The organism is Rhodanobacter koreensis (genome assembly GCF_054782855.1).
The window spans coordinates 167,283-223,860 of record NZ_BAAGRR010000002.1; the positions used below are offsets into that span (position 1 = coordinate 167,283).

The following is a 56,578-nucleotide window of genomic DNA, read 5'->3' on the forward strand; positions in this document are numbered from 1 at the left end:
AGTTGGTCGGCCTGGTCGACCCGGCGCATCGCAACATGATCGGTCGGCTGATGTGCGAGCGCGGTGTGTTGTTCCACGGCATCGAGGTCACCGACGGCCTGCGCACCTGCATCGCGCTGCAGGATGCCAGCGGACAGATCACCGAAATCCTCGGCCAGGGGCCGCTGCTGGATGGCACACAGCAGGAGGCTTTGCTGCGCGCGTTCCGTCGTGGTGTCGACGACAGTGACCTGATCGTGCTGTCCGGCAGCCTGCCGCGAGGTTTTCCACCGGCCACTTATGCCGAACTGGCCGCGCATGTGCGCGATGCCGGCAAACGTTGCCTGGTCGACGCCGGCAGCGAGCTGCTGCAGCACGCCGTGCAGGCGCAACCATTTCTGGTCAAGCCCAATCGCGACGAGATCACCGAATTGCTCGGGCGTCCGATTGGCGATCTCGCTGCGGCCGTGGGTGCGGTTCGCGAACTGCATGCGCATGGCGTCGCAATGCCGGTAGTGACGATGGGTGCGCTGGGCGCGGTGGCTGCCGATGCGAGTGGCATCTGGCACGCCGCGATCGAGCTGGCACACGTGCGCAACACGGTGGGCTCGGGCGACTGCCTGCTGGCCGGCATGACGGTAAGCATGGCGCGGAGCATGAATTTGGAAGAAACCTTGCGCCTGGGCGTCGCTTGCGGCGCCGCCAATGCGCAAGGTGAGGAAACCGGTTTCGTCGAACGGCGGACGGTGGAGGCGTTGCTGCCGGAGGTAAGGGTAGAGCGCCTGGCATGACAAATAGCAAGGGACTCAACCGGACGGCTATCCGTCCGGACGGGGAGTCTTGCGTCCGAAATTTTGATGAAGGTGAAAACAAGTTCGTGGAAGGGGACGTTTCCATGGGCATCCATAACCGCCAGTTGCAGAAGGGGAGTTGTCGTATCTGTGCAAGGCGACGGTAAATACGGGAGAGGTGTTCTATGCGTGTCGACAAGAATGGCAAATTTGCGGCCGAGGGCAAGAACAAGAAGTTGTTGGCAGTGTCCATCGGCAGATCGTTGATGGCGATGCAGATGGCCTGGGTGGCGGGAGGTCTCGCGTTTGCGGGAGGCGCGTGGGCGCAGACCAACACGCTGGCCGTACCCACGGGGACGACGAATACGACCCCCGTGAATCCGGCTCAGAACTCGAGTTCAACCACGGACGGTTCCACATCTTCAAAACCGCCGAAAAAAGCGGTGCAGATGCAGGCGGTGAACGTAACCGGCTCGAACCTTCGTGGCGTGGATATAGAGACGGCGCTTCCGACCATCACCATCAGCAGTCAGGATATCCAGCGGCAGGGTTTTGCCACCGTCGGCCAGCTGCTGCAGAACCTGTCCTCCGCAGCGACACCCGATCTGAGCCGCGGCGATGCCGCATCGCTGGGTCCCAACCAGGGCGGCACCTTCATCGACCTGCGTGGTCTTGGCGCACAGCGCACACTTGTTCTGGTGGATGGACAGCGTATCGGCGCGGTGCACGGCGGCTATACGGATGTCAGCGTGATTCCCGTATCGATCGTCGACCATATCGATGTTCTGGGTAGTGGTGCCTCGGCGATCTACGGCTCCGACGCCATCGCCGGTGTGATCAACATCGTTACCGTCAAGAATTTCAACGGGGTGCAGCTCGATACCTATGCCGGCGAATACATGCCGCACAATGACGGCAGCCAGGCCCAGTACAGCGTCACCGCCGGCACAAATGGTGAACGCAATTCCCTGGTGGCCAGTGCTTCGTATCAGTACCAGGGGTCGGTTTCGGGCGGTGATCGTCCGTGGTCGGCATATCCCCAGACCAACCACTACCCTTATTTCGGGCTCAGCTCGCTGCCACCGAACAGCGGCTTCATTCTCAATTCGGCGACAGCGGATCCGAGTAACGGAAGCCGCGTGCTGACCCTGAATCCAGGTGGTGATTCGGGGAACATCAACGACTATTCGTTTCGGACGCCCCGGATATACGGCCCGGACGGCAACGTTACCAGCCTCGCCAATGCGGGTTCGTATATCTACAACTACAACAACCTGAGCACCATCCTCAGCCCCAACAAGACCAAGAACCTGTATCTGTCCGATCGCTACAAGATCACCGATCACATCACCGCGCATGTCGAGCTCGGCTACAACGAGAGCTGGAACGGTGGCACCGGTGGCCCGAGTTACCTGTACAGCGGTCAGTCCAGCAACCCGCCGAATCTCCCCCAGTTTCCGCTGCTGCTTTCCGCACAGAGCTACTACAACCCCTACAACGCGCCGGGACAGACGCCCCAGGATGTGCAATTCGAGCGGCTGTTCACGCAAAACCTTTACAGCAACGACAACACCTCGAAGAACTATCGCTACAGCGCCGGCCTGGAAGGCGACTTCAGTTTTGACGATCACCTGTTCAATTGGGATGCGTACTATTACGACAGCAAGATCCGCGACGTCGACATCCGCCCGGGGCAGTACAACCTGATCAATGCGACGCAAGCCCTGGGGCCATCCTTCATGGGTGCCAACGGAGTCGTGCAGTGTGGTACTCCCGGCAATGTGATCGCCGGATGCGTGCCATTGAATCCGCTCGGTACCGTCACCCAGCAGATGCTCAATTACATTGCCATCAACAATGTCGAGCGCACCGGTTATGACGAAAAGGCTGCCGTTGCCGATATCAGCGGTGGCGTCTACGAGTTGCCCGGGGGTGACCTCACGGTCGGCGCGGGCGTGCAGCATCGGACGGAAGCGGGCTTCGACTATACCGATCCCTTCGCCACGGCGGGCTATTCGAGCGACTACTCGGTCGCGCCCAACCAGGGCAGTTTCAGCGTCAATGAGGGCTACGTCGAGGTCTTTGCCCCACTGCTGAAGGATCTGCCCGGCGCACAAAGCCTTTCGCTCGACGTGGCGCGTCGCTGGTCGAATTACAGCAATTTCGGCGGTACGCGGAACAACTCCTTCAAGCTGGCCTGGAAACCGATCGACGACTTGATGGTGCGCGCCAGCTACAGCACCAATTTCCGCGCGCCGACGATCAACGACCTGTATCAGGGACTCTATCTGGCCGGCGGTTTTACCGATCCCTGCGATGCGGTGTACGGACCATCGCAATACGGTTACAGCGCAACGGTGGCGCAGCGCTGTGTCAGCGGCTTTGGCGGCTTGCCTGGAGTAGGGGCGAATTTCCGTCAGACCGATATTTCCGGTGCGCCGGTCACCGGCCCCGGCGCCGCCGGCATCACCAACAGCTACAACGGTGGCAATGTCAATCTGAAGCCGGAAACCGGCTACAACGGCGACATCGGCATGGTCTACAGTCCGTCCTGGCTACCAGGCTTCAATGCCACGGTGGACTGGTGGAGCTACAACATCCGCAACCTGATCACCGGCATCAGCAATGATCAGGTGCTGGCCGATTGCTATGAGTTCGGCATCACCTCGGCATGTTCGCAGTTCCAGCGCCAAGGCGGCACCGGGCCGCTGGCCGGCCAGATCATCAATTTGATGAACCTGGAGGTCAATGCGGGCTGGCTGAAGGAGCGCGGCTGGGATTTCGGTAGCAGCTACACCTTTCCCGAGTCCAGCTTAGGCCGCTTCAAACTGGGCCTGCAGGGCACCTATATCGCAACCAACAACGTGCAGCCGACCGTCGGCGCGCCCGTTCAGTACACGGCGGGCACCGCATACGGCAACCTCGATGGCGCCGTGTGGCGCGTGCGCGGCAACTTCACCGTCAGTTGGGCCTACCGCAATTTCGGCGCGGACTGGACCGTGCGCTACTTCTCGCCGATCAAGGGTGGTTGCGCCTATCCGCCACCGACCACCACTACAGTATTCCCCTGCACCTTGCCCGATTACTACGCGCCGGGCATTGGAATTTCCCCGCTGACGCAACAACCGTCGGTCACCTTCAACGATCTGCAAGTGCACTGGAACACGCCGTGGAAGGGCACCCTCTCGCTGGGTGTCAACAACATCTTCAACCGTGTGGGTCCCTATATCTACGGTGGCGGCTTCAATTCGGGTACGGACAGTTACAACGACTACAACGCCTCCTATGACATCGGTCGTTTCGTGTACTTCCGTTATCAGCAGAAGTTCTGACGGCTGTGCGGAGCGAAGCCTTGTCCGGGTGAATCCCGGGCAAGGTTTCCAATCTGCGCTGAGGCAAATCGTTGCATGCGGGTCGAGATGGCCTGCAGATGACAAACCACAACAAGGGTATAGACATGTCTTACGTGTACTTCAACAAGCCGGACGCGACCGATCGTTCACATGGACGTGCGCCGCGCAGAGCCATGCGCACTTCGCGTCTTGCTGTGGGTGTGCTGTGCGCGCTGTTTGCGTGCGCTGGCGTGACCCATGCCGGTGACGCAGGCATCGCCAAACCCGGCGCGCCGTTGTTCGCGAATCAGGCCGGTCAGGAAAGTTTCGGCAACGCCGCGATCGGCGCCGAGTGGAAAGTGACTGGCGAACACCTGACGGACATGACGATCGCCAGCCATGACGGCAGTCAGTCGCTGACGATCAAGGCACCATTTGCCTTGACCCTGGCCGACGGACACACGATCAGCGCGGGCGACATGCATTTGCTTGCAGCGCCAGGCGAACAGGCATTGCCGATGGATGTCAAGGCATCGCGCCTGGCGGATCGCCTGCCAGGGCAGGGCATTCGCGCAAGTTTCACTGATGCGGGCGGTCGCTTCCGCATCGACTGGCAGTTGGTACAACGCGAGGGTTCGGCCTATTTGCGCGAAGTGGTGACGATCACCGCGCTGAAACAGGACGAGCACATCACCAGCGTGTCGCTGCTGTCGGCCGATGCGGCGAGTGCCGCGGTGGACGGCACCGTGAAAGGTTCGCCGGTAGTGGCCGGGCGAATGTATCTGGGCTTTGAAGATCCGCTGTCCGACAGTGAAGTGCGCGGCAAGCATGTGGCGCTGACCATGGCCCGCAGCCTGCCGCTGCGCCGGGGCCAGTCGATCACCTATTCGGCAGTGGCCGGGGTGGTGCGCGATGGCCAGTTGCGGCGTGACTTTGCTGCCTACATCGAGCGCGAGCGGGCACATCCGTATCGACCGTTCCTGCATTACAACTCGTGGTACGACATCGGCTACTTCACGCCGTACACCGAGGCACAGGCACTGGATCGCATCAACACCTTTGGCCAGGAACTTGCCCTCAAACGTGGCGTGAAGCTCGACTCGTTCCTGTTCGACGATGGCTGGGATGATCGTTCCGGCAGTTGGAACTTCAGCAAGGATTTCCCGCGTGGCTTTGCACCGCTGCGTGATGCAGCGGCCAAATACGGCGCTGCGCCCGGCATGTGGCTGTCACCATGGGGCGGCTATGGTCCGCCGGCGAAGGAGCGGGCAGAACGCGGCGCCAAGTCGGGTTACGAGATCATTGATGGCGGCCTCGCGTTGTCGGGCCCGAAGTACTACCAACAATTCCACAACACCGTGATGACCCTGGTGACCAAGGATGGCATCAATCAGTTCAAGTTCGACGGCACCGGCAATGCCGACAAGGTGTTTCCGGGCAGCGTTTTCGACAGCGATTTCAGTGCGGCGATCCAGTTGATCAAGGACATTCGCGAGGCCAGGCCGAACACTTTCATCAACCTCACCACCGGCACCTGGGCCTCGCCGTTCTGGCTGCGCTACGCCGATTCGATCTGGCGCGGCGGCGAGGACGACTGGCATGCTGGCGTGGGCACCGAGCGCGAGCAGTGGATCACCTATCGCGACCAGCAGACCTACGAGAACATCGTGATCCAGGGTCCGCTGTTCCCGATCAATTCGCTGATGCTCCACGGCATCATCTACGCGCAGAAGAACACGCGCCTGAATACCGATCCAGGGCACGATTTCGCCAACGAGGTGCATTCGTACTTCGCCACCGGTACCCAGCTGCAGGAGATGTACATCACGCCATCGCTGCTGACCAAGGGCGACTGGGATGCGCTCGCCGAGGCGGCGAAGTGGTCGCGTGCGAACGCCGATGTTTTGCGCGACACGCACTGGATCGGCGGCGATCCGGGCCGGCTCGACGTCTACGGCTGGGGCGCGTGGTCTGCGCAAAAGTCGATCATCACGCTGCGCAATCCGGACGCAAAGCCGCAGGCCGCGGTGATCGATCTGCAACGCCAGCTGGAGCTGCCCGCCGGTGCCGCGCGTCGCTTCCGCGTCACCGACATCTGGAAACATGGAGACAGCAGTGTGCCTGCCCAGCTGGATGCGGATCATGCGAGCAGCATCGTGCTGGCACCGTTCGAAGTGCTCACGCTGGAGCTGACACCGGATTGACGGCAACGCGTCCGGCAGGCGGCACGGAAGGCCGGTGACGGCAGGAATAAGACAGGTTCTTGGAGGGAGAATGCATCGACCGCGACCGATTAGGCGTGGCTGCAGCATCGGCATCCTGGCATCGGCGCTGGCCACGGCTTCGCTGTTCGCTACCTCGCTACCGGCTTCGGCGCAGGCAGATCCCGACCCGCGCGTGGAGCAGATCCTGCAGCGGATGACGCCGGACGATCTGCATCGCCTGGTGCAGAGCTACGCCATGATGGGCCTGCCGCGGCAGCCGCCCGGCAGCGTCGGTGCCGCCGGCTATGTGCCGGCGCTGCCGGCCTACGGCATTCCGGCGCTGCAGGAGAACGATGCCGGCGTCGGTGTGAACAACTATCCGATCGGCGTTGATGCGCGCGGCTGGCCGGTCGGCGTTCGAGGCAAGGCCGGCGAGGCCACGCCGCTGCCGTCGCCGCTGGGGCTGGCTGCGACCTGGAACCCGCGGCTGGCCTATGCAGGTGGCGCGATGATCGCCGGTGAGGCGCGTGCGCAGGGCATCAACGTGCTGCTGGCGGGCGGGGTCAATCTCGCGCGTGATCCGCGCAACGGACGCAACTTCGAGTACTTCGGCGAGGACCCCCTGCTGGCCGGCACGATCGCCGGTGCGGAAATTCGCGGCATCCAGTCGCGGCATGTGATCTCCACGGTCAAGCACTACCTACTCAACGCGCAGGAAACCCATCGCCTCACACTCAGCGCCAATCTCGACGAACGCGCCATGCGCGAGTCCGACCTGTTCGCGTTCGAGCTGGCGATCGAGCAGGGTCATCCGGGCGCCGTGATGTGCGGCTACAACAAGGTCAACGGCATCTACGACTGCTCGAACGCCCACCTGCTGAACGACGTGCTCAAACGCGACTGGAAGTATCCGGGCTGGGTAATGACCGACTGGGGCGCCGACCACGGCGTGTCCGATGCGCTGGCCGGAGTGGACCAGGTCTCGGGTGAGGATATCGCCGACGGTGAGAACGGCGACGGCAGTTTCGGCGCCCCGCTGATGCGTGCCATCGCCAATCATGAGATTCCCTATAGCCGTCTGCAGGACATGGCGCGACGCATCCTGCATTCGATGATGGCGAACGGCCTGTTCGCACAGGTCCACGTGCCGGTGCCACGAGCGGATGCCGATGCGAAGGTCGCGCGGGATGCAGCCGAGCAGGCGCTGGTATTGCTGAAGAACGCATCCGCGCAGTTGCCGCTGAGCGCCGGCGTCAGGCGCATCGTGCTGATCGGCGGACATGCCAACGCCGGCATGCTTTCCGGCGGCGGTTCTGCGCAGGTCTGGCCGATCGGCGGACCCGCGATCGAGCCGGTCCATCCGGAATTGCACGACAGCGCGTCGCCTTGGATCGTCTACGACCCTTCGTCGCCGCTGAAGGCATTGCAGCAGCGCCTGCCGCAGACGCGCATCGACTACGACGACGGCGGTGACCCGGTTCGTGCGGCGGCACTGGCGAAGTCGGCCGACGTCGCCATCGTGTTCGCCACGCAATGGGCGGCCGAAGGCGTCGACCAGGCCGACCTGGCGCTGCCCGGGCGCCAGGATGCGCTGATCGACGCAATCGCTGCCGCCAACTCGCATACGGTCGTGGTGCTCGAGACCGGTGGCCCGGTGCGCATGCCATGGTTGCCACAGGTGGCTGCAGTGATCGAGGCATGGTACCCAGGCGCCCGTGGCGGCGAGGCGACGGCCGACGTGCTGACCGGGCGCATCGATCCAGGTGGGCGCCTGCCGATCACGTTCCCTCGCGACGAGCGGCAATTGCCGCGTCCGCGCATCACCAGGGCCGATGCGGTCGACTATGACATCGAGAGCGCCGCGGTCGGTTACAAGTGGTACGACAGACAGCGGTTGAATCCGCTGTTCCCGTTCGGATACGGATTGTCGTATACGCATTTCGACTACGCGTATCTGCAGCTGCAGCAACAGGGTGGACGCGTGGTGGTTCATTTCGAGGTCAGCAATGACGGCGACCGCGCCGGCATGGATACGCCGCAGGTCTACGTCGATATGCCATCGGGTACCGGCGAGGCGCCGCGGCGTCTCGCCGGTTTCGACAAGATCTTCCTGCGCCCGGGTGAGCGCAGGGCGGTATCCGTGACCATCGATCCGCGCCTGTTCGCGGTGTTCGATGTCGCCGCCGACGGCTGGCGCATCAGCGCTGGGCGCTATACGGTGGAGGTGGGGCATTCGTCACGCGATCTCGTCCTGCGTGGCAGCATCGGCCTTGACGCCGCCCGCGTCGCGCCATGAATACTGGGGCGCACCATCGCATTGCGAGGCATGACGGTATCGCAAAGGCGACACATGCTATCCATCAACGATTGAAGGTCATCCCATGTTGAGACGAGATTTCCTGCGCTTGAGCATGCTGACTCCGTTGGCAGCCGCCTGCGCCGGCGTGCGTGGGGCACCGGTCACGCACCCTGCTTCGACGCAGATGCCGGACGGTCGGCGCCATCGCTTCGAGCTGTCCGCACAGCAGTTCCTGCTTGATGGCCGGCCGTTCCAGATCCGCAGCGGTGAGATGCATCCGATCCGGATTCCCGTCGAGTACTGGCCGCAGCGCATCCGCATGGCGAAGGCGATGGGGCTCAACACGATTTCCATCTACCTGATGTGGAATGCGCTGGAGACGGAGCCCGGCGTGTTCGACCTGAAGACCGACAATCGCGACTTCGCGCGCTTCATCCGGCTGTGCCAGAGCGAGGGCATGTGGGTGTACCTGCGGCCCGGCCCGTATATCTGCGGCGAATGGGATTACGGCGGCCTGCCGCCGTACCTGCTGCGTCATCCGCACATTCGCGTGCGCGACAAGGACGATCCCGATTACATGGCGGCGGTGCATCGCTACATCGCGGCCGTTGCACCGGTGATCGCACCGCTGCAGGTGGCCAACGGCGGGCCGATCCTGATGGTGCAGGTGGAGAACGAATACGCCTCGTTCGGTCACGACCTCGACTACCTCAAGCTGATTCGTTCGCTATGGCAGCAGCACGGCGTGCATGGCCCGTTCTCGATTTCCGACGGACTGGGCCAGGTGCGCAAGGAGCAGACGTATCTGCCCGACGCCGCGCTGGGTCTGGACGGCGACACCGATTTCGCCGGTGCGCAGGCGATCGCCGGCGAAATGCCGGTGTGGATGGGCGAGGGCTATCCCGGCTGGATCACCCACTGGGGCGACAAGGATTTCGCGCGCGGCGATTTCGCCGGAACGCTGCGCTCGCTGCTGCAGCAAGGTCGTTCGTTCAACATGTACGTGGTGCATGGTGGCACCAACTTCGGTTTCGGCGCGGGCGCCAACGCGGATGGCGACTACTCGCACTTCCAGCCGGTGATCACCAGCTACGACTACGGTGCGCCGATCGACGAGCGCGGTGCACCCACGCCGGATTACCACACGTTCCGCCAGCTGATCGCCGCCAGCGTGAAGCAGTCACTGCCCGGGGTGCCGGCCACGCCGCCGGCGATCCGCTTCGCGCCGATCACGCCCACGCCGCATGCATCGCTGTGGGACAACCTGCCGCCGCCGAAGCATGTCGCCGCACCGCAGGCGAACGAGCTGCTGTTCGGACAGGACCACGGTCTGGTGCTGTACCGGCGCAAGATCCAAGGCAGTGGCGGTGCGCTGCGCATTGACGGTATGCGCGACTACGCGACGGTGTTCAGCGGTGGACGTTATGTCGACTATCTGTCGCGCATGCAGCATCCGGGCTTGCGCGCAGGCGACCGCATCGATCTTCCCGCCGCCGCAAGCACGGAAACTCAGCTGGAGATTCTGGTGGACAGCTTCGGTCATGTCGGCTATGGCCCGGCGATGGCCGACCGCAAGGGCATCGTGGGAAGTATCCGGCTGGAAGGGGAAGATCTGCAGGGTTGGGATGTGCACAGTCTGCCGCTGGATGAAGCATGGCTCGCCGGCTTGCGACCACTGCGTGGCGCTGTCTGGCGGCCGGGCCTGTTCTTTCGGGCGACGCTGGTGCTCGACGGGGTGGGCGACAGCTATATCGACATGAGCGCATGGGACAAGGGCTATCTGTGGGTCAACGGCCACTTGCTCGGCCGCTACTGGCACATCGGTCCGCAGCAGCGACTGTATTGCCCGGCGAGCTGGCTGCATCAGGGCAAGAATGAAGTGCTCGTGCTCGACATGCATCGCACCGAGGCCGCATCGGTCCGTGGGCTGGAAACGCTGAGTGATCCGGATCACGTGGCGTGAGCGGTTCCAGCGACCGTCATTTGCGGGAGTCGGCCGGAAACAGCAGCGGGCGTGCGATCCTTTTCGAGCATCGCGATTCCCGCTGCAACAGGAGACCATGATGAAGATGTTTGCCTGCATTGCCGGAACCTTGATGGTGCTGGGTGCCGTTTCCGCCAAGGCAGTGGCGATCACTGCCGCCACGCCACCGATGGGCTGGAACAGCTGGAACCATTTCGCCGAAAAAGTCAGCGACAGGGACATCCGCGCCGCTGCCGATGCCCTGGTCGCCAGCGGCATGCGCGATGCGGGCTATGTCTACGTCAACATCGACGACGGCTGGCAGGGCAAACGCGACGCCAGCGGTGAAATCCGCCCGAATGCGAAGTTTCCGGACATGAAGGCGCTGGCCGACTATGTCCATTCCAGGGGGCTCAAGCTCGGCATCTACAGTTCGCCGGGCGACAAGACGTGTGCCGGCTACGCCGGCTCGCTCGGGCACGAAGCACAGGATGCGCGTACCTACGCGAAGTGGGGCATCGACTACCTCAAATACGATCTGTGCAGTTTCCGGCACGATGCGATGGAAGCTCAGTACCCCGGCAACCCGGCCGGGCAGATGCGCCTGATGGAGGCCGCGTACGAAAAGATGCGTCGTGCGCTCGATGCGAGCGGACGGCCGATGGTCTATTCACTCTGCCAGTACGGCTGGGATGCGGTGTGGGAGTGGGGGGCATCCCCGGCGGTTCGAGGCAATCTGTGGCGTACCACCGACGACGTCAGCCTCGACTGGATGTCGATCCACGCCAATGCGACGCAACAGTCGGGACTGGCGGCCTACGCCGGGCCCGGGCACTGGAACGACCCGGACATGCTGGAGGTCGGCAACCAGCTGGGCGATCGCAAACTGACCATGCCCGAGAACCGCGCGCATTTCAGTCTGTGGGCGATGATGGCTGCGCCGCTGATCGCCGGCAACGACCTGTCGACGATGTCGCCCGAAGTGCGCGCGGTACTGACCAATCGCGACGTGATCGCGATCGACCAGGATCCGCTCGGTCGACAGGGCACGCGGGCCTATGCCGACGGCGAAATGGAAGTCTGGACCCGGCCGCTGGTCGGCGGCGGTGTGGCCGTGGCCATACTCAACCTGGGTACGGAGCGCTACAGCACCCATCCGTTCCATCTGGATCTGGCACGACTCGGACTGAAAGGCACACAGCATGGCAAGGATCTGTGGACCGGCAAGCCGATCACGCTGGAGGACAGTCAGCCGATCCTGATGAAAGAGCACGATGTCCTGCTGGTGCGGCTGGACAAGCCGGTACGTATCGGCGGGTAGCGGCTTGCCTGCCTTGCGATCATGCGTGTCCGGCTGCATTTCGCCCGGCGCGGTCAGGCCTTGCCGTGGAACAGTTCGCGCCCGATCAGCATGCGGCGAATTTCATTCGTGCCGGCGCCGATTTCGTAGAGCTTGGCGTCACGCAGCAGGCGGCCGGCCGGGAACTCGTTGATGTAGCCGTTGCCACCCAGCGTCTGGATCGCCTCCAGCGCCACCTGTACGGCATTGACCGAGGCGTTGAGCAGGCATGCTGCCGGGTCGATGCGTGACTTCACCCCGTTGTCGAACTGCTGCGCCACCATGTAGGCGAAGCCGCGCGAGCTTTGCAGTGCGGTGTACATGTCGGCGATCTTCGCCTGCATCACGCCGAAGGTGCCGATCGGTGCGTTGAACTGCTTGCGTTCGCGCACGTAGGGCAGCACCAGATCCAGCGCCGCCTGCATCAGGCCGAGCGGGCCCCCGGACAGCACGAGGCGCTCGGTGTCGAGACCGCTCATCAGCACGCGCACGCCTTCGTTGACCTCGCCCACGCGGTTCTCGTCGGGGATCTCGCAATCCTCGAACACCAGTTCGCAGGTGTTCGAGCCGCGCATGCCGAGCTTGTCCAGTTTCTGCGCAGTGGAGAAACCCTTCATGCCCTTCTCGACGATGAAGGCGGTCATGCAGCGGCTGCCGGCCGGGCGTGGCGCGGTGCGCATGTAGACCAGCAGCACGTCGGCATCGGGACCGTTGGTGATCCACATCTTGTTGCCGTTGGCGATCCACACATCACCACGCTTCTCGGCCTTGCAGGTCATCGAGCCGACCACGTCGGAGCCGGCACCCGGCTCGCTCATCGCCAGCGCACCGACATATTCGCCGCTGCACATCTTCGGGATGTACTTGCGCCGCTGCGCTTCGTTGCCGTTGTGGAAGATGTTCTGCACGGCGAGGTTGGAGTGTGCGCCGTATGACAGACCCACCGAGCCGGACGCACGCGAGATCTCCTCCATCGCCACCATGTGCGCGAGGAAGCCCATGCCGGTGCCGCCGTACTCGGTCGGGATGGTCATGCCGAGCAGGCCCATCTCGCCGAACTTGCGCCACAGGTCGGCCGGGAACAGGTTGTCGTGGTCGATCTGGGTGGCGCGCGGGGCGATTTCCTTTTCCGCAAACGCATGCACGGTGTCGCGCAGCAGGTCGATGTCTTCTCCGAGCGGAAACGGACGCATCACGAACTCCTTGGGTGTGCAGGCCGCCATTTTAGCGCAGTCGGGGGCGTTGGCCGGGAAGTCGGGTGGGCGCGCGCTTCAGGCCAATAAAAAAAGCCGCCGAAGAACGGCGGCTTTTCGTGACGAACGTGTCGCTTACTGACCGCGCATGCGGCCCTGGAAGCGGGTGCCCGCGCCCATGTGCGGCAGCTTGATCTTGCCGATGGCGGCAATGCGCTCCTCGGCGAGACGGTCGGCAGCCAGGTAGGTCGGGATGCTCTGCGTCTTGCTGATCTCGAAGATGCGGCCCAGGTTGTAGTAGATCGTGCGCATCATGCGCATCGCGCGCTCGCGGTTGTAGCCGTCGATTTCCAGCGACACGTTCATCACGCCGCCGGCGTTGACTGCGTAATCCGGTGCGTACAGCACACCGCGGCGCTGCAGCTCGTCGCCGATCTCGTCGGTGGCCAGCTGGTTGTTCGCCGCGCCGCAGATGATCTTGGCCTTGATGCGGTCGATGGTCTGCGCATTGACGGTGCCGCCCAGCGCGCACGGCGAGTACACGTCGGCGTCGACGTCGTAGATCTCGTCCAGGCCCACGGCTTCGCAGCCCAGCTCGTCGACGCAACGCTGCACCGCATCCTTGTTGATGTCGGTGACGAACACCTTGGCGCCCTGTTCGCGCAGCAGCTTGATGAATTCGCTGCCGACGTGGCCGGCACCCTGCACCGCGTAGCTGTACTTGCCCACGTCCTCGTTGCCGTGCTTGAACTGCAGCGCGGCCATCAGGCCCTGCAAGGTGCCGAACGCGGTGAACGGCGACGGGTCGCCTGAACCGCCATGCACCTGATGCACGCCGGTCACGTACTCGGTTTCGCGGAACACGTATTCCATGTCGTTGACGTCGATGCCGACGTCCTCGGCGGTGATGTAGCGGCCGTTGAGCGAATTGACGAAACGGCCGAACGCGCGGAACAGTGCCTCGGACTTGTCCTTGCTCGGATCACCGATGATCACGGCCTTGCCGCCGCCCAGGTTCAGGCCGGCTACCGCGTTCTTGAAGGTCATGCCGCGCGACAGGCGCAGCACGTCGTTCACCGCCTCCTGCTCGGTCTTGTACGGCCACATGCGCAGACCGCCGAGCGCAGGGCCCAGCACCGTGTTGTGGATCGCGATGATGGCCTTCAGGCCGGCGTCCTTGTTGTGGCAGAACACGACTTCTTCGTGGCCGGTCTTGGCGATGGTTTCAAAGATCATTGGAACGGTGACTCCATGATTTACGGTGCCGGAGGCACCTACAAGGGATTGGCGGGGCTGGGGATGACCCCGTCAAAGGGCGTGAAAGCCGGAAACTCAACGCCCCGATCGAAGCCGGGGCGATGAATCAAAGCGTCAAGTTTAATACGTCGCCCCATGGGATGGTGACGCGGCGCAACAAGTCGTTGGCGTATGGGGTGAGATATCAGGGCAGATCCTGGATGGCAGCCGGATCAGGTTCGGCTCAGAGGGATACCCAGTGGCCCGGGCGGAAGTGCCAGCCATCGCGATGCTGTTCCCAGCTCGCGTCTACATAACGGTAGTCGGGCTTTTCAGGTATCCACTGGCCCGGAACCGGCACATAGTCGTGGCCATCCCAACGTGAGTAGCTGTGCGCCCATACATAGCCGCGACGTATCTGGACCGGCTCGACGACAAACGGTGGCGGCGCCCGCGGTGCCACTACGTCTCCCGCGTAAGTGCGATACATCAACGGATGATGCACGACCGGCGGCCGACCCGGTTGATCGGCGCAACCGGCGGCAAGGGCAGTGGCGCCAGCGAGCAGGGCAAACGCAACAACGCGGTGAACCATGGAATGTTGCTCCGTATCGGGAATGGATCGGGCGGGTGTCGTGACGACAGAGTCTACTGCGGTGGCATGACGTCGCTGTGGATGGCAAGAGCGAAGATGGAAACGCCCCGGCAGGCGGGGCGTTTCCACAAAGCCAGGTTACGGGATCTGTCAGCCGGCTGCCCAAACACCGACGCGCCAGTGCCAACCGTCGCGGCGCTGTTCCCAGTGCGGGTGTACGTAGTGGTAGCCGGGCCGCATCCGCTCCCAATGGCCACGTTCGGCTACGTAGTGGCGGCCATCCCAGCGCCAGTAGCCGCGGGCCCATACAAAGCCCGGTCGTGGCTCCACATTTTCCACGAACATCGGCGGCGGCGCTTGTGGCGCGATCACTTCGACATAGCCGGGCGCGGGTGCATAGGCTGGGGCGGGGCGCGCATAGACGACCGGACGCGCCGGCTCCACCACACAGCCAGCGGCAAGTGCAGTAACGGCAACAAGAGAAGCGAGTGCAACAAGGCGAATGGACATGGTCAGTGATCTTCCTGGTCAAGGTTGAGAGGAGATGTCGCGGTGTTGCGTAACAGAACGGTGTAACGTGGTTTCACCGGGCGGAAGCTTTCGCGACAGCTGTCCGCCCTCCCAGGTTTTGCATGATCAGCGGCCCCAGTAACCCTGGTGGAAGCGCCAGCCGCGATGGCCGTGCACCCAATACGCCGGACGATAGCGGTAGCCGGGGCGGGCACGGATCCAGTAGCCGCCGGCCCATACATGGCGCCGACCATCCCAGCGCCAGTAACCTGGCGCCCACACGTAACCCGCGCGCGGCGGCGGTACACGCTCGAAGCGCGGCGGAGGCGGCCCGACGTTGATGCCGACGCCGACCGAAACCTGTGCCGTGGCCGGCGGTGCATACACGACACCAGCGAAGGTCAGGCCGAGTCCGGCGAGCAGGGCCAGTTTCAGGGGCAGGCTGTTCATCATGGTTCCTCCGTTGTTACCGCATGGCGCGGCTGTGTTGACGATAACGGAGCGGAACTAGGTGTGTTGACCACCGACGTCCAGCCCGTTCAGCTTTCGGCGGGTTGGATGCTGTCATCACGCGAAGCAGCATCTACCTGGGACCGCCTCCCGGCGAAGGCACCAGCTGCCCGAGACGTCATTCCAGCCAAAGGCCTCATACACCCAAATCGTCACCCCAGCGAAAGGCCCGATCCAGCCAAATCGTCATCCCAGCGAAAGGCCCCATCCACCCAAGTCGTCATCCCGGCGAAGGCCGGGATCGCCTTCTGACTCTGCCGTTGAAGAGCGATCCCGGCCTTCGCCGGGATGACGTCACTAGGAGGGTTTCGCATTTTCCTTACGCGTAACGCGTACCCGGTGGGCGCTTCACTGAGCCGAATTACATGACTTGATGAAATGCACGAACGATCGTGCTATTTTATGGCCCATGACGACGGCACCCCATCCCGGCAAACGCGCCTCCACTCGTGACCTGATCCTGGATCACGCCTATGCCCTGGCCCGCAAGGACGGCCTCGAAGGCCTGTCCATCGGCACGCTGGCGGCCGACGTGGACATGTCCAAGAGCGGCGTGTTCGCCCATTTCGGCTCCCGCGAGGACCTGCAGCTGGCGGTGCTCGATGCCGGCGGCCAGCGCTTTGCGGCCAAGGTATTGCTGCCCGCGCTGAAGCAGCCGCGTGGCTTGCCGCGGCTGCGCGCCATCGTTGCCCACTGGTCCGAATGGGCGCGCGAACACCAGAGCGGCTGCGTGCTGCTTTCCGCGGCCAGCGAATACGATGGACGAAATGGTGCGCTGCACGATAAAGTGGTTTCGCAGCAGGCTGAATGGCGCGGTGGATTGCAGAAGGCCATCGCGCAGGCCGTGACCGAAGGGCACCTGCGCAGCGACACCGATACCGCCCAGCTCGCGTTCGAAATCTATGCCCTGATGCTCGGCCTGCACCACGACGCCGGGTTGTTCGGGTTCGACGAGGCCGGCCAACGCGCCGCGCAGGCCTTCGAACGACTCTGGCGCAGCTGGCAAGCCTGAGGAATCCCCCATGTCCTCCAAATCCACCACCGCGAGCAATCGTCCCGGTCTCGCCGCCCGCTTCAAGCTGGGTACCGTGCGTGCCGGTTTTGCGTTTGGCAGTCGGCTGGCACCGCAGCGCACGGTGAACCGTGCCGCGCGTCTGTTCGCCACGCCGTTCGCCAGCAGCCGCACTCGCGCGCAGGCGGTGCAGGGCGATGACGAGATGCAGCATGGTCAACTGCAGGTCAACGGCGAAACCATCGCCACCTATGTCTGGGGCGATCCGGTGCTGCAGCCCTATGCGCTGCTGGCGCATGGCTGGTCCAGCTTCGGTCTGCGTTTCCTGCCGTGGGTGGCGAAGCTGCGCGCGCAGGGTTTCGCCGTGGTCACCTTCGACCAACCCGGCCACGGCTACAGCAGCGGCAAGCTGTGCACCTTGCCGGAATTCACCGACACCGTGCACGCCATCGGCCAGTACTACGGCGAAGCGGCGCTGGCGATCGGCCACTCGCTGGGCGGCGCTGCCGTGACCCTCGCGCAGGACGAGGCGTGGCACGCGCGCAAGCTGATCCTGGTGGCACCGCCGGTCGACATGGCCGCGGCGGCGGGCCGTTTCTTCCGCTTCGTGCATCTGGGCGAAAACCTGCGCGAAGCATTCTATCTGTGGCTGTTGCGTCGCACCGGTGTCAGCGTCGAGCAGTTGCAGGTGCATCGCCATCTGCCCGCGCTGGGCTTGCCCGGCCTGATCGTGCATGATCTCGACGATGACGACGTGCCGTGGGGCGAGGGCGAGCGCTACGCCCAGTACTGGCCCGGCGCGCGGTTGCTCACCACGCAGGGACTCGGCCATCGGCGTGTGTTGGATGCGCCCGAAGTGATCGAGGCGGCGCTGGCGTTCGTTCGTGGCGAAGAAGTGGGCACGCGGGTGGTCGGCAGCACGAATCTGTCGCTCTGCATCTAGGTCTAGGTTCCCCTGCTTCCCTTGGCTTCAAGTCTTGAGGCTTCAATGAATCCTGGGCCTCAATGAATCCCGGGAGCCTCATGGAATCTTGCCGTCATCCCAGCGAAGGCCGGGATCGCTTCTGAGGGGTGGAAGAGCCAATGCGATCCCGGCCTTCGCCGGGATGACGCCTCGGGGCGGGATGGCGCTTCGGGGTGGGATGACACCGCGGGAGCAGCATGACGTTTCGGATGAATGGCGCCTTCGCCAGGATGACGTGTGACGGCCCATCGGCGCGTCGTTCAGCAGCGGGGAAAAGCCACAAAACTCCTTACTCCCCGGCGATCCACTAGAATCGTGCAGTTCAAGCACACGATGTCGGAGTTGCCATGAGTTCCCCCGCCAAGCACGTCCCCGCCGGCGCCACGCAGGCTGAAACCACGCCGCTGCGCTTCGTCACCGCCGCCAGCCTGTTCGATGGCCACGACGCCGCGATCAACATCATGCGCCGCATCATCCAGTCACAGGGCGCGGAGGTGATCCACCTTGGCCACAACCGCTCGGTGGAAGACGTGGTGCGCGCCGCGCTGCAGGAAGACGCCGACGCGATCGCGCTGTCGTCCTATCAGGGTGGCCACGTCGAGTACTTCAAGTACATGGTCGACATGCTGAAGGAACGCGGCGCCGGCCACATCCGCGTGTTCGGCGGCGGCGGCGGCACCATCACGCCCGAAGAGATCAAGGAGCTGCAGGCCTACGGCGTCGAGCGCATCTACCACCCGAACGACGGCATGAAGCTCGGCCTCACCGAGATGATCGAGGACGTGATGCATCGCGCCGGTTCGGCCGCGATCAAGCGCGCCGAGTCCGAAACGACTGCGGTGCCCAAGGTCGACATCGACGACGAAATCTCGATCGGCCACATGCTCTCCGCGATCGAGGAAGGCAAGCTCAGCGACGCCGAGCTCGAACACCAGCGCAAGCAGTGGAAGCTCGCCGGCAAGCACACGCCGGTACTCGGTCTCACCGGCACCGGCGGCGCCGGCAAGTCATCGGTGGTGGACGAGCTGCTGCTGCGCTTCCTGCACGCGTTCCCCCAGATGCGCATCGCCGTGCTCGCGGTCGATCCGACCCGTCGCCGCTCCGGTGGCGCGCTGCTCGGCGACCGCATCCGCATGAACTCGTTGCGTAGCCATCGCGTCTACATGCGCTCGATGGCCACGCGCCGCCAGCACGCCGCCACCAGCATCGTGCTGCACGACTGCATCGATTTCCTGAAGAGCCAGCCGTACGACCTCGTCATCGTCGAGACCGCCGGCATCGGCCAGAGCGATTCGGAGATCGTCGATCTGGTCGACTTCCCGGTCTACGTGATGACCAGCGAATACGGCGCCGCCAGCCAGCTCGAGAAGATCGACATGATCGACTTCGCCGAATTGGTCGTGCTCAACAAGTTCGACAAGCGTGGCGCCGAAGACGCGCTGCGCGACGTGCGCAAGCAGTGGAAACGCAACCGCACCGCCTTCGCGCTGAAAGACGAAGACGTGCCGGTGTATCCCACCATCGCCAGCCAGTTCAACGATCCGGGCGTGACCTGGATGTTCACCAATCTGTGCCGGCTGATGCGGGAGAAGCTGGGGTCGGGGAACGGGGAACGGGGGATTGAAAGCGCGCATTGCAACTTCCAGCCGCAGCTCGATACCACCTTGAAGTCCCCACGCGCCACCGTGCTGATTCCTGGCAGCCGCGTGCGCTACCTCGCCGAGATTGCCGAGCAGGGCCGCAGCATCAACAGCGGCATCGAACACCAGGCCGTCTACGCCAGCAAGGCGCAGCATTACTACGAGGCGTTGAAGGAGCTGGGCGATCCGCAGCTGCTGCGTCCATTGGAGCTGTATCGCAACGCCGACCTGCACCAGCTCGTCACTTCCACAGACACCTCAACACCCAAAGGCGCCGTCACCTCCCAAGCCGTCATCCCGGCGAAGGCCGGGATCGCATCCCCTGCCGCACACGAAGCGCACGACACCAAGACCGAGCAGGCCGTAGCGAAGAGCGATTCCGGCCTACGCCGGAATGACGAACATGTGGAGGCCGGGCAAGTACATGGCGAACCGGCACATGCAGAGCATGTCGTGGACCGCTCCATCCTCCTCCTCCGCCAGCGCTATAACGCCGCCCTGAAGGAACTCAGCCACGAAGCCATCCACCAGCTGCGCGAGTGGCCGGCGCTGTACAAGTCCGTCACCGCCGACGTCAACGAATACAAGGTGCGCGACAAGGTCATCCGCGTCGAGAATTACCGCGACTCGCTCAGTCACCAGAAGATCCCGAAAGTGGCGCCGCCGAAGTCGAAGGACTGGGGCGAGCTGCTCACCTTCCTCGGCAAGGAAAACCTGCCGGGCCATTACCCGTACACCGGCGGCGTGTATCCGTACCGCCGCAGCGGCGAAGACCCGACTCGCATGTTCGCGGGCGAAGGCACGCCCGAGCGCACCAACCGCCGCTTCCACTACCTCAGCCAGGGCGGGGCCGCCACGCGCCTGTCCACCGCGTTCGATTCGGTCACGCTGTACGGCGAAGATCCCGCGCCGCGCCCGGACATCTTCGGCAAGATCGGCAACTCCGGCGTCAATATCGCCACCCTGGACGACATGAAGAAGCTGTACTCCGGCTTCGACCTCAGCGCGCCCAGCACCTCCGTCTCCATGACCATCAACGGCCCCGCGCCGATGATCCTGGCGATGTTCATGAACACCGCAATCGACCAGAACGTCGAGAAGTACCTGCGCGCAGACGACGCCCGCTGGGCCGCCGCCGAGAAGCACATCGCCGAGCTATACAAGAACGTGCCGCGCCCGCAGTACCACGGCGAACTGCCCAAAGGTAACGAAGGCCTGGGTCTGGGCCTGCTCGGCGTCTCCGGCGACGAGCTGGTGGATGCGGAAACCTACGCGCGCATCAAGACGGAAACCCTGCAGGCGGTGCGCGGCACCGTGCAGGCCGACATCTTCAAGGAAGACCAGGCGCAGAACACCTGCATTTTCAGCACCGAATTCGCGCTGCGCATGATGGGCGACATCCAGCAGTACTTTGTCGACCACAAGGTGCGCAACTTCTACTCGGTGTCGATCTCCGGTTATCACATCGCCGAAGCGGGCGCCAACCCGATCAGCCAGCTCGCCTTCACCCTCAGCAACGGCTTCACCATCGTCGAGTACTACCTCGCGCGCGGCATGAGCGTGGACGACTTCGCGCCCAACCTCAGCTTCTTCTTCTCCAACGGCATGGACCCGGAGTACACCGTCATCGGTCGCGTCGCGCGCCGCATCTGGGCGCGCGCGATGCGCGAACGCTATGGTGCCAGCGCGCGCAGCCAGATGATGAAGTACCACATCCAGACCTCCGGCCGCTCGCTGCACGCGCAGGAGATCCAGTTCAACGACATCCGCACCACGCTGCAGGCGATGTACGCGTTGTTCGACAACTGCAACAGCCTGCACACCAACGCCTACGACGAAGCGATCACCACGCCGACGGAAGAAAGCGTGCGCCGCGCGGTGGCGATCCAGATGATCATCAACAAGGAGCTCGGCCTCAACTTCAACGAGAACCCGTGGCAGGGCAGCTACGTCGTCGACGTGCTCACCGACCTGGTGGAAGAGGCCGTGTACAAGGAGTTCGAGGCGATCAGCGAGCGCGGCGGCGTGCTCGGCGCGATGGACACCATGTACCAGCGCGGCAAGATCCAGGAAGAGTCGATGTACTACGAGCACAAGAAGCACGACGGCTCGCTGCCGCTGATCGGCGTCAACACCTTCCTGCCCAAGGACCACGGCGGCGAGATCGCCACCGAGATCGAACTGATCCGCTCGACCGAGGAAGAGAAGGGCCAGCAGATCGCCAACGTGAAGCGATATGGCGAGGCGCGCAATGCGCTGGCCTCAGACAGCCTCAAGGTATTGCAGGCGACGGCGCGCGATCGACGCAATGTGTTCGAGCAGTTGATCGAAGCGGTGAAGTACAACTCGTTGGGGCAGATCTCCCACGCGTTGTATGACGTGGGCGGCGAATACCGCCGCAACATGTAACCCATGTCCCGCCTGGTCGAGCAGATCAAGCAGGCCGTTGCCGCGTTTGTCGGCTGCAAGACGATGCCCGCGCTGATCGGTGGATTGGCGTTGGCTGCACATCAGGTGGTGCGCGCCACGCGCGATGTGGATTTTCTCGCCGACGCGGATGATGCGGATCGGTTGCACGAAATCCTGCTGACGCTCGGCTATCGCTGTGTCCATCGCAGCGAGGATGCGGCCAACTATCTGCGCGTGGACGAAGGACTGGATCTGCTGTACGCGCATCGCCCGACGGCACGACGTCTGCTCGCCGATGCCGAGGAACGTTCCACGGCCTTGGGGTCGCTGCGAGTCATCAGCGCCGAAGGCCTGATCGGATTCAAGCTGCAGGCGCTGGTCAACAACCCGTCCCGCACACGCGACCTCGACGACATCCGCGCGCTGTTGCGCGCGCAGCGCGGCAGGCTCAACATGCAGGAAGTGCAGGAGTACTTCGCGCTGTTCGACCGCAAGGAGATGCTGGATGAATTACTCGCCGAAATCGCCAATGACAAAGCATGACGGGCTCCGCGAGCCGCTTGTCGGTGGCGACGTGCTGGATGTCGTGCAGGCGGGCAGGGGTGATCTGTCGGATTGGATGGAGTTGATGGAGGCGGTGGAGGCGTTGTGCCCGGTGTGGCCGAGGGGGAAACACCCGATGGGGAAGCAGTTCGAGTTCAAGCTTTGAAGAACACGAAGGGGGTTAACTTACCTCCGTCCTGTTTTCCGGTCCGAGGCGGTGAAGTACAACTCGCTGGGGCAGATCTCGCACGCGTTGTATGACGTGGGTGGGGAGTATCGGCGGAATATGTGATTTGCTGCGTATCGATGAAATGCTAATCAATTGAGAGGCAAGGGAATGAGCAGTTGGTCAATCGTGCTTTCCGATAGCGAGTTGTTTGGCAACGAAATGGCGGAAGACGAAGAGGAGACACTCTTTACCTCCTACGCTTATGAACGAGAGGAATTCTCTGCATTTCTCGATTCCTCCACAAAATTAAAAGTTGTCCGTGCTTACAAGGGTGAAGGCAAGTCAGCACTCCTTAGATGGACTTATCTGAGGCTTCGAGATTTTAAGAATGTAATAGTTCATACGGCTTATGCAAATTCCATTGCCCCGTCGCTCAGCGCAAGCTCAAGTATAGACAATATTAAGGCATGGAAGGAGTCATACATTAAAACGGCGGCGTCTGCTGTTGGTGCGCGACTCGATTTTAAATTCAATGATGACGTTCTTTCCTTAAGAGAGGAGGCGGAACGAGGTGGATTCGCAGAGCGAGGATTTGTCGCTGCTATTCTTGCAAGACTGACCAAATTGCCAGGTGGCCCAACAGTTGCTGGCGCTGCAGACCCCGCGAGCGCGCTGAGACGTGTGGCTGGAGCCAATGACCTTCAGATATGGATTATTGTTGATGACCTCGACGAAAATTTCCGTGATATTGAGACGGACTGTTTAAAAGTTATGTCGGCACTTGTTGCAATGAGACAGTTGAGCAATGAAGTGCGAGAAATCAGATTTCGAACCTCCATCAGGCCTAGCACATGGGCAATCATAAAGAGAAAGTTCGAAGCATTATCTAAAGTAGAGCCCTATGTGATTGACCTGCAATGGTCGCACCCACAGCTCGAGCAAATGTTGGCGAACCGGGTACGCTCGTACCTATCTCGGAATAGCGGTCCCGCTGTCGCAAGTGGCCGTCTTAAAACCATGGGCGCAAAAGACTTGGTTGCGCTTGCGTTCGACGATCCAATGCCATGGGGTAGGAAGCATGTTCAGGATGGTGTGATTGACGAAGTTGAGCAGCAGCACAAAAATCGAGCCCCTTCGGTGATCGTTGCAACGCTGTCGCGCTATCGGCCGCGATGGATGATTGAGCTCTGCAAGCTTGCGGCTATCAGCGCGATTAAGCGCAATAGCGAAAAGATAGGGTTAGATGACTTAACTGCAAGACTAGAAGCCTTTGGGAAGACACGCATAGACGATCTTATTGCGGAATTTCGGGCTCAGTGCGACAAAATTGAACTTATCATTCAGTCGTTCAAAGGAAAGTCTGAGCAATTCAAAACTGATGAGTTGGTAAGACACATTAAGGCCAATTTGAGTGGGCGTGATATTCGTATAGCGGGCACTTCGGGGCGGCCATCAGATACTGAAATAATAAGATTTCTTTTTCAAATAGGATTTCTTACTGCGAGACGGGATTTGGCAAATGGTGAATATAGACATTATTCGTTTTTCGATGAGCCTACTTTGCTTTCGGACGGTGCAAACGACTTGGGTGCAAGTTGGGAAGTGCCTTCTTGCTTTCGGCAAGCGCTTCAACTCAAGAACGCCGCCCGCCGTATGCCTCGGTAGTAATGAAAAAGAGATAATATGGAAACTGGGACGGAGGGGCGAAACAAAGGTGAAACCTAGGGGTCAGAGTTATTTATTTGTGCTCTGATTCGCTTTGATTTATTCATAACTCATAACGGGGTCGGGTCCAAAACGGGGTCAGGTTCACTTACCCAACGCAACAAAGGGGTCAGAGTCATTTAGTTCCATCAAAGCGGTTCTGGTTCGCTTTGATTGCGGAGCAAGGATCACGCCGCGCGATTTCGCGCAAATCCTTAAGAGTAACGTGTCCAATCGATGCCGTTGAAGAAGCGCAGCTGTCGATCACTAACTCGCTGTACGACATGCTGCGGCATATGGGCGAGGTCGCGATTGAGTTGATGAAGCAGGAGAGCATCCTTGCTCTCCAATAAGCATTTGTTCCAGTCCTATTGCGAAAAACTGACCGCAACTGCTGTAAATCTTGTCCTAGGCGGCGTTCCAGGTGCCGGACAGTTTGGATCTGGGGACGGCCCACAAACATATTGCTGTTTGAACACTAGCCAAGGACCCTGGCCAACTGCAGCTCCCGTTGACCAGTTCGGGGTCTGGCTGTTTTGTATAGCAGCTACGTCTAGGAGAGCTGGGTAATTATTTCCCGTCCATCCTTGCGAAGAAGAAGAGTTGAAAACGGGTACGTTAAAGCTAACAGGTTGGGACCAATTAACGAAATCAGATGACAGTGAATATGCCATCATGTTCGGCGCGTTGGCCAAATTAGCTGATGCAATCGCGCCTACCATTATAAATTTTTTGAAATAGGTGCTATAACCGAGGTAAGTCGGAAAGATTCCTGCCAAACGGTTGTCGTCAACACAATCAGCGCCGTTTGATACATCGACACTGTATCCTGAGCCATCCCACCCACGCCACGATGATGGGACGCTGAGGTTATTTGTTCGGATCGGGCACCTACGATCGCCCCCGGATGACAGATTATCGACCGCTAGTGCGTAGTAATAGCCATCACTGTTTAGAAGGATATTTGTATTGGTGAAATACCCGGTCGGCCCTGCAGTATTTGGCGTATACGAAGAGGATGGTCTTGCGATAATCTGCTGAGGGGGCGTTGAGCCAAGAAGCTGAAAAGATGAGCTACCCATTGGCATTTCAGCCATATCGAGAGCAGTGTAAGTGCAGTCGTATGGGTTGATCATCGTTCCATAGGGCTGCCCTAGGCTGCAGCCAGTGGACGAAGGGATCTGGAAGTTAGCATTGGGAAAGTAGCCGCCGTAGTACTCATTGTGAATCAGTGAGAAAACATTCCCGTTCGCATCTTTGAAGAACCCGAACAACCATTGGTTGCCGTTGAAGTCAGTGCTCACTGGATCTTGCGGGCTCGTAAGAGCTGATGCGCAATTAACCTTAAAGGCATGGGTCTCTGTCCCTGATGCATTTATCTGGCCCGATACCAAATAGCTGAGGTTTTTCCCGTCATCTGAGAGCGTAGAAAATTCAAGAACGACACCGTTATTGTCCGCAGAGGGGAAGGTTACGGGGTAAAGTGGCGTATCGATTAAGGGAGAACATCCTGACAATGAGTCATAGATGGTGTCATAGATTGCAAACTGAGAACTGATGGCAACGGTACCGCCCCCATTTGTTGCTAGCGTATTGGATGGGATCTTGAATACTCCACTAGGCGATAACTGAGTACCACCCGAAGAATTGATTCCATACCCATATACGAGATCCCCGGCCAAAAACTGGCCTGCTGGGAGCAAAATAGAAAACCTGTAATTTGCGCCATTGGTGCCGCAAGCTGAGGCAATTGCCGGCTCACTCGGACCGTCAGCTGTATAGCGATTTACAAACTGGCCTGATACTGATGACTGAGAGGAGTATGGCTGGTTCAGATAAATATCTACTGGGATCGGATTTGGATTCCCGACCTGGCATGTCCACCCCGTAAGCAGAGGGTTGCCATTTGAGTCGCTTTGAAAGCCATCTATATTTCCTATGACTTGCCCTGTGGCTGATGCTCGTCCAGAGCAAAATATCCCAAAAATTGCAAGAGCAAAAACTAGCGAAACGGACTTCATCTAAATACCCTCCGGGTTAAAAATAGGCCCCGAAACGGGGTCAGGTTCACTTATTTGATGTCGGCGTGGGGCGATCGTCAGCAAACATGGGGGCAGAGTGAGGTGGTCCGAGTTGACGGACACCTTTTGACGGTCGCTTCGGAGGCTCGCGTTGAATTACGCTGGCGCGCCACCGTTGTTAGTTCGTGTTAGGAGGTCGATGTGTCGATGGAAAGAAGCCTTGCCTGCCTGCTGTATACACTGTTGTTCTGCTGGATGGCGCCTGCCACCGCACAGCAGGCACTGGCGCCGGTGGAGGCACGCGTGCCGTATGCTCCGGCCGCGTTTGTCGGTAGCGACGGGCTGACGCATCTTGCCTATGAGCTGCATATCACCAGCATCTACGGCGACACTGGCCCGTTGATGCCGCAAGGTTTGGACGTCTACGCAGACGATGGCGGCACGCCGCTCGCCAGCTTCAGCGCGGTCGATCTGGCGGCGATGAGCCGACCTTCACCGGCCGAACATGCCCCGTTGAGCATCGAAGCCGGCAAGCGCGTGGTGATCCATGTCTGGTTGACGCTGCCGGCAGGGAGCGCCGCGCCGCATACCTTGCGTCACCGAATCGCCTTTGCCACGGCGAAGCACACGACCGAGCTGCTCGACGGTGTGCGCGTGCCGCTGAACACCGAGGCGCCCATGCTCATCGGGCCGCCGTTGCGCGGTGGACTCTGGTTGGCGCACGAAGGGCCTGGCAATGCCCATTCGCATCATTGGGGCAGCCTGGTGGCGGTGAACGGGCAGGCGACCATTCCGCAGCGTTACGCGCTGGACCTGGTAGGCATCGATTCGCAGGGCCACGCGATGCGTGCGGACGTAAAGGATATCGGCAAGACGCGTCATGCCGACTGGATCGGTTACGGCGCGGACGTGCTTGCGGTGGCCGATGGCGTGGTGCGCGACATGCGCGACGGGCAGGACGAGCATGCACCGCTCAGCCCGCAGCCCGAGCCGCAGTCGCTGACCGCGCATGGCCTGTTCGGCAACTATGTCGTGCTGGAGCTCAAGCCGGGTGTGTTCGCCAGTTATGCGCACCTGCAGCGCGGCAGCGTGAAGGTGCGCGTGGGCGAGCGTGTTCGTCGCGGACAGTTGCTGGGACGCCTGGGCCAGTCCGGCAATTCCGCTGCCCCGCATCTGCACTTCCAGCTTTCCAATGCCGCGACGTTCGAAAGTTCGGAAGGCCTGCCATTCGTGTTTGACCGCTTCGATCTATTCGGGCTGGAAACCGAGGCTCAGCTGTTTGGTCAGGGCAAGCCATGGACGCCGACGACTCCCTGGCATCGTCAGGCGCAGCTACCGTTGGACGATGTGGTGATCGGGTTCCCGGTGTCTCGCTGAGATGATTGAAAGGGTCTGAAGTGGTTCAGAGACCGAGGTATCCCCACGAATTCATGCAGGCATCTGCATCTAGGTAGAAAACAGGGAGCAGAGCGCACTTTCCGCGGTTGTTTTTTGGCTCGGATGTTTTGCGCTGACGTGTGCGTTCAATCTTGCAGCCAGCTCATGGCCTGGTCGCGCTCGTCGTAATCGAATTTACGGACCTTGGCCAGCATCAACGGATCGAGTACATGGTCGACGAATGTACCCATGGGGCTGTCAGTGACCGGCACGGTCTTGCCGATCTTGTCGTGCACGGTGTTGACGAACTTCAGGTGTGCGAACAGGGCGCCCATTTAAAACCGGGTCAGGTTCATATACTGGCCGGCCTTCCCGGCCTCGCCAATAATTCCGCTGAAAATCACCGTGTGCATATCAAGCTCACGGGAATCCGGCAGCACGCCAATCCGCGATGCAGCCACGTGCGGTGAGCATCCCGTTCGTACCTTTCTTGCCAACGACATGCTGCCATGTTCAAAGAGAGAGTTCCTGCGCCGACGCAGGGCCATCTAGATGTCCGATGCAATGAAGCCGGACCTGGCTCTTGGGTTTCTTTGCGAAGGCTCCGCATCCATGCGGAGCCTCCAGTTCCATCAGTGATGCCGCGACGTCTCCACGGGCGTCGCCGTGAACCCGTGCTGGTTGCCGGCTGCGTCGTAGTATTCGCCGGCGATCACGCCGACATTGTTGATCGCGGTGCCGACGGTCGCTATCGCTCCGGGCACGTCGAGGGTCTGGAATGTGCCCTGCGTTTCGACGAAGCCATGGACGCCGCCGGAGGCGTCTTCGTAGTTGCCGGTGATCTGGCCGCGATCGTTGATTTCGAGCGTGACGGTGCTGACGGCGTTTGGCACGTCGACCGTGGTGTACTGCCCATTCGCGCTGCGATAGAAGCCATGTTTCTGGGCCGGGTTGGTATCGAAGTAGCCGACGATGTCGCCGTTGTCGTTGATGCCGAGCGGATAGGTCTCCCGAGCTCCGGCAACGTTGATCGGCGTATCGAATCCTTGGCCACGGCGCAATACGCCGTGATAGGCGCCGTCGGCATCCCAGTAAACGCCGGCGATGGCGCCGAAGATGTTGACCTGGTCCACGTTTGAGTTGAGATGGCCCGGGAAGTCGATCGTGGCGAAATGCCCGCCCTGGATCAGGAAACCGTGTTGATGGCCGGATGCGTCGGCATAACCGCCGAACGTCGCGTCGTAGTCGTTGGGGCCGCCGGCGGCGCTGAAATAGTTGCCCAGCGCACTGGGGTCGAGCGGTTTGAATTGGCCGTGGCGATAGACCATGGCGTGCGAGGTGCCGTTGCCGATGGCGTATTGACCGGCCAGTTCGCCGAAGTCGTTGATCCCCCAGAAGATCGTCAACGATGCGCCGGGATAGTCGCGAGTCTGATAGGTGTAGGTCACCGGACTGTCGGCGGCCTTGGAAGCGGCTGTGGCAAATGCAGACGATGTCGCATCGGTATCGGCCTTTGCTGCGGCGAGGCCGGTGGAAGCAAGGACGAGAGCGACGAGTGTGGCTACCCTTGTGAGCCGGCCAAGTGAAGAGCGATGATTTGACATGACTTCAGTCCCTAATTGGATGAGACGGGCGAGGGTGTTTCGATGGCTTGCGGCCGTCCCGAGCGGTGCCATCCCTCCTTACAGCGCAAAAGGGTCGTCGACACCGACACGCCCGGGTCGATCGCCGCTGCAACAACATGGTTTTCGCCTGCCCGACTGCCGCCGCGCATGATGGCCGAGCCCCCCATCACGGAAGTCCTGGCGCTCGCCGCACGTGGCGATATGCAGGCGATCGACTCTTTGATTCCGAAGATCTATGCCACGCTGCGTCGCCTGGCACGCCGCCAGCGGGCGCATGAAGCGGCGCATACGCTCGAAACGACCGCCTTGGTCAACGAGGCTTACCTGAAGCTGGCCACGCAGGGCGACGTCACGTTTGCCGATCGCGCGCACCTGTACGCGTACATGAGCCAGGTGATGCGGCATATCCTGATCGACCATGCCAGGCGCAAGAAGGCGCAGAAGCGTCAGGCGCCGGAGATGACGGCAGGCGAGGCGGGTTCGGACATCATCGACATACTGGCGATCGACGAGGCGTTGAGTCGGCTGGCCACCCTCGATCCGCGCCTTGCGCGCGTCGCCGAGCTCCGATTGTTTGCCGATCTGTCGAGCCCGGACATGGCGGAGGTTCTCGGCGTCAATGCACGTACGGTGGAGCGCGACTGGCTGAAAGCGCGTACGTTCCTGTCCGCCTGCCTGGTACCCGATCCTTGAGGCGATGTCGGTCATCGGGACCGGATTGCGCTTTGACTACTAAAGACATGTCAGAACGGGGACGCCCCTTGCCGATGATCGCCGACTTCGCCCAACGCTGGAACGAGATCGAACCGCTGATCGACCGGTTGTTCGAGGTGCCCGCGGCCGGGCGGGCCGAGTGGCTGCGCAGGCATTGCCAAGATCCGACGCTGCGGGCGCTGGTGGCGCAGGCGCTGGACGACGCGCCGGGCATCGAGGCGCTCGAACGCGGCATGGCGCAATGGCTGCCGGTGTTTGCCGACGACACGCCCGACGCGCTGCCGGCCATTGCGGGTTATCGCGTGCTTCGCTTCGTCGGTGCAGGCGGCATGGCCAGCGTGTTCGAGGCCGAGCGCGAACTGCCGGGCGGCCCGCAGACGGTCGCGCTCAAGCTGTTGCGCATCGACGTGCATGCCGCCGACGAGCGCCGACGCTTTTTGCGGGAGCAGCGCATCCTTGCGCGGTTGCAGCACCCGCACATCGCCCAGCTGCTCGATGCGGGGTTTTCGCCGGCAGGTACGCCGTTCCTGACGCTCGAATTCGTCGCCGGCACCGACATCGTCACGCATTGCACGCAGCGCGGCCTGGCGGTGCGCGAACGCCTGGGCTTGTTCATCGACGTGTCGGCAGCGGTCGAACATGCGCACCGCAGCCTGATCGTGCATCGCGACCTCAAGCCGAGCAACGTGCTGGTCAGCACGGAGGGTTGCGTCAAGCTCGTCGATTTCGGCATTGCCAAGCTCTTGACCGGCGAGGGCGAGCAGACGCGTACCCAGGCGCGGCGGCTGACCCGTTCCTACGCGGCCCCCGAGCAGCTGTCCGGCGATGCCGCCACGACCGCGATCGACGTCTACGCGCTCGGCGTGCTGCTGGCCGAACTGCTCTGCGGCGTGCCGCCACGCCGTGCCGGTGAGTGCGCCGAGGCGAAAGCGCCTGCGTTCGACGACGAGGCGTTGCGACGGAAACTCGGCACCGATCTCCACGCGATCGTGCTGCAGGCGACGCGGCCGGACCCGGCGCGCCGCTATGCGAGCGTTGCGGCGCTGCGCGATGACATCGAACGCTATCTCGACGGCCGGCCGCTGCAGGCCCGGGCGGATACGTTCGCCTATCGCGTCTTCACGCTCGCCAGGCGGCATGCGCTGGCGGTTTCGGTCGGTGCCGCGATCGCCATGACGCTGGCCGGCGCGACAGCCGTCGGTCTGTACGAGGCTCGTCTTGCGCGCCACGCCGCGCAAACGGCGCATGCGCAGGCGCTCGCCGCCCGGGGCGAGGCGCAGCGCGCGGACGCGCTCAAATCGTTCCTCGAAGGCCTGTTCGACAGTGCATCGCATGGAACGGCGGCAGACGAAACCGCCGTGGAGCTGCTTGCGCGCGGGCGCGAGCGTGCCGATCGCGATCTCGCGATGCAGCCGGCGTTGCGCATCGAAGTTCTGGCGCTGCTCGGCGACCTGGAGCGCCGCAGCGGCCACCCGGACATGGCGCAAAAGCCGCTTGCGGAGGCCGCGGCACTGGCGAAGGTGCAGTTCGGCGCAACCGACAGGCGCACGCTGCACGTGGAATACCTGCTGGCGAAGGAAACCGACGAACTCGGCCACTTTCGCGCTGCAATGTTGCGGCTGCAGGGCGCGCTCGACGCGTTCGAGGCCGGTCCGAATCGCGACTCGCCCGAAGAAGTCCAGGCGCTCGCCTGGCTCGCCGGCCTGGACGAGCGCATCGGCGAATCGGCGAAGGCGATCGCCATCGGCCAGCGATCGGTCGACCTCGCGCGCGGCGTGCTGCCGGGGGACAGCGATGCGCTGACCGAAGCTGTGACGAACCTCGGCTGGATACTGATGGATGCGGGCCATCCCGGTCGGGCAGCGCCGCTGTTGCGCGAAGCGCTGGCACGCAAGCGCAGCCGTCTTGGCGACCAGCATCCCGATGTTGCCGATGCGATGACGATGCTGGCTTCGGCATTGACCCGGCTTGGCCGATATGGCGAAAGCGAGCAGCTCATGCGCGATGCCATCGACATTGATGCCGGCACGTACACGCGCCCCAATGCCCACATGTCCTGGCATCTCAACGATCTTGCCACGGTGTTGACGCTCGAAGACCGGTTCGACGAGGCAACGGCGTTCTATGCGAAGGCGATCGCCGTCGATCGGGCGCTTGCGCCGGAAGCGGCCTTCAGCGAGGCGGTGAGCCTGGGCAATCTGGCGCAGATCCATTTCCGGCAGGGCGCTTACGCCGAGGCCGAGGCGGGCTTTCGCGATGCGATCCATCGCAAGCAGCAGCTGCTTGGCGCGGACTATGGTGACAATGGCCGCAGCCATGACCTTGCCAATCTCGCCGAAGTGCTGCTTGCACGTGGGCGTCTGGACGAGGCGCGAACGATCGCCGACGAGGCGCTTGCAGAGGCACGGCTTCGGTATCGCGAGGCACACCCGGATACCGCCTTCGCACTCACCGTCGAAGCCGAGCTCATGGCGGCGAGCGGCGCCCATGAGCAGGCAGCGGTGGTGGCTGCAGAGGCTGTGGCGATGCATGTCGCGCTGGCCGACGAGGGCTCCGACAAGGCGATCAGGGCGCGCCTTCTGCTCGGTGAGATCCTGCAGGGGCTCGGTCGCCGCAGCGAAGCCGAGTCGCAATTCGCAAGTGCCCTCGCGGCGGCCGAGACGATCTCGCCGAAGGCCACCGCACTTGTTGCGCACATCAAGGCCGACCTTGCGTGCGCCACGAGTCGCTGTGCGGTCGCGCTGTCGCAGGTCAGCTTGGCGCAGAGGCTGCCACCGCAATGACCGGGATCAGGGCTTGAAGTACTGCGGGCCTTGGGTGGCAGCTTCGAGCTTGGCAGGCTGATCAGACGAGTCGCCGTTCCAGCGCCCGGAGCACCGCGCGGGTGCGGTCGCTCACGCCGAGCTTCGACAGGATGCTGGAGACGTGGTTGCGTACCGTGCCGTCGCTGAGGCGCAGCGCCTCGGCGATCTCGCCGTTGGAGATGCCGCTGGTCATCAGCTTCAGGACCTCGCGCTCGCGCGGCGTGAGCGCGTCGGGCGTCTCGAACGCGTCATCGCGCCAGGCGCCGGTGCGGCCAGCGTCCAGGCCCTCCGCCAGCGGGGCGAACAGATACGCGCCGCCGCCGGCGACCATGCGGATCGCCTCCACGAGGGTCTCGGCGGTGACGGCCTTGAGCAGGAAGCCGCGCGCGCCCGCTCGCACGCCAGCCACCAGGGCCGCGTCGTCCTCAAAGGTCGTGAGCAAGAGGGTTGGCGGGAGGATGCCTTGCGCGGCGAGGGCCTCGACGACTTCGACGCCGGTCAGCTTCGGCATGCGCACGTCCAGCAGCAGGACGTCCGGCCGGTCGTTGGCGACCGCGGCGACCGCGGCCTCGCCGTCGGCGGCCTCCGTGCAGACGACGATGCCCTCGAACAGCGCCAGCAGGGCTTTGAGGCCGCTGCGGATCAGCGCCTGGTCGTCGGCGATGCAGACGCGGATCATGACCGCGCGCCCACGGGCGGAATCGCGCCGCTGACCTGGAAACCTTCGCCGCTGCGGCTGAATACCGCCAGCCGGCCACCCAGGGCCTCAAACCGTTCGCGCATGCCGGCCAGGCCCTGGCCCTCGGCGACGTCTGCGTCTGCGCCGACGCCATCGTCCTTGGCCGTCAGCCGGACTTCCCCGTTGGCAGCCTGCGCGAGTTCTATCCGGAGCTGACGTGCGCCTGCGTGGCGCCGGGTATTGGTAATCAGCTCCTGCACGCAGCGCAAAAGGGCGTCCGCCCGAGGCGCGTCCAGCGCACCAAGCGCCTCGGGCAGGACGAGCCGAACGTCGAGATCGGCCGCCCCTTCGGCCAGCGCCAGCAGGGTCGCGTGCAAGTCCACGGGCTGGACGCGCACCTGCCGCACGACCTTGCGGACTTCGGCCAACAGCTCGCCGGCGATGTCTCGCGCCTGGCCGAGGTGGGACGCTGACTGGCCCTCCGCCAGCCGTGCGGCCACATCGAGGTGCACGTGCAAGCTGGTCAGATGGTGGCCCAGCACGTCATGCAGATCGCGCGAAATGCGCAGCCGTTCGCCCATGCGGGCGCTTTCGGTCAGCAGGGCTTGGGCGGCGGTCAACTCCGCGTTTGCGCGGGCCAGACGCTCGTGCGCTGCGGCCTCGCTGCGGGCAAGGTGGGCGGCGCTGATGGCGAAGAGCTGGAAGCCGCAGCTCGAGACCAGGATCACCGCCGACATGCCTTGTCCGCCGACGGCGCACTTCTGGGCGACCAGGGCCGCGGCCAGGGCAGCCGCGGCCAGCAGCGCCGTGCGCAGGGAAGCGATCCAGGCCACCTGCCAGGCGATGACCACGATCATGCTCGTCACCAGGAAGCTCGGGTAGAGCCAGACCAGGTATTGCGCGGCGAAGCCCTCGAGGAAGAACAGGGCAGCCTTGCGCCGCGTCAGGCCCGGGCTCCGGTCCAGCTCGGCCGCGACATAAGCCGCGACCAGCACGCCATAGACGGTCGTCCACTGGAGATCCCAGTGCGGATGGACAGCAAAGGTTTCCGGTCGCAGCAGGCGCATCACGAGGGCCTGTCCCGCGCCCGCAGCCAGCATCAGAACGCATGCGGCGTGGACGAGCAGACGGGTGCGATCCAGAGAGGTGCGTGGCCAAGGCATGGGCCGAACCTTAACTCCCGGGCGCGATCCTGTCCCATGACGCCTGTCACGGGCAGCGGGCATGACGGCGTTCACTTATCGGGCGGGCCGATCTGCCCAATCCTGTGCGCCGTCATCAACCCACGACGATCAACCAAGGAGACAACGATGCTTCGCTCACCCCTGCTTAGCCGTACCGCCCTCAGCACGCTCGCCGGCGCCATGATCCTTTGCGCCTTCCCCTTCCACGCCCGCGCCGCCGACCCATCCGCGGCGGCGTGCGCCGGGATTGCCACACCCGACCAGAAACACGATGCCACGACGATCCAGCGGATCGAGCAGGCCTGGCTGACCGCGGAATACCACGGCCACCGGGAATATCTGGCGTGCCTCCTGGAGCCTGACTACCACACCTCAAGCCGATCCGGCCTCGTCCGCTCGCGGCAGGACGTGATCGATCGCGTCCCGCAGGTCGCCGACGACACGCGCGAGGTCCCGAAGCTCGAGAGCATCGTCGTGATCCACGGAGATTCCGCGACGGCCCATTCCATCCTCAAGACGACCGACAAGGCGGGCAATCCGAAGGAAGTGCACTTCGTCGACGGCTACACCTTCCACGATGGCCGCTGGTTCGCCTTCAGCGGCGCGGATCTCTAGTCGCTCGGCGAGGCAAGACCGGACCGTTGTCCGGCCGCCAGTGTTCAGTGAAAACCGGGGTCGGGGTGCACTTTCTCAAATGGTCTACTTTGACCCCGGATTTCGCCAGCGATACCTTGCAGACTCGTCGGAGCTGACGAGCAGATGCGCCTGGTTGTCCATTAAAACGTAGGTGTGGATATACAGACCGTGTCTCGCTGCACTCTTGCCCAGCAGGCGCAGATAATGGCGACGGTCGTCATCATCCAGAAAGATGGTGCAACGATTGACCCCGCGCTGAGTGATGTGGAGCGGTATCCCGGGGATCTCCAGACGAGCTTGGCGAGGCATGGGTGCACCGAATGGTCGGGGAGCCCAGTAATGCCCGTGCAGCGAGTCGCGCGCGATATCGGGAATGCAGGATGGATCGCGTGTGCAATGGACCGGTTTTCGTGTCGCTTAACTTCCTCCGCATGCGAAAGGCGCTCAGGTCAGGCTTCCTCTGCCATAGACATAGAAATCGGCGAGTGAACCCGTATCGTTGTCCCCGGTATAGGGATAGCGATTGGGTATATGCCGGAGCTGTCGCCAACCCGGCGCATTAGCGCGCACCCATCGGCTGAACTGGCGGTGCCGCACATGCGCGGCCTGGGCCTGCACCTCGTCTTTGTCGGACGAATAGATCACGACGTAATCCTGCGCTGCGCCAAACAAGATCCGCATGTACGTTTCGTACACCTCGTCCTCGGTCAGGTGATAGATCACATCCAGCGATAGCACGAGCTGGGCCGTCTGCCCTGTGTAGTCGTGCATCAGCATGAACGACTTGCTGGCATCGCTCGCGAAGCGGCGGGAGCAGCTTTCGATCGCATGCGGGCTTACGTCAAAGCCGAGATAGGACGGATATCTGGCGAGCGTCAATTGATTGCCATCGCCGCAGCCGAACTCGATCACGTCGCGAATATCGTGACTGGCAACGAAGTTGTTCAGCACCTCTGCCTTGAACTCAGCGAGCCGGTTATACGAGCCCGCGCCGGAGTTGCCACCTTCGCGATATCGCGAGATCCAATAGTCCTCCGAACCGTGGAAGGGCTTGGGAGGGCCGAGCCATTGCCGGTATACGCTGCGGGCGACGGGGCCGATGACGGGAATTCGCTTGATGAAATTTTTCATGACAGCGCTCCAGCAACGTGAATATCCGTTATGTCGCCTGGGTGGTTACCCCTGAGTCCACGCTTCGGTGCCGAGGTTGTTTCCTCTTTCGACGGCAGATTCAGCCGGCCGATTCAACCGAGTTTTTCAACAGAATAGGCCCATGGCGGACCTTTCGGAATGGATCAGGCAACGGCAGCGGGAAAAGGTGTCAGGGACAATTTCCGACAGTGCATTGGCTACTGGATACTGGATGAGGGTGGGGCGCGACTTGCAGTGATCGTCGCGGGGCGGGCAGCGAGTGATTCTGTCGGACAGGGCCCGACTTCCACGCCTCGAACTTGCCGGCATTCCGCAGCACATGGTGCAGCGGGGGAACAATCGTCTGCCGTGTTTTCTGGACGACGAGGACCGCCAGCGCTACCCGCCGCCGTTCAAATTGTCCCTGACACCTTTTGTCCGCGCCGGCTTATCCAGCCGACCACGAGTGAGAATGTCGCCGCGACGAGGGGGGGTATCGCATGCCCGTATTCGCCGTGGACGATGACGGTCGCGAATGCGGCGAGCATGACAGCGAAGCCAAGGGCCGCTCCCAGCACGCGAGTCGGCGCGCGGAAAAGCAGGATGGCAGTCGTGAGCTCCAGTGATCCGGTCACGAAATGGAACCACCGGGGGTATCCCCACCGCAAGTATTCCTCATAGATGGATCCCGGGGCGAAGATGTTGCTGAGTGAGCCCACGACGAAGAAAGCGGCAAGTATTAAAGGTATGACCTGGGGCCAGGAGATTTTTGACATTTGTGCCACCGTAAATAGATGAGTGCGACGCCGAGGAAAGGTGTGAGTTCCTGTTCAACACGGTGACTGATTTTCGACGAATGCTGCGTCTGGAAAAGGGATCTACGAGACTACTCCTCACCACAGGAGGAGGGGTGTCCGCTTCAACCAGGTGTTGGTCGCCAGTTGCTCCACCACGAACAGTGCGACATCGGCGCGCGCTATTTTCCCGCCGTTAATGCCGGCGAGGTCGTCAACGGCCCTGAAACTTCCGCGAGCTGGGTCGTTGGTGAGCCTGGCAGGCCGGACGATGACCCAATCGAGTGAGCTGGCGCGAATCGCGGCTTCCTGACGATTTTTGTCTTTGTAGGCATGGCGAAGCAACAATGGCTGGAATAGCCGGTCGAACACGAAGCCGCCGTGGCCGCGGCTGTCTCCCACCCCCAAGGCGGAGACGCAGATGAGGCGGCGCACGTCGCTGCGGACCATCGTCGGGAGCAGCGCGCGTGTCGCTTCGGTCAGCACGCTGACTTCGCTGAAAGGGCTAATGCCCGTGCCCAGCGAGCTGACGACGGCATCGCAGCCGTCCAGGGCGCGCATGAGGGCGCCTTCGTCGCGAGCATCGCCCTCGATGATGTCTGCTCCCGGGAGATCAGGCGCGCTCGCCTTCGAGCGAACCAGTGCTACGACGGAATGACCTTTCTCTAGGGCGTCGCGGACGATCAGCCGTCCGGTTCCGCCCGTTGCACCCAAAACAAGAACTTTCATATTCGATCTCGATCCATGTTGGTATGGACGCCGCACTTCAAAAGAAAGCGGACTCTTTTAGCTTCTCTGCCAGCATCGTGATGGGATGCGAATCTTCGGGGTGGATTCCGAAGTCGCATCGATCGCTGATCCGCGGACCTACGCTGTAGCGGCCTGCCGGGCCGCCGCGAAGACATCGCGGGCGGACGTCGCGCCCGAGACGTGCTCCGTACCTTCGACCCCGAGGTCCATCCAGCCTGAGTTGACGGCGTCATACATCGCTTCGGCCGGTCCCGTCTGGCCCTTCGGAATGCCGAGCTGCTCGAACGCCGCCGGCCATCCGGCCCGTGGGACAGCAAAGGCTTTGACGTCGACCTTCAGGACTTCACCCAATTGTGTTGCTACGTCATCCGCGCTGACCATCGAACCCAGCTCGATGACACGATGCCCTGACCACGAGGCGCCGGTCAGAAGATTGGCCACCTCTGCGCCGATGTCGTTGGTCGCGACCATGGTCGATTTGCGCTCGGTAGGGTTGTAGTAAACAGGCAGGGTTCCGTCCTGGGCGACATGCAAGCCGTAAAGGAAGTTTTCGAAGAACCCGCCGGCACGCACATAGGCGATCGGCAATGTCAGGTCGCGAAACGCCTGCTCCAGAAGCGAAAGCGCCGTGATCATTCCCAGCCCGCTGGTTCTATTGGCACCCATCGAGGAGAGCGCCACGACCCGTGGCGGGGATGCCTTTGCAAGCGCCTCGACGTAGTTCTTGATCACGGCCTTTGCTTCTTTGTAATCGGGCGAAGGCGCCCATACAGCAGGCAACATGACAAATGCGCCCTCTACACCCTCGAGCGCCCGCTCAAGGGATGCCTGATCATTCCAGTCGCCGTCTACCAGTTCCACGCCCTGGTCAGCCCAGTTCGCCGCGCTTGCTCGATTGCGGACCAACGCGCGTACTTTTTTGCCGTGCGCCAACAGATGTCTTGCTGTCGCGCCGCCAACTTTTCCTGTGATTCCCGTTACTAAAAACATGCTTCTTCTCCTGATCTTTGGATGGTGTGTAAAAGCCGACTAACCCTCTGGAGACTCGTCCAGATACGCTGCAGTTGGCGTCATTGAGACCCAGTCATCGGTTCGCCGTTTCGTCAGGAGACGAGTCGATGGAGGGGTGATTCATCTGTCCGCCGAAGCCAGTGACGAGAGCTCCGGTGGGACCGAAGACGACATTTGAGCTCCATACGGAGACATATCGTTTGAGGAAGGTCTACTATAGAGACCGCTGCCGCGAGCCGTAAGGAGGCAGTTTTTTGTAACCATCCGATCTCAAGGGAATTCGCATGAGCAACGCATCGAGCGCCATCGAGAGATTCAGCCGATATCCGCTGGGCGAGTCCCAGTCCGTTTACTGCCCGGTGCGCGACGTGCTCGACCGTATCGGCGACAAATGGAGCATGCTCATGATCATGGCTCTGGCAACGCGACCGCACCGCTTCAGCGAGCTTCACCGCGCTGTCCATGACATTTCAAAACGCATGCTCACCCAGACCCTGCGCGATCTGGAGCGCGATGGGTTGATCACTCGCCATGTCTTTCCGACAAAGCCGCCGGGCGTTGAATATCGTTTGGCCCCGCTGGGCCAATCGCTATTGGAGCCGATGGCGAACCTCATCGAATGGGCAGACCGTCGGTATGGCGACATCCATGCAGCGCGCGTCCGCTTTGACGGCATGCCCCGTTCTGCTGCAAGTCAGTTCTCTGCTACGGAATCGAAAGTGCCGCCTGTTCACAAGAAGCTGGCGTCAGACTTTGAGAGAAAGGGTGTCAGGGGCAATTTCTGACATCAGGATGGTTCCTGGTACGAGGCGGATACGCGGCCTGCACTCAGGATCGTTTGATTTTGGGCGAGGTGGGCGATCAACAGGTCGCATGCAGGCGATGCGTCGGGTTTAGGCTTCGACCATGGCGTGGAAATCGTCCCGACCCAGGCACGTTGTTGTTGAAGATGGTTTCAGATAGCCGTCCCGGTTTTCCCTTCCGGTTTTCTGAAACCCGCTGCTACGCGTAGTCGACCGTGCTCAGTGCGAACCCACGCTCGAGGAAGCCGCTGGCATCGATGACTCGGCGGCTGCGCGCTTGGGCGTGTCGGCCGGGCACCACGTCTTGAGGCGCTTGCCTGCGCGGAACAGATCGATGCATTCACGCATCTCGGCCTTGAAGGCCAGATCAGGCGTGTTGATCGGGCAGCCATCCGACAGCGGCTTGGTGTCGTTGTACTCGGTGATGCAGGTCGAGAGTGGCGGCGGTGTGGGCGGATGCGGATCGTCGGCCAGTGGCGACGGCGGCAGGTTGAGGCGCTCGTCGCCGTCCTTGGGCGAAGGCGGTATGGGAGGCGCGGCACACAGCAAGTTGGTAGCCGTACTTTTCTTGGTGGGATCGCACATGCTTTTGGCGATCGCCTTGAGCGCATCGCCTATATGGCGACCCACCGCACCGCCGGCCGTCTCGTTCGGTGGCGGGAAGTATTTTTCGAAGCGGGTGGCCTTGTACTGCATCCGGTTGCTGTCGTGCTGCATGATCTGACGATCGTCCGCGGGCTTGGTCGGTTTGACCTTGGTGCTTGTTGTTGCATAGGTCTCCGTCGTGGGCGGCAGCCGCGCCGAGAAACTGATGGCGGCTGGTGTGGCCACGGAGGCTGCCGGCGCAGGTGTCGCCTCATGATCCTGCACGACCATCGCGTCACGACGTGACTTCTCGTGCGTCACGGGGCGGACGGGGGGCACAACCTGCCGCGGCGGCACCAACTTGGGCAACGTGGGTGGCGCAGGCGGCTGCGCGGCGTGCGGCGTGCTGGTCTGATCCAGCAGACGCACGACCAACACCTGATGATCGACAGGCACCGCCGCCAGATGCGGCGGCTTGAGCTGCATCTCGTACCACAGCGCCAGTGCGAACAGCGCGTGCAGTGCCAAGACCAAAGCCAGCGCGAATGCCTGCGTCTGGCGCGTCAGCGGCGGCTGTTGCCAGCGCCTGTGACCCAAGGTCGCGCGCGTTTCGCTGTCGAAGAGTGCCAGACCGCGCGCACGATCCTGCTCCCGTGGATGTCTGGCCTGCCTGGAACGTTCGATGACACAGCCTCATTCAAGCCAACTACCCACACAAAACCTGCGCATGCCGTCAGCGCGTGTTCCGGCCAATCTCGGTAGACAGGTTCTTTCATTCAGGGTTCCCTTGATCGGAAACTGGTACGGAGGGAGTTGAATGAGGTTCGCTTGACTTCCTCCATTCCGTTTCTCCAAATCGGAAAAGCTGTCAGTGTGGACTACCCCTGTTTCCCTCCCAAAGCTCAAGGAGTTGCTCTAGATGACCCGGAAGCCCAATGGTGCAGTCGTACTCTTGACGGTAGTCGCCTTGAGTCTGGGGATGGCACATGCACGCGAAGCCGCCCGCGAACGTAAAGCGGCATCCACTCCCATGGTTGACGCCGGTGTTCTGGAAGGCGCGCCGTACAGGGTGGACATCCCCGCGAACTGGAATGGCGAACTGGTTTTGCTGCTGCATGGCTTCGAGCCGATCGGCATGCCGCGCACCATGCCGAAACCGTTGGGCGATGAAGCGCCGCTGTTCCTTGCGGCCGGGTATGCGGTGGCGCAGAGCAGTTACGCCTCGCAGGGGTGGGCGGTGGATGATGCGCTACGCGACAACGAGCGCCTGCGTGCGTGGTTCGGGCACAAGCACGGTGAGCCAAGGCGCACTTACCTCGTCGGTTTCTCGATGGGCGGCTACGTCGCGCTGGCGAGTCTGGAGCGCTATGGCACGTATTACGATGGTGCACTTTCCCTGTGCGGCGCCAATGTGCCTGGCAAGCGCGTGTTCGAGGATTTGCTGACATCCCTCGTGGCATTCGACTACTTCTTTCCCCACGCGGCCGGGTTGCCGCAGGGCGGCCTTGCCGATCCCGCCGCGCCAGCGCTGGGACAGATGGAGGTGATGCATGCGGTGGATGCCGCGTTGAAAACCAACGAAGAAGCCGCACGGATCCTTGCCAAGCACGCGCAGGTATCGCGCGAACGCCTGGCCGGCGCTATTGGCGTGCACTACCTGGTCCTGCATCAGATGCAGGCACGTGCCAAAGGCCTGCCGGTCGACAATCGCACGATGGTGTATGCGGGCTTCGGCGACGATGCGGCGTTCAATCGCGGCGTGCACCGCTACGCGGGCGATCCGCAGGCGATGCGTTACCTGGCAGGAGCAACCTCGCTCAGCGGCGAGTCTCGCAAGCCGCTGGTCCTGCAGTACAACAACGATGATCCCCTCATCATTGCGCGCTACCAGTCGGTGTATCCGGTCATGGTGCAGTCCGCGCACGGCCGGCCGCCAACGGTACTTCCGCCGGCCGGCGAAGGCCATTGCGGATTTACGCCGGAGCAGATCATGCAGGCGTTCCAGACATTGACCCGAGAAGGCCATGTCGAGCCTTCGGCGGGCCCCATGGCGAAAACATGACTATCGGAACAGGCTCTGATCCGCTTTGATTTAGCGCTCAGAACCGGTGCTGCCGATAGAACTGCTCGAGCTGCCGATAGACGTCCGGCAAGTGCTGGCGCAAGTTTGCCGGTGCCTCGAAAAATTGCTCGCTGGCCACCGCGAAAAACTCGGCCGGGCTTTCGAGGGCATACGGGTCAATCGGCAACTCCATACCGTTGCGTCGCTCTTCCTGCAGGCGATCCCACGCGCTCGAGAAGACCTGCGACCACACGCGGCGGTCCATGCGACGGTGCAAGGGCGGAAAGCCGTTGGCGTCCCCGTTGAGCATGTCGAGCTTGTGTGCCATTTCGTGGATGACTACGTTATGCCCCGGTTTCTTATCTGTATTCAGTACATCCGCCCACGACAGGATCACCGGCCCACGTCCCCATGCCTCACCGGCCATCACGGTGTGGGTCTGGTGAACCACCCCCGCCGCATCGATTTTTGGACGGTGTGGAACGAACGCGTCCGGGTACACGATGACGCTGTGCCAGCCGTCGTACCAATCCATGCCCAGTTTCAGGATGGGCAGGCAGGCATGGGCCGCGAGCAGGACGCGGTCGGTGTCACCCAGATGCAACCCCTTGGTCGGCTCCAGCGACTTGCTTTCCAGGAACAACGTTGCCAGCACGCGCAGCGTGGCCTGATCGGAAGCGCCCAGCCGACGCGCCGGGGCACAACGCTGCAGCGCGTCTCGCCAGAGCGATTCGGCGATCGGGTGCCGGGCGACGATGCGTCGCACGCGCCAGTTTCTGATTTTGTCGAACATGACCACGTGCTGGAGGGAGGCGCAGTGCCAAGTACATCAGGGCCAGAGCGCGCTTTCTCAAGCAAGAAGCCCCGGACCATCCCAACATGTCCACTTGAGTACCAGCCTCGCTCAAGGAATCAGACATTGCTCCCACAGGGAACGGCTCTGCCCGGTTTTGATTCCCATCGGCCACGCGTTTGCGGCAAGATGGCCCCTACATGGGGAAGGGGACATCATGAACACCACGACAGCGGCCGAGCCGCCGATACTGCCTGCGTCACCACTGGTCATCGCCGGATTCTGGCGCCGACTGTTTGCGTTGTTCATCGATCTGCTGATGCTGGGCGTGCTCGGCATGATCATCGGCGCGCTGTTTTTCGATCCGCTGGCACGCATGGGCGATGCGGCGAAGCTCATCGGCTTTGTCATCGCGCTGGTGTATTTCGGCCTGTGCAATAGCCGTGTCTTCGGCGGGCAGACTCTGGCCAAGCGCTGGCTGGGCTTGCGCGTGGTCGATGCGCAGGGTGACACGCTGTCCTTGCCGCGTTCGATGCTGCGTTACGTGGTGCTGGGCGTGCCTTTCTTCGCCAATGGCACGACGTTCAACCCCCAGCTGATGCTGTCGTCCGTGCTCGGCTATCTGCTGGCGTTGATCGTCTTCGGCGGCATGCTGTCGATCATCTATCTCTATATCTTCAACCGCCGCACACGGCAGTCCCTGCACGATCTGGCGGTAGGCTCCTGTGTCGTGCAGGCCGTTCCCGAGACGGGGAGCATGGCCTTTCCGCCGATCTGGCAGGGACACCTGGTGGTCGTCGCGGTGCTGGTGCTACTGGCGTTGGGCACGCCCGCGGTCGCCAGACGGCTTGCCGGCACCACGACTTTCGCCGGCATGCTGCCGTTGTATCAGACGCTGTCGACGCAGCCCCACGTCATCACCGCGCAGGTCGTCCGTGGACGGTTCTACGTAAACGGCACCGTGACCCACGCCATGCAGACGGCGTTGCGGCTCGATGCGCCGATGACGGATGACGACGCCATGGCGAAACGCATCGCACAGATGGTGGCGAAAGGTGATCCCGACATCGCCAGCGAGGATGCCGTGCAGGTCACACTCATCTACGGCTACACCATGGGCATCGCGTCGGGTTGGAAGAAACATGGGTACTCCTTCAGACCCGATGAACTGAAGTAGACAGGCAGCCGAAAAAAGAGCCTGCTCAAGCTGACCCGTTTGGCGCAGTTGCGCGATACTCCGGCCATGAAACGATTACTGTTAACCCTGTGCTGTCTGCTTCTGATCACGCCTGCCCGCAGTGCCGATATACAGGCACCCGCGGCGCGGACCATCGTGCTGGTACGGCACGGCTACTACGTGCCGGATCCGGCTTTGGGTGACCAGCCGGGACCGCACCTGGCGTCGATCGGCGTGGCCCAGGCGCAACTGGTGGGGGCACGCCTGGCTGGCCTGCCAACGCGTTTCGACGCGATGTATGTCAGTCCGGTGCAGCGTGCACGCGACACGGCAGCGATCATCGCTGCCGATTTTCCCGGGCGTCATTTCGAGGTGATCAACGATCTCGCCGAATGCACGCCGCCCACCCGGCGGGCCGACATCATGGCCCAAGAAAAGCCGAAGGATCTGGCAACCTGCACGGCCCAGCTCGACCGGGTCTTCACCCGCTACTTCAAGCCCGCCACCGGGCACGAGCGCACCGAACTATTCGTATGCCACGGTAATGTCATCCGTTACCTGGTCATGCGCGCACTGGGCGTGGATACCAAGGCGTGGCTGGAAATGTCGGTGGGCAATGCCAGCATCACCGAGATCCGCATCGAGGCCAACGGCAGCTTCAAGGTCATCAGTGTCGGTGATGTTGGGCACTTGCCACCGAGCATGCTCACGGGAGCGACCGGCGACAGAGAACATAACCTGGCAATCCCGCCGCTGCCTGTTCAGTGATTGCCTGCCGCGTGAGTTGGCGTCACCGTCATCGGTCAGAATTCCTTGCTGACATGATTTGCAGCGGCTGAGCCGTTAGTCAGAGAAAACGGGGGGCAAGGGAAAATAGGGCGGGCTCACTCCGAGCCCTTTCGCGCCGTTGGGTCTTCCCGGCGACGAGCCAAGCCACGCGCGATGGTACGGAGGCCAGCTTGTTCGGCGATCACGACGAACCGCATTACCCCAAGCCGTGGATATCTCGTCTCAACGCGTCTCACGAATTGTCGCGGCTTCTCGGCTTGATGTAGCGCAGCTGCCCCAGGATGAGTTCACGCTGTTCTCGCCGCTTGAGATCCTGCGCTGCGAGCAGCATTTGCCGCTTTGTCATGCGTACAGGCATTTGGCCCGACGGTTCCTTCGCCTGTCGATGGACGATATGGGCGATAAAACCGGGCCATGTGCTGACATGCCATAACGATTGGGTGCGGGATACGTCTTGAGTGTTCACGGCGAAGACCTCGACCACGGATCAAGAACTGCCAGAGAGCCCGGCTATTGCCAACGGGGCAAACAGGCTGCACCTTCGACCGTTAGTCGCGTGTGATATCCGGGATATGGATTCCGAAACGCAAAGGGTAGAACTCCTTTCCAACCTTGTCAGTCCAACAGCGGGCTCAAGGTAAGTTGGCCTCCTGGTTGCTGCACGCTGACCTCGATTGACGCTAGGCTTTGCCCGGGCGGTCAACAAGGAGAGTCAGCTGTGGCGCCGTTTCCGTTCTTCGATCGCTATTTCTGGGCGATGGCCATCGGTTTTTCGCTGATCAACTACGTGATCGGCCGTCGTCGAATCGTCGCTGCAAGCGGCCTTGACGAGATCAGGCAGAGCGAGGCGCTGGGTCTGTTTGGACGGTTGTACCTGCTTTCGGATGTGTCATGGCTGGTCATGGGTTGGGGCGTGCTGTTCGGCGGTGTGCCGTCGGTGTTCAGCTTTTTTCGCCCGCAGGACCATAACCCTTATGTGACTTACTGGTATGGCAGCCTGTTGCTGCTGGCTGTCGCCAATGCCTACTGGATCATGCTGGCCGATGGTGCGCGCAGAGTGCGGGAGCTTCAGCAGCTTGGTGTGTTTGGTTCGCGGCAAAAGAACTCCGCCACGCCTGAGTGGGCCATCAAACTGCTGGCGGTGCTCGGCCCGGTATTCGTGCTGATCTGGATTTACTGGGTGCAGTTCGTCACTGCACAAGCGCCTTATTAAGTACGCCGTTGTTCAAGCCAAAGGAGTTGCGTGGCGGCCGGCGGGCCTGTCGCAGCGTCAGTTCGGTCATGGAAAGTACGAGCAACCAACATGCCTTCACAAAGTCGCGATGCAAGGGCACTTGACTATCGATTAACCAAATGGTTAATTGTCGACATGGCAAATACCGACGATCCGCTGTCCACCACCTTCGCTGCGCTGGCTGATCCCACGCGACGCGCCATCCTGACTCGCCTGGCCAGGGGCGAGGCCACGGTGGGGGAATTGGGCGAACCGTTCGACATGTCCGCGCCAGCCATCTCCAAGCACCTGCGGGTATTGGAAAGCGCGGGGTTGATCGCACGGGAAGTGGATGCCCGCTGGCGTATTTGCCGTCTCCGGGCGGAACCCATGCACGATGCGCACGATTGGCTGGAGGTGTATCGCCGCCATTGGGAAGGCAACCTGGATCGACTGGTCGAATTTGTTGAACGAACCCATCGCGCCGAGGCAAGAAAATCCGCCAGGGGCGCACCGTGTGCACCGAGGAAAAAGCCATGACCACCCAAGCCGCAACTTTCGAACTGGAAATGACCCGCTTCATCCGCGCACCGCGCGAGAAGGTCTTCGAAGCCTTCACCGATGAGGCTGCCATGTCGGCGTGGCATTGCCCGCGTGGCCTCCACGTTGGCGAAGTCAGTGCCGACGTACGTGTCGGCGGGCGCTATCGCATCACCATGATGTCTAGGGACGGCTCCGTGCACGGCTCGAACGGCATCTACCAGGTGATCGAGCGCCCCTCGTTCCTCGCCTACACCTGGGCATGGGATGGCGAAGGCGATGTGGCGGCGCGTACCACGCTCATCGAAGTCACGCTGACCGAGAAAGACGGCGGCACGCAGCTCCACATGCGTCATACCGGCTTCCCCGATGCCGCAGTGCGCGACGATCACCACCAGGGTTGGACCTCGGTCTTCAACCGACTGGTGGACTACCTCGACCCCGAGGGCACGGCAGGCAACGTCGTGGTGGTGGGCAGCCCGATCAGCCCCTATACGCGCGCCGTGCGCATCGCGCTGGCGGAGAAGGGCGTGGCGTACACGCTGAAACCGGTGGCGCCGCACACGCCCGACATCGACGCCATCCAGCCGTTCGGTCGCATTCCCGCGATGTACGACGGCCCGCTGGAGTTCTACGAAACACGGGCCATCCTGCGCTACATCGACGAAGCCTTCGATGGACCGAGCCTCATGCCCCTGGGTGGCGTCACTTCCCGCGCCCGCGCCGAACAGTGGTACAGCGCGATGAACGATTACGGTTATGACGCCATCGTCAGGCGCTGCGTACTGCAATACATGTTTCCATCAGGCGAGGGCGGGCAACCGAACCGCGCGATCATCGATGCCGCCTTGCCAGATATCGAGCGCGTGTTGGCCACGCTCGACGCGGGCTACGGCAAGCGTGACTTCCTGGTGGGCAACGGGCCGTGCATCGCCGATTACCTCGCCGCACCATTGCTGTACACGTTGTCGAAGATGCCGGAAGGCCCGGCGCTGCTCGCCAGATATCCCAACGTGCGACGTGCGCAGGCGGCGATGCAGGCGCGGCCCAGCTTCATCTCCGCCGAGCCGGATCTCGAAGGCAAAGGTGAAACATCCAACGTGACGCCGCTGCGCAAGGCGAGTGCGGCGTAGAAAAAGTGTCAGGGACGAATGGCGCTTGCTTGAGCCTGTCATTCTCGCGAGACGCTTCTCGACAGCAAAGCTGGTCAAGCAAGGTCCAGTGTCTTCGGTGGTTTGCAGAAGACCGAAGTCACGGGATTCCTGCTTTCGCAGGAATGACGGAAGGCGGGATCCTGCGCTTGAGCAAGGGCCGTTCGTGTCAGGGACAATGCCTGCTTGGCGTACCGGACCCGTGCGCGATCGGCGCACGGGCGTCGCGCTCGCCGGTCAGCCGTTACTCGAACGATCCGGTCCGCACCTCGCCCTCGCGGACGTAGCGGTTGATCAGTACGCTGCTGGACGTGGCCTTCGATGCTTCGAGCCGGAAGGCCGACGCCTGCGCCTGGTCGTCGAACAGGCGCTTGCCGCGGCCGAGCAGGATCGGGTAGACCAGCAGGCGCAGTTCGTCGACCAGGTCCGTGGCCAGCAACTGGTGCACCAGCTCGCTGCTGCCCTGGGTGATCAGGTCGGGGCCGTCGTTGCGCTTGAGCTCACGCACCGCGGCGGCGATGTCCGGTCCCAGCGCGTGACTGTTCCGCCATCCGAGCATGTCGGGGTGATGGGTAGCGACGTGCTTGGCGGTGCCGTTGAACAGGTCGGCAATGCCCTGGTGCGGCGCACCCTCCGGCACGTGCGGCCAGTACGCGGCGAAGATGTCGTAGGTGCGGCGTCCGAGCAGCAACTCGAACGGGCGCGCGAACACGCCGCCCATCACTTCGTCGGACTCGTCGGCATAGGGCCAGACCCAGCCGCCGTGGACGAAGCCGCCACTGGTGTCTTCCTGCGGACCGCCGGGTGCCTGCACGACGCCGTCGAGGCTGATGAATGCGGGAACGATGAGCTTGCGCATGGTGGACTCCTATGCGGATCGACGTGTCCGCCTGTCTTTCCGACGTGCGGAGGACCGGGAAATCGACAGGCCGCAACCGGTCAGGTTCACTTGCCGAGGGGAACGGCCGTGCTTGATGGTGTCGGGTTGGTCGGGCACCGGCAATGCGTCGTGCTCCGGCTTTGCCCGCGGCCCGGACGTTGAAGGGAAAGCCCGGGTTGGTGTTTCAATGGATGCCTGGGCATGCTTTGGTGTCGCACCATCCTCTGTGGGTGCGGCGGAAAATTCAGGGGATCCTTGGGAGACGTGTCATGCGGAAATCATTGAAGTGCTGCGTGCTGGTGGTGGCGATGCTTGCGGGCGCCGCGCATGCCCAGGGGGCGCCGAAGGCAGCCGCCATCGAGGCCTTCGGCAAGGGTGTGCAGATCTATGCCTGCAAGGCTTCCGGTGGAAGCCTTGCGTGGACATTGAAGGCGCCGGACGCCACCCTGGCGGATGCCAAGGGGCAGGCGATCGGCAGGCACTTCGCCGGGCCGAGCTGGCAGGCGAACGATGGCAGCACGGTGGTGGGCGAGCCCTTGAATGCCTCGCCTTCACCCGATGCCGGCGCCATCCCCTGGTTGGTGCTGCACGCCAAATCGCATACCGGCAGCGGCGCCATGGCAACGGTGCAATACATCGTGCGCGAGCGCACCGAGGGCGGCATGGCACCGGCGTCGGGTTGCGATGCGGGCCATGTGGGCAATGAAGTACGCGTGCCGTACAGCGCGGTATACCTGTTTTTCCGGGGCTGAGTCTTGCAAGTGCACCCGGCCCCCACTGCGCCGACGATCATCGTGATGGGCGTCGCCGGCAGCGGCAAGAGCCATGTCGGCGACGCCCTGGCGCGTGCCTGTGGCGTGGACTTTGTGGAAGGCGATGACCTGCATCCCGCCACGAACATCGCCAAGATGAGCGCCGGCATTCCGCTGGACGACGCGGATCGTCAGCCATGGCTCGAAGCGATCGCCGCGGCGATCGCGAAACATCGCGGGCATGGCGTGGCGATCGCCTGCTCGGCACTGCGCCGTGCCTACCGCGATGTCCTGCGCCAGGCGGATCCGGCGTTGCGCCTGCTCTATCTGCGTGTGCCACATGACGAGCTTGCGCGCCGCATGCGCGAGCGCCGGCACTTCATGCCGCTTTCCCTGCTCGACAGCCAGTTGGCGATACTGGAGGAACCCACCGAGGATGAGCGCGCCATCGTGCTGGAAGCCGATGCCGACCTGGCTGCCACGGTCGCCATGGCCATGCAGGCGTTGTCGATACCGGCCCGTCCAGGGGGCTAACCGGGTCAGAACGCTCCCACCCGCTTTTTAATGTGTCTCGCGGTCCTGGTCGCATGTCGATTTCCCCTTATCTCGTTCGTCGTGGAAGAGGCCCGCTCACGGGTACCTTCGGCTTGGGCGCCATCGGGGGTCGATCCGGAAAGAGTCAGATATTCATGATGTCTTCGCGATCAGACGGGGAGAAATGCAATGAAGCAAGATGCCGGACGCGTAAAGATTTTCGTGACGCTAAGCATGCTTTTGGCCATAGCCGTTGCCGATAGTTCGGCAGCGCAAAATCCGCAACATGCCTATCCGGGCATGGCGCCCCTGTCCCAGTACCTGATGGCGGACCGCGATGCGGAAATCGCACTGGCGCGAAGCGCGGCGCCCAAGGCCATTTCCGGGGAAGCCACGATCATGGTGCTCGGGCCCCATGGCTACGTCACGGCGGTCAAAGGCAGTAACGGCTTTGTGTGCATGGTCGACCGATCCTGGTCAGCGCAGTTCGATTTCCCGGAATTCTGGAATCCGAAATTGCGCGGGCCCACGTGCTTCAATCCTCCGGCGGCGCGATCGATCCTGCCGATAACCTACAAGAGGACCGAGCTGGCACTTGCCGGGCAATCCAGCAGTCAGATCATGGATGGCATCAAGACCGCACTCGCCAGGAAACAGTTGCCGCCGCTGGAACCTGGCGCGATGTGCTACATGATGTCGAAGCAGGCCTACTTGAATGATGCCGCCGGGCACTGGATGCCTCACCTGATGTTCTACATGCCACTCGAAGCGGATTGGGGTGCCGACTTGCCAGGCTCTCCGGTCATGCTGAACCCGCAGTTTCAGGTCCCGGAGAAGATAAAAGTGTTCATGGTTCCGGCCGGCAAGTGGTCTGACGGAACGCCTGCGCCGGTGATGTAGGGGGAAGAGACGCTGACCCGAATGGCACTTACTTGAGCAGGAAACCTCTTCTTTCGTCATTCCTGCGAAAGCAGGAATCCAGCGACTCCAAGGTTTTCAGGTAATAGCGATAAGGCACTGGATTCCCGCTTGACCAGCTTCGCTGTTGAGAAGCGTCTCGCGAGAATGGCGAACTCAAGTAAGCGCCATTCGGCCCTGACCTGCTTTAACAGCTTAAAAGTGCGATGCGGGCATCAATGCCGTGTGCGCTTGGTGCTCGCGCTGGCGGGGTTCATCTCGACGCTCAAGGTGAAGGTGCGTTGTTCGTCCGGCTGCATCGCGCCGACACCCACCAGCTTGCGCGCGATTTCCTCGCCGTGTTCGTTGCGGATGGTCAGCACCATCGAGTATTCCCACGCACCATTGCCGACAGGGTTGCGAAAGCTGCCTTCCACGCGTAGCGGTACGGACGCGGCCGTTGCGATCGCGCTGGTCGGCTCACTGAAGCGCAGCTTGTGGCGGCAGGCGGGGCACACGCCCGCACTTTCCAGGATGGTCTCCCGGCAGTGCGGACAGGTGCGCGTCGCCCCGGCCGTGCCTGGGTGTGCGATGGTCACGAAGCTGTGCCGTTGTGCCCATGGGTCTTGTGAGCGTTGTTGCCGTCCTTGCCATCGTCCCAGCCGAACTCGGCCTGGCCGCGCATGCGCGAACCCACGGCCACGCTGAGCGATCCTGCCTTCAGGTCGCCGGTCAGCGCACCGCTTTGCTGCAATTCCACGTGCGCCGCGGATTCGATGTTGCCGATCAGTTCGCCTGCGATGGTGACCTTCTCGGCGCGCACGCTGCCGGTCACCCTGGCACCGGATTCGATGGTGAGATCGCCGCGCACGTTGACGTCGCCCTTGAAACTTCCGGCGATGCGTACATGGCCTGCACCTTCGATCTTGCCCTCGATGGTGATATCGGGCGCGATCAGTGATTCGGCCTTGGGCTTGCCCGGCGCGGGTGTTGGTGTTGGTGTGGGCGTTGGTGTGGAGCGGAATACGGGCTGCACCGGCGTTTCCGCTTCGGGCTTGGTCTCAGGGATGCCGATGCGCGCCAAGTCCGCGGCTTCGGGCGTTGCGGTGGCGGAAGTCTTGACGGGTTCTTTCCACAGGGCCATGGGGGGACTCCGGTTCAGTCAGGCGGAGGGTCAGCGTACCCCCCAAACGGCACGCAAAAACGGGGTCAGGGTCACTTACTTGTACAAAAGCAGGGTTTGGTTCAGGTTCGCTTCCTAATTGGCTGTTTGTTATGGACTTGAGCACTTCGGCGTCGCGTGGGACGATCATCCAGATGAACAGCCGACCTGCCGCAGCACAGCACCTGCGCGACCTCGCACGGCTGCGTCGTGTGCGTGACCGGATCGATCGGAACTACGCGCAGCCGCTCGATGTCGAGGCGCTCGCCCATGGCGTGCACATGTCGGCCGGGCATCTCAGCCGCCAGTTCAAGTTGGCCTTCGGCGAATCGCCCTACAGCTATCTGATGACCCGGCGCATCGAGCGCGCGATGGCGATGCTGCGTCGTGGCGACCTCAGCGTCACCGAGGTCTGCTTTGCGGTCGGCTGCGCATCGCTGGGCACTTTCAGCACGCGCTTTACCGAGCTGGCCGGCGTGCCGCCCAGCGTCTATCGGCGCGAGGCGGCGCACGCGACGGCGGGCATGCCGTCCTGCGTGGCGAGACAGGTGACGCGACCGGTCAGGACGCAACCGATCAGGAATGGAGAAGCGTCGGCCCCCGAGTCGGACTTAGCATGACGGCTCCTTTCACACCGAGCACGACTGCCATGGATATCAACATTCACGCGAGCTTTCTTCCGCAAACCGACCCGGACGCCTCGCTGGCGTTCTATCGCGACACCCTCGGCTTCGAGGTGCGCAACGACGTCGGCTACAACGGGATGCGCTGGATCACGGTCGGGCCGCCCGACCAGCCCGGCACGTCCATTGTGCTGTTCCCGCCGGCCGCCAGTCCTGGCGTCACCGACGACGAGAAACGCACCATTGCCGAGATGATGGCCAAGGGCACCTACGCCATCATGTTGCTCGCGACCAGGGACCTCGACGCTGCCTTCGAGCGGATACAGGCCAGCGGCGCCGAGATCGTCGAGGAGCCGACCCAGCAACCTTATGGCGTTCGCGACTGCGCCGTCCGCGATCCCGCGGGCAACCTGCTGCGCGTGCAGGAGCGGCGCTGAGCTACCCGGCGATCGCGGTTCAATTCGCGATGGGGTCTCGGAAATCGCGGGCTTGCAGTACAGCGGATCGGGAGGCCAGGGGTTCGCTGCGCAAGGCGGATGTGTGGTCGGCGGACATGGATGGCGTTATCGTCTTTTCACTTGCAAGACGACATGGATGATCAGGTGTGCGCGGAGAAGCCGAGGGTCTCTTTCCCATGAACCCGGTCTTCAGCGCATCCTCGCCCGATGCCAGGATGCTTTTGTGGTCGCTGCTGACATCGACGTAGGGAGTTTTATGCGCTCGGCAATCCGCTTGCTTTTCGTTGTCGCACTCGGCCTGCCGGGATCCGGCGTTCCAGCGGCATCCGTCCCCTCGTACGACATCGTCATTCGCAACGGACAGGTGATCGACGGCACCGGCTCGCCGGGGTACGCCGCCGACATCGCGATCAGGAACGGCCGCATCGCCGCGATCGGCCAGCTTGGCCATGTCGACGCAGCGCAGGTCATCGATGCACACGGCATGGCGGTCACGCCGGGCTTCATCGACATGCTGGACCAGTCGGGCCACGCCCTGCTGGTGGACGGCCATGCGCCGTCGAAGATCTTTCAGGGTGTCACCACGCTGATCACCGGCGAGGGCGAGTCGGTCGCGCCGCTCAACGACAACATCGTCAAGGAAGAGGGGGCGCACGCCAAGCCGACCTGGCGAACGCTGGGCGGCTATTTCGGGCGCCTGCAGAAGCAGGGCATCGCGGTGAACCTCGGCACCTACGTCGGCGCCGCGACGGCGCGTGAAATGGTGATCGGCTATGGCGACCGCAAGCCGACTCCGGACGAACTCAGGCAGATGCAGGCGATCATCGCGCAGGCAATGCGCGACGGTGCATTCGGTCTATCCACGGCATTGCAATACCCGCCGGCCACCTACAGCACCACCCCGGAACTGATCGCGCTGGCCAAGACGGCGGCAAGCTACGGGGGCATCTATGCCACCCACATGCGCAGCGAAGGCGACGCGGAAATGGCCGCGCTCGACGAAGTCTTCGACATCGCGCGCACGGCGCATATCCCGGTCGAAATCTTCCACCTCAAGGTGGCCGGCCACCGGAACTGGGGCAGCATGCCGAAGGTGATCGCGAAGATCGACGCGGCACGTGCGGCGGGTCTGGACGTAAGCGCCGATACCTATGCCTATACCGCCTGGGGCAACGACCTCGCCTCGTTCATCCCGCCATGGGCGCACGCTGGCGGCACGGCCGAGCTGCTCGCACGGCTCAAGGATCCGCAAACCCGTGCGCGGATCGAGAGGGACATGCGCACACCTTCCGATGCATGGAGCAACGACTGGCTGGAAGTTCCGGGCCCGCACGCAGTCGAAATCACTTCCGTGCAGAACCCGTCGCTCAAGAAACTTGAAGGCAGACGCCTCGACGATATCGCCCAAAGCTGGCATGAAGAACCGATCGACACGCTGCTCGACATCTTGGTCAAGGATCATGCCGCCACGGACGTCGCTGTATTCGGCATGTCGCAACCGGACGTCACGCTTGCGCTCAGGCAGCCGTGGATGTCGATTTGCGACGATGCTGCCGCGCAAGCGCCGACCGGCCCACTCGGCCAGGGCCACCCACACCCGCGTGCCTACGCTGCGTTCTCGCGGATCATCACGGAATACGTGCGCGAGGAGCGCGCTTTGACCCTGGCGGATGCGATACACAAGATGACGGCACTCCCTGCGCAGCGCATGGGTCTCGCGCAGCGCGGCATGATCAAGAAGGGCATGTGGGCTGATATCGTCATTTTCGACCCGGCGAAGCTGCGCGCTCCTGCGACATTCGAGGAACCAAAACAGCTTGCGCAGGGCATGGACTACGTACTGGTGAACGGCATGCCGGTGATCGCAAAGGGCAAGATGACACAGGCTTTGCCCGGCAAGGTACTGCGCGGGCCTGGATTCAAGGAGAGTAATCGATAGTCGTCGCGGCACGGTGTATTTCGTTGGTTGAATACCGTAGCGTCGACGCGTCATCGGCGACATGGATCGTCCGTTTTTGGCCGGTTGCGGTCGCTTGGTTCGAATCTGGTCCGTGTGCCGGCGAGCCGATCGCAGATGGTCGGTTCAGGTGATCAAGTTCAGCCGTGCGCAGTTTATTGACGGACGGTGACGGCAACCATGAAGAAAGAGACAGCCACCATGAAGAACGAGAAGAGCGGTTCGAAAGAGGCAAGCGCAGGCGACACTCCCTCCAGGCTGATCGATGCGCGGATCAAGGAGCTGGGCGACTGGCGCGGCGAGACGCTGGCCCGAGTCCGGGCGATCATCAAGCAGGCCGTCCCCGACGTGGTCGAGGAGTGGAAGTGGCGAGGGGTCCCGGTGTGGTACCACGCCGGGATGATCTGCACCGGCGAAACGTACAAGAATGCCGTGAAGATGACCTTTGCCAAGGGCGCTTCGCTGGAGGACCCATCAGGTCTCTTCAACTCCAGCCTCGAAGGCAACACCCGGCGCGCCATCGATTTCCATGAAGACGACAAGATCGATGAAAAGGCATTGAAGGCGTTGATTCGCGCCGCCGTGGCATTGAATAGGGCCAAGGCAAACTAAAGGGGTGCCATTTCGCCGCCGGGTGAACAGGCCTATCCGGCACGTGCACCGGATGACACGCTTGTCAAAGAGACCGCCTGGGGGATCACGCATCATCTCGCCCCGATTTCACGAGGAAGGCAACACGATGATTGGTGTCATAGGAGTAGGTTCGATCGGCGCTGCCATGGTCGCGGGTTTGAGTGGAGGTAGCGAGCCGCCGGAAATCCTGCTTTCGCCTCGCAACGCAGAACTGGTGGCGAAGCTTGCGGCCTGCTACCCGAATGTCCGCGTAGCGGATAGCAATCAGGCCGTCGTCGAACAATCTGCCGTGGTGCTTTTGTGCCTGCGGCCGTCAGACGCGCCGCGGGTGATGTCGGAACTCACGTTCCGGGACCAGAGCCTGATAAGCGTGATGGCAGGTGTTCCCCTCGGAGCGCTTCGTGAACTCGCTGCGCCGGCACAGGACATCGTGCGCGCCATCCCCTTGCCG

At 62.4% G+C, this 56,578-nt stretch carries 52 protein-coding genes (2 of these 52 only partly in view); 31 read left to right on the forward strand and 21 right to left on the reverse strand.

Translation table 11 applies throughout. The features are described 5' to 3' along the window. From ACYVKM_RS06500 to ACYVKM_RS06525, 6 genes are all read left to right on the forward strand, one after another. On the forward strand, positions 1–770 hold the 3' portion of the coding sequence (locus ACYVKM_RS06500) for a 1-phosphofructokinase family hexose kinase (RefSeq protein ID WP_460876788.1). Its footprint begins 160 nt before the window's first position; 770 of the gene's 930 nt are visible here — the last part of the coding sequence; its start codon lies beyond the left edge, outside the window; it ends in the stop codon at positions 768–770. 185 nt (positions 771–955) lie between these two features. Next, positions 956–4,102, forward strand: coding sequence for a TonB-dependent receptor domain-containing protein (locus ACYVKM_RS06505; RefSeq protein WP_460876790.1), 3,147 nt, complete (start codon positions 956–958; stop codon positions 4,100–4,102). Positions 4,103–4,227: 125 nt separating this feature from the next. Further along, positions 4,228–6,306, forward strand: coding sequence for an alpha-galactosidase (locus tag ACYVKM_RS06510; RefSeq protein WP_460876791.1), 2,079 nt, complete (start codon positions 4,228–4,230; stop codon positions 6,304–6,306). A 70-nt stretch (positions 6,307–6,376) separates the two neighbouring features. After that, positions 6,377–8,602, forward strand: a complete 2,226-nt coding sequence (locus tag ACYVKM_RS06515) for a beta-glucosidase (RefSeq protein WP_460876793.1) — start codon at positions 6,377–6,379, stop codon at positions 8,600–8,602. Positions 8,603–8,687: 85 nt separating this feature from the next. After that, positions 8,688–10,568, forward strand: coding sequence for a beta-galactosidase (locus tag ACYVKM_RS06520; RefSeq protein ID WP_460876795.1), 1,881 nt, complete (start codon positions 8,688–8,690; stop codon positions 10,566–10,568). Positions 10,569–10,668: 100 nt separating this feature from the next. Continuing rightward, entirely contained in the window at positions 10,669–11,889 is a 1,221-nt protein-coding gene (locus tag ACYVKM_RS06525) for a glycoside hydrolase family 27 protein (protein ID WP_460876796.1), read from the forward strand. Positions 11,890–11,942: 53 nt separating this feature from the next. On the opposite strand, the gene ACYVKM_RS06530 is transcribed toward ACYVKM_RS06525, so the two are convergent. The 5 genes from ACYVKM_RS06530 to ACYVKM_RS06550 all read right to left on the reverse strand — a co-directional run bounded on the left by ACYVKM_RS06530 (position 11,943) and on the right by ACYVKM_RS06550 (position 15,891). Continuing rightward, a complete protein-coding gene (locus ACYVKM_RS06530; RefSeq protein WP_460876798.1) occupies positions 11,943–13,100 on the reverse strand; it encodes an isovaleryl-CoA dehydrogenase in 1,158 nt (385 codons plus the stop codon). A gap of 135 nt (positions 13,101–13,235) precedes the next feature. Then, a complete protein-coding gene (locus ACYVKM_RS06535; protein ID WP_460876800.1) occupies positions 13,236–14,336 on the reverse strand; it encodes a Glu/Leu/Phe/Val dehydrogenase dimerization domain-containing protein in 1,101 nt (366 codons plus the stop codon). 244 nt (positions 14,337–14,580) lie between these two features. Next, positions 14,581–14,931 (reverse strand): YXWGXW repeat-containing protein, encoded by a 351-nt coding sequence (locus tag ACYVKM_RS06540; protein WP_460876802.1) that lies wholly within the window; start codon positions 14,929–14,931, stop codon positions 14,581–14,583. Positions 14,932–15,081: 150 nt separating this feature from the next. After that, entirely contained in the window at positions 15,082–15,441 is a 360-nt protein-coding gene (locus ACYVKM_RS06545) for a YXWGXW repeat-containing protein (RefSeq protein WP_460876804.1), read from the reverse strand. 126 nt (positions 15,442–15,567) lie between these two features. After that, the gene (locus tag ACYVKM_RS06550) at positions 15,568–15,891 is read right to left on the reverse strand and encodes a YXWGXW repeat-containing protein (RefSeq protein WP_460876805.1); all 324 of its coding nucleotides are present in this window, start codon (positions 15,889–15,891) and stop codon (positions 15,568–15,570) included. 469 nt (positions 15,892–16,360) lie between these two features. Between ACYVKM_RS06550 and ACYVKM_RS06555 the strand changes: the two genes are divergently transcribed. The 6 genes from ACYVKM_RS06555 to ACYVKM_RS06580 all read left to right on the forward strand — a co-directional run bounded on the left by ACYVKM_RS06555 (position 16,361) and on the right by ACYVKM_RS06580 (position 24,353). Next, positions 16,361–16,963 (forward strand): TetR/AcrR family transcriptional regulator, encoded by a 603-nt coding sequence (locus tag ACYVKM_RS06555; RefSeq protein WP_460876807.1) that lies wholly within the window; start codon positions 16,361–16,363, stop codon positions 16,961–16,963. Between the two features lie 10 nt (positions 16,964–16,973). Then, positions 16,974–17,906 (forward strand): alpha/beta hydrolase, encoded by a 933-nt coding sequence (locus tag ACYVKM_RS06560; RefSeq protein ID WP_460876808.1) that lies wholly within the window; start codon positions 16,974–16,976, stop codon positions 17,904–17,906. Positions 17,907–18,274: 368 nt separating this feature from the next. Further along, a complete protein-coding gene (locus ACYVKM_RS06565; RefSeq protein WP_460876810.1) occupies positions 18,275–21,976 on the forward strand; it encodes a methylmalonyl-CoA mutase family protein in 3,702 nt (1,233 codons plus the stop codon). Between the two features lie 3 nt (positions 21,977–21,979). Next, on the forward strand, positions 21,980–22,519 hold the full coding sequence (locus ACYVKM_RS06570) for a hypothetical protein (RefSeq protein ID WP_460876811.1): 540 nt from the start codon (positions 21,980–21,982) through the stop codon (positions 22,517–22,519). Further along, positions 22,482–22,685: a hypothetical protein gene (locus ACYVKM_RS06575; RefSeq protein WP_460876812.1), complete on the forward strand. Its 204-nt coding sequence runs from the start codon at positions 22,482–22,484 to the stop codon at positions 22,683–22,685. Before ACYVKM_RS06570 ends, ACYVKM_RS06575 begins: the two co-directional genes overlap by 38 nt. A gap of 171 nt (positions 22,686–22,856) precedes the next feature. Next, the gene (locus tag ACYVKM_RS06580) at positions 22,857–24,353 is read left to right on the forward strand and encodes a P-loop ATPase, Sll1717 family (RefSeq protein ID WP_460876813.1); all 1,497 of its coding nucleotides are present in this window, start codon (positions 22,857–22,859) and stop codon (positions 24,351–24,353) included. Between the two features lie 407 nt (positions 24,354–24,760). Here ACYVKM_RS06580 and ACYVKM_RS06585 read toward each other — a convergent pair whose 3' ends face one another. Continuing rightward, positions 24,761–26,413: a hypothetical protein gene (locus ACYVKM_RS06585; RefSeq protein WP_460876814.1), complete on the reverse strand. Its 1,653-nt coding sequence runs from the start codon at positions 26,411–26,413 to the stop codon at positions 24,761–24,763. Positions 26,414–26,620: 207 nt separating this feature from the next. Between ACYVKM_RS06585 and ACYVKM_RS06590 the strand changes: the two genes are divergently transcribed. Continuing rightward, a complete protein-coding gene (locus tag ACYVKM_RS06590) occupies positions 26,621–27,790 on the forward strand; it encodes a M23 family metallopeptidase (protein WP_460876815.1) in 1,170 nt (389 codons plus the stop codon). A gap of 146 nt (positions 27,791–27,936) precedes the next feature. On the opposite strand, the gene ACYVKM_RS06595 is transcribed toward ACYVKM_RS06590, so the two are convergent. The 3 genes from ACYVKM_RS06595 to ACYVKM_RS06605 all read right to left on the reverse strand — a co-directional run bounded on the left by ACYVKM_RS06595 (position 27,937) and on the right by ACYVKM_RS06605 (position 29,466). Next, the gene (locus ACYVKM_RS06595) at positions 27,937–28,125 is read right to left on the reverse strand and encodes a SpoIIAA family protein (RefSeq protein WP_460876816.1); all 189 of its coding nucleotides are present in this window, start codon (positions 28,123–28,125) and stop codon (positions 27,937–27,939) included. Beyond that, positions 28,126–28,338, reverse strand: a complete 213-nt coding sequence (locus ACYVKM_RS06600) for a hypothetical protein (RefSeq protein WP_460876817.1) — start codon at positions 28,336–28,338, stop codon at positions 28,126–28,128. An 84-nt stretch (positions 28,339–28,422) separates the two neighbouring features. Further along, positions 28,423–29,466: a hypothetical protein gene (locus ACYVKM_RS06605; protein WP_460876818.1), complete on the reverse strand. Its 1,044-nt coding sequence runs from the start codon at positions 29,464–29,466 to the stop codon at positions 28,423–28,425. Between the two features lie 99 nt (positions 29,467–29,565). Here ACYVKM_RS06605 and ACYVKM_RS06610 point away from each other — a divergent pair, with 99 nt between their 5' ends. Both ACYVKM_RS06610 and ACYVKM_RS06615 read left to right on the forward strand, forming a co-directional pair. Beyond that, complete coding sequence (locus tag ACYVKM_RS06610) at positions 29,566–30,108, forward strand: ECF-type sigma factor (RefSeq protein WP_460876819.1); 543 nt, start codon at positions 29,566–29,568, stop codon at positions 30,106–30,108. Between the two features lie 47 nt (positions 30,109–30,155). Beyond that, positions 30,156–32,912, forward strand: coding sequence for a serine/threonine-protein kinase (locus ACYVKM_RS06615; RefSeq protein ID WP_460876820.1), 2,757 nt, complete (start codon positions 30,156–30,158; stop codon positions 32,910–32,912). A 61-nt stretch (positions 32,913–32,973) separates the two neighbouring features. Here the strand turns inward: ACYVKM_RS06615 and ACYVKM_RS06620 are convergent, their stop codons facing one another. Together ACYVKM_RS06620 and ACYVKM_RS06625 are read right to left on the reverse strand one after the other, a co-directional pair. Then, positions 32,974–33,612, reverse strand: coding sequence for a response regulator (locus tag ACYVKM_RS06620; RefSeq protein WP_460876821.1), 639 nt, complete (start codon positions 33,610–33,612; stop codon positions 32,974–32,976). Further along, positions 33,609–34,775 (reverse strand): sensor histidine kinase, encoded by a 1,167-nt coding sequence (locus tag ACYVKM_RS06625; protein ID WP_460876822.1) that lies wholly within the window; start codon positions 34,773–34,775, stop codon positions 33,609–33,611. Before ACYVKM_RS06625 ends, ACYVKM_RS06620 begins: the two co-directional genes overlap by 4 nt. Before the next feature lie 147 nt (positions 34,776–34,922). On the opposite strand from ACYVKM_RS06625, the gene ACYVKM_RS06630 reads away from it, so the two are divergent. Continuing rightward, positions 34,923–35,411 (forward strand): DUF4440 domain-containing protein, encoded by a 489-nt coding sequence (locus ACYVKM_RS06630; protein WP_460876823.1) that lies wholly within the window; start codon positions 34,923–34,925, stop codon positions 35,409–35,411. A gap of 465 nt (positions 35,412–35,876) precedes the next feature. Here the strand turns inward: ACYVKM_RS06630 and ACYVKM_RS06635 are convergent, their stop codons facing one another. The 4 genes from ACYVKM_RS06635 to ACYVKM_RS06650 form a co-directional block, all read right to left on the reverse strand. Then, positions 35,877–36,563 (reverse strand): methyltransferase domain-containing protein, encoded by a 687-nt coding sequence (locus ACYVKM_RS06635; protein ID WP_460876824.1) that lies wholly within the window; start codon positions 36,561–36,563, stop codon positions 35,877–35,879. A 413-nt stretch (positions 36,564–36,976) separates the two neighbouring features. Further along, entirely contained in the window at positions 36,977–37,339 is a 363-nt protein-coding gene (locus tag ACYVKM_RS06640; RefSeq protein ID WP_460876825.1) for a DoxX family protein, read from the reverse strand. A 117-nt stretch (positions 37,340–37,456) separates the two neighbouring features. After that, positions 37,457–38,086, reverse strand: coding sequence for an NAD(P)-dependent oxidoreductase (locus ACYVKM_RS06645; RefSeq protein ID WP_460876826.1), 630 nt, complete (start codon positions 38,084–38,086; stop codon positions 37,457–37,459). 138 nt (positions 38,087–38,224) lie between these two features. Beyond that, complete coding sequence (locus ACYVKM_RS06650; RefSeq protein ID WP_460876827.1) at positions 38,225–39,097, reverse strand: NmrA family NAD(P)-binding protein; 873 nt, start codon at positions 39,095–39,097, stop codon at positions 38,225–38,227. Positions 39,098–39,402: 305 nt separating this feature from the next. Here ACYVKM_RS06650 and ACYVKM_RS06655 point away from each other — a divergent pair, with 305 nt between their 5' ends. Next, a complete protein-coding gene (locus ACYVKM_RS06655) occupies positions 39,403–39,903 on the forward strand; it encodes a winged helix-turn-helix transcriptional regulator (protein ID WP_460876828.1) in 501 nt (166 codons plus the stop codon). Positions 39,904–40,140: 237 nt separating this feature from the next. On the opposite strand, the gene ACYVKM_RS06660 is transcribed toward ACYVKM_RS06655, so the two are convergent. Next, positions 40,141–41,103 carry a hypothetical protein gene (locus ACYVKM_RS06660; RefSeq protein WP_460876829.1) on the reverse strand — a complete coding sequence of 321 codons (963 nt, stop codon included), beginning with the start codon at positions 41,101–41,103 and terminating at the stop codon, positions 40,141–40,143. 433 nt (positions 41,104–41,536) lie between these two features. Between ACYVKM_RS06660 and ACYVKM_RS06665 the strand changes: the two genes are divergently transcribed. Next, on the forward strand, positions 41,537–42,568 hold the full coding sequence (locus ACYVKM_RS06665; RefSeq protein WP_460876830.1) for an alpha/beta hydrolase family protein: 1,032 nt from the start codon (positions 41,537–41,539) through the stop codon (positions 42,566–42,568). A 37-nt stretch (positions 42,569–42,605) separates the two neighbouring features. Here ACYVKM_RS06665 and ACYVKM_RS06670 read toward each other — a convergent pair whose 3' ends face one another. Then, positions 42,606–43,361, reverse strand: coding sequence for a M90 family metallopeptidase (locus ACYVKM_RS06670; protein WP_460876831.1), 756 nt, complete (start codon positions 43,359–43,361; stop codon positions 42,606–42,608). A gap of 217 nt (positions 43,362–43,578) precedes the next feature. Between ACYVKM_RS06670 and ACYVKM_RS06675 the strand changes: the two genes are divergently transcribed. After that, complete coding sequence (locus ACYVKM_RS06675) at positions 43,579–44,538, forward strand: RDD family protein (RefSeq protein ID WP_460876832.1); 960 nt, start codon at positions 43,579–43,581, stop codon at positions 44,536–44,538. A 39-nt stretch (positions 44,539–44,577) separates the two neighbouring features. After that, complete coding sequence (locus ACYVKM_RS06680; protein WP_460876833.1) at positions 44,578–45,306, forward strand: histidine phosphatase family protein; 729 nt, start codon at positions 44,578–44,580, stop codon at positions 45,304–45,306. A gap of 253 nt (positions 45,307–45,559) precedes the next feature. Here the strand turns inward: ACYVKM_RS06680 and ACYVKM_RS06685 are convergent, their stop codons facing one another. Next, positions 45,560–45,793, reverse strand: coding sequence for a hypothetical protein (locus tag ACYVKM_RS06685; protein WP_460876834.1), 234 nt, complete (start codon positions 45,791–45,793; stop codon positions 45,560–45,562). A gap of 291 nt (positions 45,794–46,084) precedes the next feature. On the opposite strand from ACYVKM_RS06685, the gene ACYVKM_RS06690 reads away from it, so the two are divergent. The 3 genes from ACYVKM_RS06690 (at position 46,085) to ACYVKM_RS06700 (ending at position 48,213) form a co-directional block, all read left to right on the forward strand. After that, entirely contained in the window at positions 46,085–46,540 is a 456-nt protein-coding gene (locus ACYVKM_RS06690) for a hypothetical protein (protein ID WP_460876835.1), read from the forward strand. Positions 46,541–46,696: 156 nt separating this feature from the next. Next, complete coding sequence (locus ACYVKM_RS06695; protein ID WP_460876836.1) at positions 46,697–47,080, forward strand: ArsR/SmtB family transcription factor; 384 nt, start codon at positions 46,697–46,699, stop codon at positions 47,078–47,080. Further along, on the forward strand, positions 47,077–48,213 hold the full coding sequence (locus ACYVKM_RS06700; RefSeq protein WP_460876837.1) for an SRPBCC domain-containing protein: 1,137 nt from the start codon (positions 47,077–47,079) through the stop codon (positions 48,211–48,213). The genes ACYVKM_RS06695 and ACYVKM_RS06700 overlap by 4 nt, the downstream gene beginning before the upstream one ends. A gap of 262 nt (positions 48,214–48,475) precedes the next feature. On the opposite strand, the gene ACYVKM_RS06705 is transcribed toward ACYVKM_RS06700, so the two are convergent. Continuing rightward, positions 48,476–49,090 carry a dihydrofolate reductase family protein gene (locus ACYVKM_RS06705; RefSeq protein ID WP_460876838.1) on the reverse strand — a complete coding sequence of 205 codons (615 nt, stop codon included), beginning with the start codon at positions 49,088–49,090 and terminating at the stop codon, positions 48,476–48,478. Between the two features lie 290 nt (positions 49,091–49,380). On the opposite strand from ACYVKM_RS06705, the gene ACYVKM_RS06710 reads away from it, so the two are divergent. The 3 genes from ACYVKM_RS06710 (at position 49,381) to ACYVKM_RS06720 (ending at position 51,297) form a co-directional block, all read left to right on the forward strand. After that, positions 49,381–49,863: a DUF3455 domain-containing protein gene (locus ACYVKM_RS06710; protein ID WP_460876839.1), complete on the forward strand. Its 483-nt coding sequence runs from the start codon at positions 49,381–49,383 to the stop codon at positions 49,861–49,863. Positions 49,864–49,872: 9 nt separating this feature from the next. Beyond that, on the forward strand, positions 49,873–50,397 hold the full coding sequence (locus tag ACYVKM_RS06715) for a gluconokinase (protein ID WP_460876840.1): 525 nt from the start codon (positions 49,873–49,875) through the stop codon (positions 50,395–50,397). A gap of 189 nt (positions 50,398–50,586) precedes the next feature. Continuing rightward, complete coding sequence (locus ACYVKM_RS06720; protein WP_460876841.1) at positions 50,587–51,297, forward strand: hypothetical protein; 711 nt, start codon at positions 50,587–50,589, stop codon at positions 51,295–51,297. A gap of 233 nt (positions 51,298–51,530) precedes the next feature. On the opposite strand, the gene ACYVKM_RS06725 is transcribed toward ACYVKM_RS06720, so the two are convergent. Together ACYVKM_RS06725 and ACYVKM_RS06730 are read right to left on the reverse strand one after the other, a co-directional pair. Continuing rightward, entirely contained in the window at positions 51,531–51,893 is a 363-nt protein-coding gene (locus tag ACYVKM_RS06725; RefSeq protein ID WP_460876842.1) for a hypothetical protein, read from the reverse strand. Continuing rightward, on the reverse strand, positions 51,890–52,438 hold the full coding sequence (locus ACYVKM_RS06730) for a bactofilin family protein (protein WP_460876843.1): 549 nt from the start codon (positions 52,436–52,438) through the stop codon (positions 51,890–51,892). The genes ACYVKM_RS06725 and ACYVKM_RS06730 overlap by 4 nt, the downstream gene beginning before the upstream one ends. Positions 52,439–52,611: 173 nt before the next feature. Between ACYVKM_RS06730 and ACYVKM_RS06735 the strand changes: the two genes are divergently transcribed. The 5 genes from ACYVKM_RS06735 to ACYVKM_RS06755 form a co-directional block, all read left to right on the forward strand. Beyond that, a complete protein-coding gene (locus ACYVKM_RS06735; protein ID WP_460876844.1) occupies positions 52,612–53,076 on the forward strand; it encodes a helix-turn-helix transcriptional regulator in 465 nt (154 codons plus the stop codon). A gap of 29 nt (positions 53,077–53,105) precedes the next feature. Further along, positions 53,106–53,516 carry a VOC family protein gene (locus ACYVKM_RS06740; RefSeq protein WP_460876845.1) on the forward strand — a complete coding sequence of 137 codons (411 nt, stop codon included), beginning with the start codon at positions 53,106–53,108 and terminating at the stop codon, positions 53,514–53,516. A 295-nt stretch (positions 53,517–53,811) separates the two neighbouring features. After that, positions 53,812–55,476, forward strand: coding sequence for an N-acyl-D-amino-acid deacylase family protein (locus ACYVKM_RS06745; protein WP_460876846.1), 1,665 nt, complete (start codon positions 53,812–53,814; stop codon positions 55,474–55,476). A 219-nt stretch (positions 55,477–55,695) separates the two neighbouring features. Next, complete coding sequence (locus ACYVKM_RS06750; protein WP_460877793.1) at positions 55,696–56,106, forward strand: DUF1801 domain-containing protein; 411 nt, start codon at positions 55,696–55,698, stop codon at positions 56,104–56,106. 127 nt (positions 56,107–56,233) lie between these two features. Beyond that, a protein-coding gene (locus ACYVKM_RS06755; RefSeq protein WP_460876847.1) for an NAD(P)-binding domain-containing protein crosses the window boundary here: on the forward strand, positions 56,234–56,578 show its start. The gene runs 450 nt beyond the window's last position; only the first 345 of its 795 coding nucleotides appear in the window; it begins with the start codon at positions 56,234–56,236; its stop codon lies beyond the right edge, outside the window.

What these genes read in the sequence shown, in the direction of transcription:
- ACYVKM_RS06505 (WP_460876790.1), top strand. Translation starts at nt 956, where the DNA reads ATGCGTGTCGACAAGAATGGCAAATTTGCGGCCGAGGGCAAGAACAAG.
- ACYVKM_RS06510 (WP_460876791.1), top strand. Translation starts at nt 4,228, where the DNA reads ATGTCTTACGTGTACTTCAACAAGCCGGACGCGACCGATCGTTCACAT.
- ACYVKM_RS06515 (WP_460876793.1), top strand. Translation starts at nt 6,377, where the DNA reads ATGCATCGACCGCGACCGATTAGGCGTGGCTGCAGCATCGGCATCCTG.
- ACYVKM_RS06520 (WP_460876795.1), top strand. Translation starts at nt 8,688, where the DNA reads ATGTTGAGACGAGATTTCCTGCGCTTGAGCATGCTGACTCCGTTGGCA.
- ACYVKM_RS06525 (WP_460876796.1), top strand. Translation starts at nt 10,669, where the DNA reads ATGAAGATGTTTGCCTGCATTGCCGGAACCTTGATGGTGCTGGGTGCC.
- ACYVKM_RS06530 (WP_460876798.1), bottom strand. Translation starts at nt 13,100, where the DNA reads ATGCGTCCGTTTCCGCTCGGAGAAGACATCGACCTGCTGCGCGACACC.
- ACYVKM_RS06535 (WP_460876800.1), bottom strand. Translation starts at nt 14,336, where the DNA reads ATGATCTTTGAAACCATCGCCAAGACCGGCCACGAAGAAGTCGTGTTC.
- ACYVKM_RS06540 (WP_460876802.1), bottom strand. Translation starts at nt 14,931, where the DNA reads ATGGTTCACCGCGTTGTTGCGTTTGCCCTGCTCGCTGGCGCCACTGCC.
- ACYVKM_RS06545 (WP_460876804.1), bottom strand. Translation starts at nt 15,441, where the DNA reads ATGTCCATTCGCCTTGTTGCACTCGCTTCTCTTGTTGCCGTTACTGCA.
- ACYVKM_RS06550 (WP_460876805.1), bottom strand. Translation starts at nt 15,891, where the DNA reads ATGAACAGCCTGCCCCTGAAACTGGCCCTGCTCGCCGGACTCGGCCTG.
- ACYVKM_RS06555 (WP_460876807.1), top strand. Translation starts at nt 16,361, where the DNA reads ATGACGACGGCACCCCATCCCGGCAAACGCGCCTCCACTCGTGACCTG.
- ACYVKM_RS06560 (WP_460876808.1), top strand. Translation starts at nt 16,974, where the DNA reads ATGTCCTCCAAATCCACCACCGCGAGCAATCGTCCCGGTCTCGCCGCC.
- ACYVKM_RS06565 (WP_460876810.1), top strand. Translation starts at nt 18,275, where the DNA reads ATGAGTTCCCCCGCCAAGCACGTCCCCGCCGGCGCCACGCAGGCTGAA.
- ACYVKM_RS06570 (WP_460876811.1), top strand. Translation starts at nt 21,980, where the DNA reads ATGTCCCGCCTGGTCGAGCAGATCAAGCAGGCCGTTGCCGCGTTTGTC.
- ACYVKM_RS06575 (WP_460876812.1), top strand. Translation starts at nt 22,482, where the DNA reads ATGAATTACTCGCCGAAATCGCCAATGACAAAGCATGACGGGCTCCGC.
- ACYVKM_RS06580 (WP_460876813.1), top strand. Translation starts at nt 22,857, where the DNA reads ATGAGCAGTTGGTCAATCGTGCTTTCCGATAGCGAGTTGTTTGGCAAC.
- ACYVKM_RS06585 (WP_460876814.1), bottom strand. Translation starts at nt 26,413, where the DNA reads ATGAAGTCCGTTTCGCTAGTTTTTGCTCTTGCAATTTTTGGGATATTT.
- ACYVKM_RS06590 (WP_460876815.1), top strand. Translation starts at nt 26,621, where the DNA reads ATGGAAAGAAGCCTTGCCTGCCTGCTGTATACACTGTTGTTCTGCTGG.
- ACYVKM_RS06595 (WP_460876816.1), bottom strand. Translation starts at nt 28,125, where the DNA reads ATGGGCGCCCTGTTCGCACACCTGAAGTTCGTCAACACCGTGCACGAC.
- ACYVKM_RS06600 (WP_460876817.1), bottom strand. Translation starts at nt 28,338, where the DNA reads ATGGCCCTGCGTCGGCGCAGGAACTCTCTCTTTGAACATGGCAGCATG.
- ACYVKM_RS06605 (WP_460876818.1), bottom strand. Translation starts at nt 29,466, where the DNA reads ATGGCACCGCTCGGGACGGCCGCAAGCCATCGAAACACCCTCGCCCGT.
- ACYVKM_RS06610 (WP_460876819.1), top strand. Translation starts at nt 29,566, where the DNA reads ATGGCCGAGCCCCCCATCACGGAAGTCCTGGCGCTCGCCGCACGTGGC.
- ACYVKM_RS06615 (WP_460876820.1), top strand. Translation starts at nt 30,156, where the DNA reads ATGTCAGAACGGGGACGCCCCTTGCCGATGATCGCCGACTTCGCCCAA.
- ACYVKM_RS06620 (WP_460876821.1), bottom strand. Translation starts at nt 33,612, where the DNA reads ATGATCCGCGTCTGCATCGCCGACGACCAGGCGCTGATCCGCAGCGGC.
- ACYVKM_RS06625 (WP_460876822.1), bottom strand. Translation starts at nt 34,775, where the DNA reads ATGCCTTGGCCACGCACCTCTCTGGATCGCACCCGTCTGCTCGTCCAC.
- ACYVKM_RS06630 (WP_460876823.1), top strand. Translation starts at nt 34,923, where the DNA reads ATGCTTCGCTCACCCCTGCTTAGCCGTACCGCCCTCAGCACGCTCGCC.
- ACYVKM_RS06635 (WP_460876824.1), bottom strand. Translation starts at nt 36,563, where the DNA reads ATGAAAAATTTCATCAAGCGAATTCCCGTCATCGGCCCCGTCGCCCGC.
- ACYVKM_RS06640 (WP_460876825.1), bottom strand. Translation starts at nt 37,339, where the DNA reads ATGTCAAAAATCTCCTGGCCCCAGGTCATACCTTTAATACTTGCCGCT.
- ACYVKM_RS06645 (WP_460876826.1), bottom strand. Translation starts at nt 38,086, where the DNA reads ATGAAAGTTCTTGTTTTGGGTGCAACGGGCGGAACCGGACGGCTGATC.
- ACYVKM_RS06650 (WP_460876827.1), bottom strand. Translation starts at nt 39,097, where the DNA reads ATGTTTTTAGTAACGGGAATCACAGGAAAAGTTGGCGGCGCGACAGCA.
- ACYVKM_RS06655 (WP_460876828.1), top strand. Translation starts at nt 39,403, where the DNA reads ATGAGCAACGCATCGAGCGCCATCGAGAGATTCAGCCGATATCCGCTG.
- ACYVKM_RS06665 (WP_460876830.1), top strand. Translation starts at nt 41,537, where the DNA reads ATGGTTGACGCCGGTGTTCTGGAAGGCGCGCCGTACAGGGTGGACATC.
- ACYVKM_RS06670 (WP_460876831.1), bottom strand. Translation starts at nt 43,361, where the DNA reads ATGTTCGACAAAATCAGAAACTGGCGCGTGCGACGCATCGTCGCCCGG.
- ACYVKM_RS06675 (WP_460876832.1), top strand. Translation starts at nt 43,579, where the DNA reads ATGAACACCACGACAGCGGCCGAGCCGCCGATACTGCCTGCGTCACCA.
- ACYVKM_RS06690 (WP_460876835.1), top strand. Translation starts at nt 46,085, where the DNA reads ATGGCCATCGGTTTTTCGCTGATCAACTACGTGATCGGCCGTCGTCGA.
- ACYVKM_RS06695 (WP_460876836.1), top strand. Translation starts at nt 46,697, where the DNA reads ATGGCAAATACCGACGATCCGCTGTCCACCACCTTCGCTGCGCTGGCT.
- ACYVKM_RS06700 (WP_460876837.1), top strand. Translation starts at nt 47,077, where the DNA reads ATGACCACCCAAGCCGCAACTTTCGAACTGGAAATGACCCGCTTCATC.
- ACYVKM_RS06705 (WP_460876838.1), bottom strand. Translation starts at nt 49,090, where the DNA reads ATGCGCAAGCTCATCGTTCCCGCATTCATCAGCCTCGACGGCGTCGTG.
- ACYVKM_RS06710 (WP_460876839.1), top strand. Translation starts at nt 49,381, where the DNA reads ATGCGGAAATCATTGAAGTGCTGCGTGCTGGTGGTGGCGATGCTTGCG.
- ACYVKM_RS06720 (WP_460876841.1), top strand. Translation starts at nt 50,587, where the DNA reads ATGAAGCAAGATGCCGGACGCGTAAAGATTTTCGTGACGCTAAGCATG.
- ACYVKM_RS06730 (WP_460876843.1), bottom strand. Translation starts at nt 52,438, where the DNA reads ATGGCCCTGTGGAAAGAACCCGTCAAGACTTCCGCCACCGCAACGCCC.
- ACYVKM_RS06735 (WP_460876844.1), top strand. Translation starts at nt 52,612, where the DNA reads ATGAACAGCCGACCTGCCGCAGCACAGCACCTGCGCGACCTCGCACGG.
- ACYVKM_RS06740 (WP_460876845.1), top strand. Translation starts at nt 53,106, where the DNA reads ATGGATATCAACATTCACGCGAGCTTTCTTCCGCAAACCGACCCGGAC.
- ACYVKM_RS06750 (WP_460877793.1), top strand. Translation starts at nt 55,696, where the DNA reads ATGAAGAACGAGAAGAGCGGTTCGAAAGAGGCAAGCGCAGGCGACACT.